Genomic DNA, 45,059 nt, shown 5'->3' with positions numbered 1-45,059 from the left:
GGCTACGAGCTGCGCGAGTACCTGCTGGAGAAATGGGGCCGTCAGTGCGCTTACTGCGATGCCACAGACGTGCCGCTGCAAATCGAACACATCCGCCCGAAAGCGCAAGGCGGCAGCAACCGGGCAGCCAACCTGACGCTGGCTTGCCAGTGCTGCAACCAAAAGAAAGCTGCGCGCAGCATTGAAGACTTCCTGGCCAAAGACAAAAAGCGTCTGGCCAAAATCTTGGCCGATGCAAAAAAACCGCTGCGCGATGCCGCTGCGGTGAATGCCACCCGCTGGGCACTGGCCAACGCGCTGCAAGCCACCGGCTTGCCAGTCGAGCTGGCCTCGGGTGGTCAAACCAAATTCAACCGCGCCACTTTGGGCATCCCGAAAACGCACGCCCTTGATGCGGCCTGCGTTGGCACCCTCCAAGCCATTGAAAACTGGCAATGCCCGACGCTGACCCTCAAAGCCACAGGCCGAGGTAGCTACCAGCGCACAAGGCTCAACAAATTCGGCTTTCCGCGTGGCTATCTGATGCGAACCAAACGGGTACACGGTTTTGGCACCGGCGACCTGGTGTGCGCTGAGGTGCCAGCAGGCGTGAAAGCGGGAACCCACACGGGACGGGTAGCCATCCGGGCCAGCGGCTCGTTCAACATCCAAAGCTACCAGGATGGCAAGTCCGTCGTGGTGCAAGGCATCAGCCATAAACATTGCCGCATCATCCAGCGCGCTGATGGCTATGGCTATTTTCTCAACCGGGCCAACAACACAGGAAGTGAACAGGCAAGGCCCAAAGCAAAGAACGCTGTGCGTTCCGCGCTCTGCCTCCCCGGTATCAATGCCGGGGTTTCACGCGCAATCTGATGAATGCCAGCCCGGCCTCCCAAGTTGCGGGCAAATCACGTGCCGTGCGCTGGGCGCTGGGCGTGGGGGTGTCGGTCATGGCAGCCATCGGGCTGGTGCTGCTGTTTTTGCTGACGCTGGCGACCAACAACCGCGCCCTCTACGAACGCAATTACGCCTGGCTGTTCGGTACCAATGTGGTCGTGGCGGTGCTGCTGCTGGCGCTCTTGGTGTGGGTGGCCGTGCGCCTGGTGGCGCGGCTGCGGCGCGGGCGCTTTGGCAGTCGCCTGCTGGTCAAGCTGGCGGCCATTTTTGCGCTGGTAGGGCTGGCGCCGGGGCTGCTGATTTACGTGGTGTCCTACCAGTTTGTGTCCCGCTCCATTGAAAGCTGGTTTGACGTCAAGGTCGAAGGCGCCCTGACGGCTGGTGTCAGCCTGGCCCGCGCCACTCTGGAGACCCAGGCGAGCGAGACAGCAGCGCGCACCCGCAGCGCCAGCGCCCAGCTGGCCCAGGTGCCCGCTGCGGGCGCCGGGCTGGCCCTGGAACGCATCCGCGATCAGCTGGGCGCTACCGATGTGGTGCTCTGGAGCGCCTCGGGCCAGCTGCTGGCCAGCGCCGGGCCATCCAGCTTTCAGCTGCACCCTGAGCGGCCCTCGGCACAGCAATTGCGCCTGGTGCGTGAGCAGCGTGCCATGGCCCAGGTGGAGGGGCTGGACGATCTGCCCGGGCCAGCGGCCACCCAGGATGCACGCGTCAAAGCCATTGCCCTGGTGTCCAGCACCAGCGTCGGCTTGCTGGTGGAGCCGCGCTTTTTGCAAGTCACCGTGCCCTTGCCGCCAGTGCTGGTGGCCAACGCCATCGCCGTGCAAGAGGCCAACCGCGAATACCAAGAGCGCGCCCTGGCCCGCGATGGCTTGCGGCGCATGTACATCGGCACGCTCACGCTGAGCCTGTTTCTGGCCGTGATTGCTGCGGTGCTGTTGGCCATCTTGCTGGGCAACCAGCTGGCACGGCCCCTGCTGGTGCTGGCCGAAGGTGTGCGCGAGGTGGCGCAGGGCAACTTGAGCCCCAAAGCCGTACTGGAGGGCAAGGATGAGCTGGACGGACTGACCCGCTCTTTTGCCCTCATGACCCAGCAACTGGCCGATGCCCGTGAAACCGCACAAGACAGCATGGGCGCGCTGGATGAAGCGCGCGCCCGCCTGCAAACCATCCTCGACAACCTGACGGCAGGCGTCATCGTGCTCGATGCACAGGGCCTGATCCGCTCGTGCAACCCCAGCGCCACACGCATCTTGCGCGCCCCCTTGGCCGTGTGCGTAGGCCGTCCGTTGGCACAGGTGCCGGGGCTGGAGCAGTTTGCGTCAGCGGTGCAGCGCCAGTTCGATGATTTTCTGGCGCACCGTGGTTCGCACGGCCCCGACCATTGGGAGCATGCGTTTGAGTTGCACGCCTCGCCCAGCGGTGCGGCGCACCATGCCACCAGCCTGGTGGCCCGGGGCGCCGAGCTGCCCGACGCCACGCACCTGCTGGTGTTTGACGACATTTCCGACATCGTCTCGGCCCAGCGCGTGCAGGCCTGGGGCGAAGTGGCCCGCCGCCTGGCGCACGAAATCAAAAACCCCCTCACGCCCATACAGCTGTCAGCGGAGCGGCTGGAGATGAAGCTCTCGGGCAAGTTGCCCGCCACCGAGCAGGCGCTGTTGACCAAATCGGTCAAAACCATCGTCCAGCAGGTCGATGCCATGCAGCGCCTGGTCAATGAGTTCCGCGACTACGCCCGCCTGCCCGCCGCCGAGTTGCAGCCGCTGGACTTGAACGCCCTCATCCACGACGTGTTGCACCTGTACGAGTCTGACCGCGCCCGGGTCGCGGTGCGCGCCGAGCTTGACCCGCGCTGCCCGGCCATTGCGGGCGATGCGCAGCAACTGCGCCAGGTGGTACACAACCTGTTGCAAAACGCCCAGGACGCCACCGAGCAGGCCGGTGCAGACGCCGACGGTGTGCTGCCCGCCGTGTGCATCAGCACCCACTGGAGCGAGGCCAGCCGCCGCGTACGCCTGCGTGTGAGTGACAGTGGCAGCGGCTTTCCTGCCCACATCCTGCAACGTGCTTTTGAGCCCTACGTCACCACCAAGGTGCGCGGCACCGGCCTGGGGCTGGCGGTGGTCAAGAAAATTGCCGATGAGCATGGCGCCCGCATTGAGTTGGCCAACCGGCTTGAGGATGGCGTAGTGCGGGGCGCACAAGTGTCGCTATCATTCGCCCCTGAGCACGCAGTGGCGTCGTGACAACACCGCGGACCGCAGTTTCAAGGCACTTCATACATGGCAAACATTTTGGTGGTCGATGACGAGCACGGCATCCGTGACTTGCTGTCGGAAATCCTCAACGATGAGGGGCACAGCGTGGATCTGGCAGAAAACGCCACCCAGGCGCGTGCGGCGCGCAGTGCCGGCGGGTATGACCTGGTGCTGCTCGACATCTGGATGCCTGACACCGATGGCGTGACTTTGCTCAAAGAGTGGTCCAGCAGCGGCTTGCTCACCATGCCCGTCATCATGATGAGCGGGCACGCCACCATCGATACCGCCGTTGAGGCCACCCGCATCGGCGCATTCTCTTTTCTGGAAAAACCCATCACGCTGCAAAAGCTGCTCAAGGCAGTGGAGTCCGGGCTGGCGCGCAGCCAGGCGCGCGCGCAGGTAGCGGCTGTCTCTGTGCCCGCTGTGCCGGCCATGGATGGCGGTAATGGCTCGCTTGGCATGCTCAGCCTGCCAGCGGCCCTGCGGGAAGAGGTAGGCCCCCTGTCCCGCCAGGGCTTTGATCTGGACAGGCCGCTGCGCGAGGCGCGCGATGGCTTCGAGAAAGCCTATTTCGAATTTCACCTGGCCCGCGAAGGTGGCTCCATGACCCGCGTGGCCGAAAAAACCGGGTTGGAGCGCACCCATCTGTACCGCAAGCTGCGCCAGTTGGGCGTGGATCTGGCACGCGGAAAACGCAATTAATCACCACGCTTGGATCAAGTAGCGTTTTTTGTGGGTATAATTCAAGGCTTAGGCCCGGTAGCTCAGTCGGTAGAGCAGAGGATTGAAAATCCTTGTGTCGGCGGTTCGATTCCGTCCCAGGCCACCAGTTAAAAGCCTTGCAGGCATTGAAAACCCCGCTATCTTTTTGGTAGCGGGGTTTTTTGTTGCTCTGCCCGATGTAACGGCGGATGTAAGAGGATTTCGGAAAAGCATCGGGTTTTCTGGTGCGCTGGCGCTGGTGGTGGTGTCGCCGTCCGCTACCCCGTCACCAGTGGTCAGCACGTTGGAGATTGGCTGAAAGTTCAGCCGTGGTGGTGGGGCGCCATGCCGTGTGCATTCGCGGTGAATGCGTGTTGACCATGCAATGGCATTTCGTCACCGCAACGAAACCTGCGCCAGCCTAAAAACTCAGGTCAGCAGATGGCCTCAGTTCTGAAGGCATCCCGCCAAAGGGGGTGCCGTTTCGTTACCCCCCTTTGCTACCGGCTTATTTCCGGTTGCAAGGCACACGGCCAATAGTCGGCTGGTCTTGGGGCGGTCTTTGTGCTCAGTGGCTTTCAGGTGGGCGAAGTTTGTCCACCCAGACTTTCCGCCCACTGCACCGGATACAGCGCCTCCCAAATTTCCTCGCGGCGCGGTTCAGGTGTTAACCGCCTGTTAAGCCCACCTGTTAAGGCTGGGCCTGCAAATGCGGTTTTCGCCGTCAACCGGCGCTAACCACGGCGCTAACCTGCCAGCGCTAACCTGCGCCAGCACCCCCGATTCCGTGCGCACCAGACCGCGCACCGCATCCTTGCACACCGTTCCAGAACTGCGCTTTCCATGGTTACACCGCTTGGAAACACCCAGCTCCAGAACTGCGGTTTCGCTGTTACAGCGGGCGTTACAGCAGGTGTTACAGCTTCCAGCAAAGTGCGCTTTCGCCGTCAACCGGCCTGTCAACCATGCGCTGGCAACCATCCAGCAAATGCCTGATTCCTTGGATACCAGCGTGGATACCGCCGATGGAATGTAGGGTTTTGTTGGGTTCTGCCGCAGCCATCCCAGCAGGGCGTGGTGCAGGGCCAATCCCACAGCCTGCGGGAACCTGACTCCCGCCACTGGCGGATGTTGAGCCACGCGCCCAAAGCAAAAACCCGGCGCTGGGCCGGGTCTGCGAAAACTTCGTACACCCCGCCAGCCTACCGGCGGTGCTGCACTTCACCAGTCCAGCGGTGCGCCGTCATCGAGGCCACTTCGGTCGTGCGGTGCCATCGCCCGCCACGCTTCATCCTTGGGGCGTTGCTGGCGCGTTGCGGGTGCGTTGCCTGAAACGTTCTCGCCGCGTTGCATGGCGTTACGCTTCTTGGTGACGTGGTAGGCCGTCAGCACCTGGTGCGCCACCAGGTCGAGGCCGGGTCGGGCGTTGCCTTCCTTGTCCGACCACACCTTGGGCGTGAGACTGCCCGACAAGGCCACGCTGTCGCCGTCGCCCAGCGCCAGCAGTGCGGTGCAGGGTGCAGTGTCAAAGGCAATCACGTTCACGAACAGGCTTTCACCGTCGCCACCAGCGGCGCGCACCTTGGCCAGGGCGAACGGTTTGCCGGTCTTGCTGGTGCGCTCGGTGGGCTGGCCGTACAGCTTGCCGGATATGAGGGCGTCAATCACGGCACTGCTCCTTCATGTGGGCCAGCACCTCCAGCATGGCCTTGTTACCGGCTGCGGCCACTGCGGCGCAGGCCAGCTCCTTCACGCGGTGGGAAATCTCGCCACGGGCCATCATGGTTTCCAGTATCTCGCCCTGTGTGAACCCTCCAGCGCGGGCCGCCTTGAGGATGCGCCCCAGTGCGTCGGTGGCTTTGGCACGGCCTTGGGGAGTGATTTCGTCGTCTGGCGCATGGGCGTAAGTGCCCATCATCAGCAGGACGCCAGGCATGGAAATGAGGTAGCCCCCTTCTGGGCAGTCGGGGTTGGGGGTGAACAGGGGTTGTTTGTTGGGCATGGTGTTCTTTCAGGTGGTGGATAGCGCGTTCAGGTAGGCGTGGTGCAGGTGCTGGCCGGTGGTGCAGCGGTCGGTGTGGCCGGTGGCGGCCGCCTTGCAGGCGGGGCACTTCCCCCAGTGCGCAAGGTATGCATCGTCTGCCACGCGCCAGGGCTGGTGCAGGTCTGACCAGCTCATGGGCGCAGGCGGGCGCGGTGCTGCCGCTGGCGCAGGTCGTGGCGGTGCTGGTGGCAGTTGCGCGCGCAGGTGCTGGTACAGGTCGGCGCGCAGCTCGGGCGGTGTGTCTGCAATGTCACGCTGCCAGTCCCGGCGGGCCTTGTCGCTGACCCCCGTGCGGTCGCAGTACGCCATAGCCAGCGCCAGCAGTGCAGCGTGGCCGGGGTCGTAGGCGGGCGGTGTCGGTGGTGGCCGGGTCTGGGCCGCAGCCTCGGGCACGGTAGCCTGCGCCAGCGTGGCGGGCTGGCGCTCAACTTCAGGTTTTTGCAGGTTGTGGGCCGGGTCGTTGGCGGCTGTTTCCACTCGCTGGCTACTGGCTACAGTGGCTACAGATTCCAGCGGTTTGGATGGCGTTTCCAGTCCGTGGCTAATGGCTAATGTGGCTAATCCGGCTAATTTGGCTAACGCCTCGGGGCTTTTTGGGCTGTTTGGCTGGTTTTCGTTAGCCAAATTAGCCACGTTAGCCGGATTAGCCATTAGCCAGTGGTTGGATTCGCGTTTTGCAGCGGCGCTGCGGATGGCGCCCAAGTCCAGCTCAAACACCATGGCGCACCTCCCAGCCTGCACCCAGCGGGCGGATATAGCCACGGCCTATCAGCTCCTCCAGCAGCAGCCCGATGCCCTTGGCCTTGAGGTTGCGAATGGTGCGCGGTGTCTTTTGCAGCGCCTGGGCGGTTGTCACCAGTGGCCCATGTTCGCGCATCCACTCCAGCAGCGTGCGCAAACGCTTGTCCGTCTGCTGCTGCTTGCCCGTGCCCATCAGGCGCAGGTGCTCATTCAGATAGAAGTCCATGACCTGAATCGCGCCATCCATCGCCGCTTCGCCCACCTCCAGCGCGCCAGGGTCGTTGAACAGGGTAATCACGCCAGCAATGCGCGCGGCCTGTTCTGCGGCCTTGGATGCGAACGGGCGGGCGTCTGCCAGCTCTTTGCCGTTCGCCTGTTCTGCCTCGATGGCGTTGTAAAACGCAATCCACAGCGCACGGGCGTCAGGGTTGAGGGTCAGGCCACGGGGTTTCAATTCGTAGCCGTCGCCTCCTTCCCACAGCTCGGGGCGGGTGTCCAGTAGCTGCGCCATGCGCTGGGCGTAGGCTTGCACCGCAGGATGGTCTGCCGGGTTCTCGCCAAGGTAGGGGCGGTGTCCTGCCAGCGTGGCGGGTTGGGAAATCAGGCAGCGCGCCAAAAAGCCCTGCCCGTCGGCCAGCGGGTCAGACAGCAACTGCCCCAGCAGCAGCGGCTGCACCATGATGCTCATGGACACGCGCCTGCCCAGCAGCGAAGTGAACCCGGCGCCCCCGCGCATGATGTTCAGCGACTCGCCGCCCCATGCCTTCAGAAAAAATGCCATCGCCGCCATGCGGTTGGAATCCCGCATGGAGTGCCCCCCCAGCACTTCGCCACCCTCGGCACTGAACACGCCCACGCTGCTTTGGCCCTTGAGCAAACGGGCGGCGCCCTCCACCGTGGCGTTGCCCACGGTCAGGGCCTGCAACTTGGGTTCGGGCGGTTCGGGGTCGCCTTTTTGTAGCGTGGCCTTCTCGTTCTGGTAACGCTCCATGGCGTGGAAATGGCGGCGCGATTCCTCCTTGCTGCGGCGCTCTATCTCCAGACAGGCAGCTTCATCCACCCCGCTCTTGCGGTCGCCGCTGGCGCCGGATGTGACGATGAACAGAGACAGCGGCTTGCGCTGGCCGTGGGGCAGCACCACGTCTGCCAGGGGCTGCGCAGCCAGTGAGGCGGCAGCCAGCACACTGCCACCGGCCATGGCATCCGGGGCCTGCACGGTGTCTGCAATGGCCTGGGCAGCATGGCCCAGCACATCGCCCAGCGCAGCGAATGGAAACGGCTTGGGCGCTTCAATGTCGCCGCAGTCCTCGGCCAGTGGAATCAGCTCGGGCCATGCCTGCGGTGCGCGCTCGGGCAGGTCGGACACATAGAGCGGTTCAAAACCAGCGCCAGCGCTTGCCCCGATTGCGCTTGCAGCTATTGCATTGATAGCAGCCACATCCAGCAGCGGGCGCGGTGGGCGCTGCGCCATAAACTCATTCATCGGCGCTTCCAGTTTTGCGTATTCGTCGGGTGTCATGTGAACACCTCCATGATTGTGGTGATGCGGTTTGCCGCCAGCAGGGTGCGGGCCTTGTCGGCGTCGCTGGGAACTGCGCCGTTTGCAATGCGGGCGTATTCCATGACTACCAGTTGCGCCTCGAAGGACAGCATTTGCAGAGCTGCGCGTGGACTCATGGGCGTGGGCTTGTGCTGAACGGCGGGTTGGCCGTCATCCACCCAGCAGCCCAGTGCCTTGCAAGCGTCGATGAACTCGGCGCCCGTGGCCTGCATCTCGTAGGCCAGCACATCGCCACCGGATGCGCCACAGGCCATGCAGACAAATGCACCGCTGTCGGTGTTGATGCGCATGGAGTCAGAACCGCCGTGGAACTCGCAGCGCGTGGTGCGCCACTTACCTTTCCTCTCGCGGAACACCAGGCCAGCGGCTTCGTAGTAGCCCACCGGCTCGGGCAGGTTGCGTCGGTCGAAGGTCATGGTGTGCCCTTACTGGATGTGCTGCGCGCTGGTGTTCACAGTGCGGCGGGCAGGCTTCGGCGCTTCATCTTTGATAGCTGCTTGCGCTTGCTGGGTACGGTTTTCAGCCTTTTTGGGCTGTGGGTTTTGGTGGTGCTGGGCCTGCTGCTCTTGCGCCCACTTGGCTAACTCTCCGGCCTTCACATCGCGGCGCAGGTCGCTGGTGAACGTGACGCCTCGCAGTTCTTGCAGGCCCTGCGAGTCACGAATGAATGCGGGCTCGTCGCCTGCGCCCTCGGCAATGTGCAACTGCACCAGCGTGGTGAGGCTGTGGACGGCGGCCAACAGTCCCATGTTCCGGGTCGGGCAGTGCGTGGCCTCGCCTGCTGCGCGCTGGGATTCACGGTCGTGCAGCAAGTCCACCACCGCATGGATGCCAGCAAGGGCGGCGCTCAGTGTGGTGATATGCGTTCCATCCAGCACAGTTGCACGCTCCAAGCTTTGGCCGTGGTAGGAGGGAATGCACAGCTCTTGCGTGAGTTCTGGGGTGGTCGTGCTCATGCTGCGGCCTCCGTGCGCTCAAACGCGGCCAGGCGGCGCAGTGCGGTCAGGGCTTGGACGCTCTTGCGGGCGGCGGCTGCGTGTTGGTGGCGGGCGGCGTACCAGCGCGCCATGGCGCAGGCGTTGACGGCCTCAAAGTGCAGGGCGACGGTATCGGCGGGGGTGGGGGAAAGTGCGGGCGCAGTGCGGCCCTGGGGGATGGTGTTAGCCATGAATGGCTCCTTCGGAACAGGTTTGAAACCTGCCGCCTCCGCTGTCAAACGAGGGTGGCAGACCGTGCAGGGTTGACAGACCGGCCGAAGGAACCGGCGCACCCTCGCGGGTGCCCCCACACGGCCCGCCAAAAAGGAAAGCCATGTGTGCCATGCGCAGCGCATGGGCGTAAAAAAGCCGCTGTCCAATCTGGGCGCGGCTGCTGCGCCTTCGGTAATCGGGCTGTCAAACCCGTGGTGCTTTTCAGCACCTGGGCGAACTGTAGCACGGCCCCAGCCCGAAGGCGAGGCACACCAGGCGCGCAGCACGGCGGTGTTGAGGGCGTCAACCAGCGCCAGCATGGTGGTGCCGATGGCACAGCCTGGCGTCTTGCTGGCGCTGGCGGTATCCGGTACGATGGCTGTGCCTTGCCCGGCTGTGCCCTGTTCTGCATTTTTTGTGGGACGGGGCATTTTCATTTGTCGGCCCCTTCATCGCACAGGGGCAGGTTCGCAATGCCCAGCTCCAGCAGGTTGACGATGGCAGCGGCAAAGCCACCGGCTGCGCTGTCGGGGTGTTCCAGCTTGACCAGGGCGCGCAAGGCTTCATGCACGGCATAGAAAGCCACTTCCTGATTGGGATGGCGGCGAATCTCGAACAGCGACTGCACAAGGTCTGCGCCCAATGCGTTGCCAGCGCGTTCAGCCTCATCTTGTGCTTCGGTGGTGCCCAGCTCCAGCAGCGCAGCGCCCAAGGCGGCCAGTCCATCGGGGCCAATCGGCAGCGTGACTGCAACGCCAGATTCAACGCATACGGTTATCGCGCCATCGCCCACGAAAATTTCCCCGCAGCCATCGGGATGCTGGTAGAGGGCGGCGCTCATGCTGCCACCCCGCACAATTTTTTGACGGCGGCGGTCGGCCAGCCAAGGCGGCGGCCAATGCGGACAGGGCGCACCGGGCCGGACTCTTTGCAGGCCCACACCCATGCTGTCTGCTCGGCAATGTTGGCGTAGTGGCAAAGCTCTTTTGTGACTAAGAGCGGCTTCGTTACCAGCTCCAGCGGTGGGAATTGCTGGGGGGCGGTGGCAGCGCGTGTATCGGCGCTGCGTTCGGTTTCTGTCATGGTTCACCTTTCTGCCGCCTTGACCGGGTTGTCTTGGCTGGCTGGGGTGAAGTAGAAGAATGGGGTATGCCACCCCGTCAAATGGGGTAGGCCACCCCGTTTGTTTTCATTGGAGAACCGGGTGTGTTCCGGGTAGGTTCCGGGTAGGTCAGGTTGTGCGCTTGCCGTCCTGCACCAGTTGCGAATAAAAACCCGTACGCCTTTGCGTGTCGCGTTCTTTGCGCGCCTTGTCGAGGTATTTGCTCATGTTGGCGCGGTCAACGCCCTCACGGTTTGCCAGCCTCTGCAATGCGCCCCTGCTCGCGCGTTGTGCCTCTTCTTCAAACATGGAAAGCCATCGGGCGCGGCGCTCGGCTGGAGTCTCCTTCTCCGGCTGCGCTGGCGCCGGTTCATCGGGCGTTGGCGCATCGTCCAACGGTAGCTCAACTGGCGTTGGTTCTATCTGTTGCGCTCCAGTTTTGCCAATTTGGTCAAAGTCATAAGCTGACTTGTACCCATGTTCTTGCGCCATCTCAGACAGGAAACGATTGATAGCCTTGCGGCTCACCAATGCACCGGGGAGTTCTGCAAGACTACTGATTTCCGGGACGGTGCCGTCGTCGTTCAAGTAGCCCTCCAAAACAGTGGATTTGGGGCGGCTGGGATTTGTCGTCTGCAAAATCCATTCAACGTAAGCCGACAACAGCTTTACAAGAATTGGTCGCGCTTGGGGTGGCAACTCCTCGCTGGTTGGGTACCGTTTTGAAATCGGCATAACCCCGGCAATCAAACATGCAGCCTCATGCACTCGAAAGCTGGTGGCCCAATTCCATGCCGAAAAATCCATACGCATCCTCCCGAATGCTGCTCCCTCAATAGGTGCCCCAGCAGCCAGTGGGAGGAACTGGTTTTCAGCCCGGTTTCGAGGCGGGCCTAGCTGGGGCGTAAACGGTTCAGGCGTGGGCTGCCATTGCTGGCGCTGGCTGTACATGCATCGGGGTTTTCTGGAACTTCAACCCAGCCTGCCACATGTCATAGGCAGCCTGTTGGGCCAGCCACAAGCGGGCCTCGCCGCCCCGGTCTTTGCCCAGCCATGCCTCCAGGCGAAGCGCCATTTCCGGCGAAATAGCAGCGTGGCCGTTCAGCACACGGGACAAAGTGACGCGGGCCACGCCCAACTGCTCGGCGGCCTGGGTCACGGTCAGGCCCAGTGCGGGCAATACATCCTCGCGCAGCGTCAGGCCGGGGTGTGGTGGGGTGAACATCGTGGTCATGGTTTTGCTTGAATCTGTAGCCACTGTCGCCAGTGGAGGCTACGCGCCCACGGGTCGGGCCTTGTTGTCCGGCTATCGGACTTCAAAAACGATAGCTGTTTGTGCCCGCTGCATAAGGGCTGGAGCTGGTTTTTGCTGGTAAATCAGGCTGTAGCCACTGTAGCCACTGTAGCCACTGTAGCCACTGTAGCCAGTAGCCAGTAGCCAGTAGCCAGTAGCCACGGGGCGGCTACGTCATCACTCGGCCCCTGCGCCACCGACCACCACACGCAGCTTGCCCGGTTCGCTGGCGCTGGTGAACTGCACTCCCGCCTGCTCCAGTATCCATGCCTCGATGCGCTCATGGTGTACGCGCAGCAAGTCAATCGGGCGACGGATGTAGTTCTGTTCCCGCACACCCTGGGGGGCGTGGCCCTGTATCTGGGCGCTGATGCCGCCGGGTATGTCCAACCACTCGCACAGACTGGCAAAACTGCGGCGCAGGTCGTGCAGTGTTAGTTCCAGCCCAGCAGCGTTGCAGGCTTGGCGGTGGGCAATGCTGGGTTCGGTCAGTCGCCCGGATGCGCTGGTGGGGCTGGAGAACACCCACTCATTGCGCCGGGGCAGGCTGGTCAGCAGGTGCGCCACGTAGGGCGTGAGGGGCACGGCACGGCGGCCTTCAGCCTTGTCTTTTATGTCCATCCCGCGCCACTGAAAATTCACGTCCTCCCACTTGAGTTCGGCCAGTTCCTCACGCCTAGCCCCAGTCAGTAGCAGGCATTGCAGGTAGGCGGAAATCACCGGGTTCTGTATCTGGCGCACATGCTGGAACCAAACGGGCAGTTGTTCGCGTTGCAGGTGGCCGCTCTTGGGTTTGGCCTTGCCTGCCACCTCGCGCGCTTTCTTGGCGCTGGCGGCGGTGGGGTCGGCTTTACCTGCCAAGTCGGGTTCAGACGCTGCCCAGCGCATAAACGCTTTCAGCAGGCGCAGTGCCAAGCGCACACGGGCGGGCCGGTCTTTGGCTTCTTTGGCGGCCCATGCCTCAATCACTGGGGCGGTCAGTTCTGACAGGCGCAAGTGCAGCAATGGGGCCAGTGGCCCGGGCACAGTCTTGGCACCGGGCAGGCGCGCGCGCTGTTCGCCTCCGGCCTGCACCATTGCCAAGTGGTCACGGTAGTTGAGTTCGCCCCAGAACGGGCGGCGCTGCTCGATGTAACGCGCCCACGCCTGCCCCATGGTGACGGCATCCGCTGCGGCAGCAGCTTGCTTCTGGGCGTGTGCTGCCAGTGCATCACGCTTCAGGTCGCGCGGGTCTTTGCCCTCATCTATAAGGCGCTGCATCTCTCGGGCCTTGGCTTGGGCGTCCGGGATGCTCCATGCGTCCGGGCCGCCAATGGTCAGGCGGATGGTCGTCCCTTGGTACACGCCCTGGAACACGTAGGCCGGTTTTCCCGCTGGCGTGGCGCGCAGCCCCAGTCCCGGCGCGGTGGCGTCCCATAGGAATGATTGCGCTTTGTCGGCGGGGCACTTGAAGCCAGATACCCTGCCAGCGGTGAAAGCAATCTTCGCCATGGTGGCGCTCCCTGATTTATTACATTCGCCACGATGTAACGGCGGATGTAAGAGGATTTTTTGAATCTGGGCACATTTCAATCAATGAGCGCAGGTCGGAATGTGGCCTAAATTGTTGATTTACATAGGGTGAATCTAGGCGCATCAATGATTGTAAATGTGGAGAAGCAAGGATTGAAAATCCTTGTGTCGGCGGTTCGATTCCGTCCCAGGCCACCAGTTAAAGTCAAAAAACCCGCTGTCCAAAAACAGCGGGTTTTTCTCTTTTTCGACAGACTGGACGCCCGGTACGGGACGGGCTCTGTCCGTCCAGGAACGGTGCGTGCGCACCACGGGTGCTGGTGTTACCACTCTGGTGCGTCGGGCGCGGCGTTGTCGGGGTGGTGCTGCGCTGGCCCTGCGGGGTGGGCGCGATCGGTGTCCATGGCGGCGCGTTTGTGTTTGGCGTGGTAGGCGCTCAGCACCTGGTGGGCCACCATGTCCAGCGCGGGGCGGGTGTTGCCTTGTTTGTCTGTCCAGACGCGCGGTGTCAGGCTGCCGGCCAGGGCCACGCTGTCGCCCTCGGTCAGGGCCAGCAGGGCGTGGCATGGCGCATCGTCAAAGGCGATGACGTTGACAAACAAGCTTTCGCCGTCGCCCGAAGTGGCGCGCACTTTGCATACGGCAAAGGGCCTGCCGCTCTTGTCGGTGCGGGATTCCGGTGTGGCGTACAGCTTGCCTGCGATCAGTCCGTCAATCATGGTGTGCTCCTGGTTGCGGCGGGCAGTGTAGTGGCCGGGCGCTGGCGCGCCCATGCACAACGGCGCCCGCAGGCGCCGTTTTTTCAGTGCTTGAAGCCAAATCGGCCTCTGGCGCGCGCTGAATCAGCGCGAGAAGCTATCAAATCAGTAGCGTCATGCGCCGTGCGCTGCGGCCTTGACCTTCAGGCGCCAGGCGTGCAGCAGGGGCTCGGTGTAGCCGCTGGGCTGTTCTTTGCCCTTGAAGACCAGATCGCACGCGGCCTGGTAGGCCATGCTGGTGGCAAAGTGGCCGGCCATGGGCTGGTAGAGCGGGTCGCTGGCGTTTTGCTTGTCCACTTTGGCGGCCATGCGTTCAAAGGTTTCGCGTACCTGGGCTTCGGTCACCACGCCGTGGTGCAGCCAGTTGGCCATGTGCTGGCTGCTGATGCGCAGCGTGGCACGGTCTTCCATCAGGCCCACGTCGTTGATGTCGGGCACCTTGGAGCAGCCCACGCCCTGGTCTACCCAGCGCACCACGTAGCCCAGGATGCCTTGGGCGTTGTTGTCCAGCTCTTGCTGCTTTTCTGCATCCGACCAGCTCGGGTTGCTGCTGACGGGGATGGTCAGCAGGCCGGTGAGCAGGTCGTCGCGCAGGGCGTCGGCATCGGTTTGTTCCAGGGCCGCCTGGATGTCGGCCACCTTGACCTGGTGGTAGTGCAGCGCGTGCAGCGTGGCACCCGTGGGGCTGGGCACCCAGGCGGTGTTGGCGCCGGCCTTGGGGTGGGCGATTTTTTGCTCCAGCATGGCGGCCATCAGGTCGGGCATGGCCCACATGCCCTTGCCGATTTGCGCCTTGCCACGCAGGCCCATCGACAGGCCCACCAGCACGTTGCTGCGCTCGTAGGCGGTGATCCAGGCGCTGGTCTTCATGTCGCCCTTGCGGATCATGGGGCCAGCCAGCATGGCGGTGTGCATCTCGTCGCCGGTGCGGTCAAGGAAGCCGGTGTTGATGAAGGCCACACGGCTGGCGGCGGCGGCAATGCAGGCCTTGAGGTTGACGCTGGTGCGGCGCTCCTCGTCCATGATGCCCAGCTTGACGGTGCTGTCGGCCAGCCCCAGCAGCTGCTCGACGCGGCCAAACAGCTCGGCGGCAAACGCCACTTCGGCGGGGCCATGCATTTTGGGCTTGACGATATAGACGCTGCCCTTGCGGCTGTTGCGCAGACCGCCCGCACCGTGGCCTTGCAGGTCGTGCAGGGCGATGGTGGTGGTGACCACGGCATCCATGATGCCCTCGGGGATCTCTTTCACCGTGCCATCGGCGGCGGTGTAGAGGATGGCCGGGTTGGTCATCAGGTGGCCCACGTTGCGCACGAACATCAGACTGCGGCCATGCAGGCGCACTTGGCTGCTGCCGTTGGCGGCGGTGTAGAGGCGGTCGGGGTTGAGGCCGCGCGTGAGCTGCTTGCCGCCCTTGTCAAACGACTCGGTCAGCGTGCCTTTCAGGATACCCAGCCAGTTGCGGTAGCCCAGCAGCTTGTCGTCGGCATCGACGGCGGCCACGGAGTCTTCCAGATCAAGGATGGTGGACAGAGCCGCTTCCAGCACGACGTCAGCGACGCCAGCGGCGTCCGACTGGCCAATGGGCGTGGCGCGGTTGATGATGATGTCGATGTGAAGGCCGTTGTGCGCCAGCAGCACCGACGATGGCGCTGCCGCCTCGCCCTGGTAGCCCACGAACTGGGCGGCGTCTTGCAGGCCGGTGGTGCTGCCGTTTTGCAGGGCCACCACGAGCTGGCCGCCTTCGACGCGGTAGCCGCAAGAATCCTGGTGCGAGCCAGCGGCCAGCGGCGCGGCCTGGTCGAGCACGTTGCGGGCAAAGGCGATGACCTTGGCGCCGCGCACGGGGTTGTAGCCGGGGCCTTTGTCGGCGCCATCGGTGTCGGGGATGGCGTCGGTGCCGTACAGCGCGTCGTACAGGCTGCCCCAGCGGGCGTTGGCCGCGTTCAGCGCGTAGCGGGCATTGAGGATGGGCACCACCAGCTGCGGGCCCGCCTGCGTGGCCAGCTCGTCATCGACGTTGGTGGTGGTGGCCTGCACCCCCGTGGGCGCGGGCACCAGGTAGCCGATGGTTTCGAGAAATTGGCGGTAGGCCGCCATGTCGGTGATGGGGCCGGGGTGGGCCTGGTGCCAGGTGTCCAGCTCGGCTTGCAGGCGGTCGCGCTCGGCCAGCAGGGCGATGTTGCGCGGCGCCAGGTCGGCCACGATGGCGTCAAAACCCTGCCAGAACGCGCTGCTCTCGATGCCGGTGCCGGGTAGCACCTCGTCTTCGATGAAACGGTGCAAAACGCTGGCAACTTGCAGGCGGTGAACGGCGGTGCGTGCGGTCATGGGCAATCCTTGAAAACGGTGGATGACAAAACGGTCAACGCCCCGCAGGGCGGCTGGCTGCCACTGTATTCGAATTGTTTGCAGCCATAAATACACCGAAAACATCAAAACCTGTGACTTTTATGCACAAATGCCGCCGCCCCGCAGCGGGTGGTGCGGCACGCGGCGCGGCGACCCGGATGCCGATGGCACGCGCTGCGGTGTAAAAACTATTATTTTGATAGCTGCTCGCGCACTATGGGTGGGCCTTGGAGGCATATTGGGCCTGAAAATGGGTGGGTGCCCGCATGCCGTGGGCAAGGCAGCGCTGGCGTCTCCATAATCGGTGCCCATGGACAAGCTCAAGGCGTTTGAATCTTTTGTGTCGGTGGCCACGCGCGGCAGCCTCACGGCGGCGGCGCGGGCCGAAGGGGTGGCCCCGGCCATCATGGGGCGGCGCCTGGATGCGCTGGAAGAACACCTGGGCGTCAAGCTGCTGGTGCGCACCACGCGGCGCATCAGCCTGACCAACGAGGGCAGCGCGTTTCTGGAAGACTGCCAGCGCCTGCTGGCCGATGTGTCCAACGCCGAGGCCAGCGTGTCTGCCGGGGGCATACAGGCCAGCGGGCATTTGCGCATCACCGCCCCGGCGGGGTTTGGCCGCCGCCATGTGGCGCCGCTGGTGCCACGGTTTCGGGGGCTGCACCCGGACGTGGCCATCTCGCTCAACCTCAGCGACCGCGTGATTGACCTGGCCGGTGAGGGCTTTGACTGCGCCGTGCGCGTGGGCGATTTGCCCGACTCCTCGCTGGTGAGCGTGCGCATTGCCGACAACCGGCGCCTGTGCGTGGCGGCGCCGCAGTATTTGCAGCGCCGGGGCACGCCGCAGCATCCCGGCGACCTGGCCGCGCACGACTGCCTGACGCTGTCCAGCGACGCCTCGCAGACGCGCGGCTGGGCGTTTCGGGTGCCGGTGGTGGGCCAGGATACCCGCGCGGTGGTGCATATCCGCCCCGGTGGCCCGCTTGATTGCTCTGACGGCCAGGTGCTGTACGACTGGTGTCTGGCAGGCCACGGCATTGCCTGGCGCAGCAGCTGGGAGGTCGAAAGCGAGATCGCTGCGGGCCAGCTGGTGGCCGTGCTGGAAGAGTTTGCCGCGCCGCCCAACGGCATTTACGTGGTGTTTCCGCACGCCAAGCACCTGCCGCTGCGCGTGCGGCTGTGGATTGACTACCTCAAGCACCACTACAGCCAGCCCGGTTTCTGGAAAGCGGGCTGAGGCGGTTTCAGGTACGTTGGTGCCACCTGCCCTGCACCACCCCATCGGAAAGATTGCCCCCATGACCCTCGAAGCCGTTCTTGCCAGCCTGCACCTGCTGGCCATTCTGACCCTGGTGGTCTTTCTCTCCAGCCAGGCGGCGCTGTGCCGCATTGAGTGGATGAACGCTGCCGTGGTCGAGCGCCTGGCGCGGCTGGATCTGATCTACGGCATGGCTGCCGTGGCGGTGCTGGGCTCGGGGCTGGCGCGCGTGTTCTGGGGCATCAAGGGCGCGTCGTGGTACGCCACGCAGCCGATGCTGCACATCAAAGTGACGCTGTTCGTGGTGATGGCGCTGCTGTCGATAGCGCCCACGCTGGCGTTCCGGCGCTGGCGGCGCAACCTGCGTGCCAGCGGGGCGCTGCCGGGCGCCGCAGAGGTGGCCCAAGTGCGCCGCCTGGTGATGGTGCAGTCGCACGTGCTGCCGGTGGTGGCGCTGATCGCGGTGTTCTGGGCGCGCGGCTGGTAGCCGGGCGCTGCGGCGCATGCCTGGCCAGGCCCTGGCGCCCGCAGGCCACGGTGCCCGTCCCAAAGCGCCATGGGCGGCCCGTAAAATCGCCGCATGCTTTCTGCCAAACAAGACCTTCTGGCCGCCCTGGCGGCCACACTGGAACAACTCTCCCCCGGTGCGGGCGCCCGCGCCGCGTTTGAATCCCCCAAAGTGGCCGCCCACGGCGACTTTGCCTGCACCGCTGCCATGCAACTGGCCAAGCCGCTCAAGCTCAACCCGCGCGCGCTGGGTGAGCAGCTCAAGGCGGCGCTGGAGGCCACACCGGCCTTCCAGCGTTGGGCGGCGGCCATTGAAATCGCAGGCCCCGGTTTTCTGAACATCCGCCTGAAACCCGCCGCCAAGCAAGAAGTGGTGCGCGAGGTGCTGGCCGCTGGCGAGCGCTTTGGCTACCAGAGCGACCGGGGCCAGAAAGTGCTGGTCGAGTTCGTCTCGGCCAACCCCACCGGGCCGCTGCACGTCGGCCATGGCCGCCAGGCGGCGCTGGGCGATGCCATCTGCAACCTGTTTGCCACCCAGGGCTGGAACGTCCACCGCGAGTTCTATTACAACGACGCGGGCGTGCAAATCGACACCCTGACCAAATCCACCCAGCTGCGCGCCAAGGGCTTCCAGCCCGGCGACGACTGCTGGCCCACCGACAGCGACAACCCGCTGGCCAAAAACTTCTACAACGGCGACTACATCGCCGACATTGCCGAAGCCTTCAAGGCCAAAGCGACGGTGACAGCCGATGACCGCGCATTCACCGCCAACGGCGATGTGGAGGACTACGACAACATCCGCCAGTTTGCCGTGGCCTACCTGCGCAACGAGCAGGACAAAGACTTGCAGGCCTTCAACCTGCATTTCGACGAGTACTACCTCGAATCGAGCCTCTACACCAGCGGCCGCGTGGAGGCCACCGTCAACCGCCTGATTGCCAACGGCAAAACCTATGAGCAAGACGGCGCCCTGTGGCTCAAGTCCACCGACTACGGCGACGACAAAGACCGCGTCATGCGGAAAAAAGACGGCACCTACACCTACTTTGTGCCCGACGTGGCCTACCACATCGCCAAGTGGGAGCGCGGTTTCACCAAGGTGGTGAACATCCAGGGCACCGACCACCACGGCACCATCGCCCGCGTGCGAGCTGGCTTGCAGGCGGCCGATGTTGGCATCCCGCAGGGCTACCCCGACTACGTGCTGCACACCATGGTGCGCGTGGTCAAGGGTGGTGAAGAGGTCAAGATCAGCAAGCGCGCAGGCAGCTACGTCACGCTGCGCGACCTGATCGAGTGGACGAGCAAAGACGCAGTGCGCTTCTTCCTGCTGTCCCGCAAGCCCGACACCGAATACACCTTCGACGTCGATCTGGCCGTGGCGCAGAACAACGACAACCCGGTGTACTACGTGCAGTACGCCCATGCGCGCATCTGCTCGGTGCTGCGGGCCTGGCAAGAGGCGGGCGGTGGCGATGTGGCGGGCCTGAAAGAGGTGGATCTGTCGGCCCTCGAAGGCCCGCAGGCCCAGGCGTTGATGTTGCAATTGGCCAAGTACCCCGAAATGCTCACCGCCGCCACCGAGGGCGAGGCGCCGCACGACGTGACCTTCTACCTGCGCGACCTGGCCGCCAGCTACCACAGCTATTACGACGCCGAGCGCATTCTGGTCGATGACGAAGCCGTCAAGCGCGCCCGTCTGGCGCTGGTCGCCGCCACGGCGCAGGTGCTGCACAATGGCCTGGCGGTGCTGGGCGTGTCGGCCCCCCAAAGAATGTGAGTAGTGACTGGCATATGAAACAACAACAGCAGGGCGGAACCATCATCGGCTTTATCCTGGGCCTGGTGGTGGGCTTGGGCACGGCGCTGGCCGTGGCCGTGTATGTGGCCAAGGTGCCCGTGCCCTTCATGGACAAGGGCACCGTCCGCAGCCCCGGGCAGGACGCGGTTGAAGAGCAAAAGAACAAGGACTGGGACCCCAACTCCCCCCTGTACGGCAAAAACCCGGCGCGCCCGGTGGTGCCCGCCACCCCCGCCGAGCCCGGTGCCGCACCCGATACCGCGCCCGCCGTGCAGGCATCGGCCCCCGTGGCCCCGGCACAGGCCGCTTCGGCAGCGCGCGCTGCGGCCAGCAAGCCCACCGATGCCAAGGCCAGCGCCAAAACCGATCCCAAGGCCGACACCAAGACCGACCCCAAAGCCGATCCGCTGGGTGATCTGGCCAAGGCCAAGTCTGCCGCCGCAGGCAGCGTCGATCCGTTTGACTACTTTGTGCAAGCCGGCGCGTTTCGCACCCAGGCGGACGCCGATGCCCAGCGCGCCAAGCTGGCCATGCTGGGCTGGGAGGCCCGCGTGAGCGAGCGCGAACAAAATGGCCGCACCGTGTTCCGGGTGCGCGTGGGCCCCTTTGCCAAGCGCGATGACGCCGAGCAGCTCAAGGAAAAGCTCAACGACCTTACGGTGGAGTCGGCCCTGGTGCGTGTGCAGCGCTGAACTTTCCCGCCCCCTGTGGCTCAGAACCCGCAAACCCCAAGGAGTGCCTTTTCCATGAAACGCCGTGAGTTTTCTCTGTCTGCTGCCACTGCGGTGGCCGTCTCCAGCCTGTCTTTGCCCGCGCTGGCACAGTCCACTGCCCCCAAAGAGGGCAAGGATTACATCAAGCTGGGCAAGCCCGTGGCGCCCGATGCGCCTGCGGGCAAGGTCGAGGTGATTGAATTTTTCTGGTACAGCTGCGGCCATTGCCATACCTTTGAGCCGGTATTGAACACCTGGCTCAAGACGGTACCGGCCAATGTGGTGGTGCGCCGCGTGCCGGTGGCTTTCAACGCCAGCTTTGTGCCCGCGCAGAAGCTCTATTACGCCCTCGAAGGGCTGGGCAAGATCGAACCCTTGCACGCCCGGGTGTTTCGCGCCATCCATGTCGAGCGGCAAAAGCTGGCCAAGGAAGAAGACATCATGGCCTGGGCCGCCAAGCAGCCCGAGCTGGATGTGGCCAAGTTCAAGGAGATGTACAACTCCTTCTCGGTGGCAGGGCAGGTGCGCCGCGCCACCCAGTTGCAAGAAGCCTATGGCGTGGAAGGCACCCCTTCCATGGGCGTGGCCGGGCGCTACTACACCGATGGCACCCACGCGGGCAGCATGCAGGCCGTGCTCCAGGTGGTCAACCACCTGGTGGGCCTGAGCGCCAAGGGCTGACGCCCCCGGCTGGCTGAAACCCTCCCACGGGCCCGCGCGATGCGGGCTTTTTTGTGGCCGGTGCATGGCTACAATCCATTGCAAGAATCGTGCCCTTTGATGAAACACCTCCTCCCGCTCCCCCTGCTGCTGTGCCTGGCCTGCGCCCCCTTCGGGCTGGCGCACGCTGAAAAAGCCGACCGCCAACAGCCCATGAACATCGAGGCCGATGCGCTGCGCCACAATGCGCAGCAGCAGACCAGCGTGTTCACGGGCCGCGTGGTTGTGACCAAGGGCTCCATCGTGCTGCGCGGCGCCCGCCTGGAAGTGCGCGAGGACGCGCAGGGCTACCAGTCGGGCGTGGTCACTGCCGAGGCGGGCCAGCGCGCCTTCTTCCGGCAAAAGCGCGACACCGCCCCCGGCGCGCCCGAGGAGTTCATCGAGGGCGAGGGCGAAACCATCGAATACAACGGCCGCACCGACAACGTGCGCATCCTGCGCCGCGCCGAGCTGCGCCGCTACCGGGGCGGCGCCCTGAGCGACGAGCTGCAAGGCGCCACCATCGTTTACAACAACCTCACCGACGTGTTCAGCGTGGATGGCCAAAAGGGTGCCCCCGGCGCCACGGGCACCAGCGGTGGCCGCGTACGCGCTGTGCTGGCCCCCAAAGACGCCCCCGCCCCGGCCCCCGCTGGCACCCCTGGTGCTCCCCTGCGCCCCAGCACCACGCTGGGCAACGGCAAACCATGAGCGCCACGCCCGCCAGCGCCGCTGCGCAGGCCAGCAGCCGCCTGGAAGTGCTGCACCTGGCCAAGTCCTACGGCAGCCGCAAAGTGGTCAAGGACGTGTCGCTGGTGGTGGAAAAAGGCGAGGTCGTGGGCCTGCTGGGCCCCAACGGCGCGGGCAAGACCACCTCGTTCTACATGATCGTCGGCCTGGTGCGCTGCGATGCGGGCGACATCCGCATCGACGGCCAATCGGTGGCGCAAATGCCCATCCACCGCCGCTCGCGCCTGGGCCTGTCGTACCTGCCGCAAGAGGCGTCGATTTTTCGCAAACTCTCGGTACAAGAGAACGTGCGCGCCGTGCTCGAATTGCAGCGCGGCGACGACGGCAAACCCCTGCCCAAAGCCGTGATCGAAGAGCGCCTCACGGCCCTGCTGCAAGAGCTGCGCGTGGAGCACCTGCGCGAATCACCGGCGCTGGCGCTGTCGGGCGGTGAGCGCCGGCGCGTCGAGATTGCCCGCGCCCTGGCCACGCAGCCGCGCTTCATCCTGCTGGACGAGCCCTTTGCCGGTATCGACCCGATTGCCGTCATCGAGATCCAGCGCATCATCGGTTTTCTGAAGGCGCGCGGCATTGGCGTGTTGATCACCGACCACAACGTGCGCGAGACGCTGGGCATTTGCGACCACGCCTTCATCATCAGCGACGGGCGCGTGCTGGCCCAGGGCACGCCCTCCGAGATCGTGGACAACGCCGAAGTGCGCCGGGTGTACCTGGGCGAGCATTTCCGGATGTGACCATGCGCCGCGCCTGTCCGCCTGCTCTGTGGTGCCGTGCTGGCCAGGTGCCGGTGTGTGCGGGTGGGCCAGGGGGGGCGGCATGAAGCCCGGCCTGTCGCTGCGCGTATCGCAGCACCTGGCGCTGACGCCGCAGTTGCAGCAATCGATTCGCCTGCTGCAACTGTCCACGCTGGAGCTGGGCCAGGAGGTCGAGCAGATGCTCGACGACAACCCCTTTCTGGAGCGCGCCAGCGAAGAGGCAGAGCGCGAAGCCTTCGGTCTGCCGCAGGCCGATACCCCCGCCCAGGGCGATGAGGCGCCCGATTTTGCTATGGATATGGGAGCTGCTAGCGCAAGTGCAGCGGGCGTTAGCAGCCAAAATGACCTCAAATCCAGCACGGAGCCCTCCGACAGCGCTCCCGCCGACACCGTGGACGCCTTCGACGCCCCCGACTGGGGTGGCGACGGCAGCACCGACCTGGCCCCCGACGACAGCGAATGGGGCGGCGACGCCCCGGCACGCGGCCAGCAAGGCGACGGCGATGCGCAGGCCGAAGCGGCCGATCTGGCGCATGGCCACGAATCCCTCACCGCCTTTTTGCACCGGCAGGCGCTGGCGCTGCGCTTGTCCGAGCTGGACCGCGCTGCGCTGCACTTTCTCATCGAATCGCTCAACGACGACGGCTACCTGGAGGAGCCCCTGACCGAGCTGGCTGCGGGCCTGGCGGGCGAGGGCAACGCCGAAGAGCTGGAGGCGCTGTTGCACCATTTCACCGTGGCGTTGCACCTGCTGCACAGCCTGGAGCCCACCGGCGTGGGCGCACGCGGCCTGGCCCAGTGCCTGACGCTGCAACTGCACGCCTTGCAGCGCGAAGGCGAGGTGGACGCCGACACGCTGCAAGTGGCGCTGCGCATCTGCCAGCAGCCGCTGGACATGCTGGCGCGGCGCGACGTGCGCCGCCTGACGCAGGCCTGCGGTGCCAGCGAAGAGCGCACCCGCGCCGCCATGGCCCTGATTGCGCGCCTGGAGCCGCGCCCGGGGCGGCGCTTTGCCCACGTCGAGCGCAACGCCATCGTGCCCGACGTGCTGGTGCGCCGCGTGGGCCGCAGTGGCCAGCAGTTCAGCGTGCAGCTCAACCCCGACGTGATGCCGCGCCTGCGCGTCCACGACATTTACGCGGGCGCCCTGCGCGGCCACCGGGGCGAAGACGGCCACCAGGCCTTGCAGCAGCGCCTGCAAGAAGCGCGCTGGTTCATCAAAAACATCCAGCAGCGCTTTGACACCATCTTGCGCGTCTCGCGCGCCATCGTCGAGCGGCAAAAGAACTTCTTCATCCACGGCGAACTGGCCATGCGCCCGCTGGTGCTGCGCGACATTGCCGACGAGCTGGGCCTGCACGAGTCCACCATCTCGCGCGTGACCACCGCCAAATACATGGCCACGCCCCAGGGCACCTACGAGCTGAAATACTTTTTCGGCTCAGGTTTGGGTACGGACACCGGCGGCAATGCGTCCAGCACGGCGGTGCGCGCGCTCATCAAGCAATTCATCGCCGCCGAGAACCCGGCCAAGCCGCTGTCCGACGGCCAGCTGGCCGACATGCTCAAGGAGCAGGGCATTGAGTGCGCCCGCCGCACCGTGGCCAAGTACCGCGAGGGCCTGAAAATCCCCACGGTCACGCTGCGCAAAACGCTATAGGTTTAGTAGCTGCTTGCGCCCTCTGAGCGCGGCTTGGAGCTGGTTTTGGCTTCAAAAATCACTGGGTGGGACGGGGCTGGGTGCGGCGCACCGTGCGGCCGCGGCGCGCCGGATCGGGCACGCGCGGCGCTCAATCGTCCTCGGCCGCGCTGATCTCGGGAAACAGCACCTCCGTAAAGCCCAGCTGGCGCAGGTCGGTCATGCGCGCGGGGTAGAGCACGCCCCACAGGTGATCGCACTCGTGCTGCACCACGCGGGCGTGGAAGCCCTCGGCCACGCGATCGATGGGCTGGCCCAGGGCGTCAAACCCGGTGTAGCGGATGCGGCTATGGCGGGGCACTTTGCCGCGCAGGCCGGGCACCGACAGGCAGCCCTCCCAGTCCTCCTCCTGCGCGTCGCCCAGTGGCGTGATGGTCGGGTTGATGAGCACCGTGGGCGGCACCAGCGGGCGGTCGGGGTAGCGCGGGTTGGGCGTGTCCGAGCCAAAAATCACCACCTGCCAATCCATGCCGATTTGCGGCGCGGCCAGCCCGGCGCCCTGGGCGGCGCGCATGGTGTCGTGCAGGTCGGCCACCAGCTGGTGCAGGGCGGGGGTGTCAAAGGCGGTGACAGGCTGGGCGGTGCGCAGCAGGCGCGCGTCGCCCATTTTGAGAATGGTGTGGATGGTCATGCAGGGATGGCGGGGGTCAAACCGCAGCAGTGCTGGTAGGGGCCCCAGCTTACCGGGGTCGTGCCAGCGCACGCGGGTGCCCTGCGTGTGCTACGGGCGTGGGGGCATCGTGGTGGTCCAGCTTGAACTCTGCCACCAGAGTGGCCAATTGCGTGGCCTGCTGTTGCAGGGCGTGGGCCGCTGCGGTGGCTTCTTCGACCAGTGCGGCGTTTTGCTGCGTGGCCTGGTCCATCAGGTTCACGGCGTTGCCCACTTCGGCAATGCCCACGCTTTGCTCTTTGCTGGCGGCGCTGATTTCTCCGACGATCTCGGTGACCTGGCGCACCCGCGTCACCACCTCTTGCATGGTGGCGCCCGCTGCCTGCACCAGCTTGCTGCCGTTATCGACCTGCCCGGTGGAGTCGTCGATCAGGCCCTTGATTTCTTTGGCCGCCTGGGCGCTGCGCTGGGCCAGGTTGCGCACCTCGGCGGCCACCACGGCAAAGCCGCGCCCTTGCTCGCCAGCGCGCGCGGCCTCGACGGCGGCGTTGAGGGCCAGGATGTTGGTCTGGAAGGCAATGCCGTCGATGACGCTGATGATGTCTGCCATGCGCTGCGATGAGGCGTGGATGGCGCCCATGGTCTGCACCACCTCCTGCACCACGCTGCCGCCTTGCGTGGCCACCTGCGAGGCGGTGTGCGCCAGCGCGTTGGCCTGGCGGGCGCTCTCGGCATTTTGCTGCACGGTGCTGGTCAGTTGCTCCATGGCTGCGGCGGTTTCTTCCAGGGAGCTGGCCTGCTGCTCGGTGCGCGAGGACAAGTCCTGGTTGCCGCTGGCAATCTCCTGGGTGGCCTGGCGTACCGATTCGGAGGACTCGCGGATGCGCACCAGCACCCCGGCAATTTTGCCCACGAAGTCGTTGAACGCCTGGGCGATGTGCGTCAGCTCATCGTTGCCGTGGGTGTCGAGGCGGCGCGTCAGGTCGCCCTCGCCCGAGGCGATGTCGGCCAGCGCATCGCGCACCACGGCCAGGCGCCGGAGCTGGCGGCTGACGGCCACCGACACCAGAGCCACGGCCCCCAGCACGCACAGCGCCGTGATGGTGGCCGCCACTTGCAGCAGGTTGCGCACGCTGGCCGTGGCCTGCGCGCGGTCAATGGCCACGGCCAGCAGCCAGGGCGTGCCTTCTACTTTGGCGGCGTACAGCAGTTGGTCGATGCCATCGACGGCCACCGTGGTGTGGCTGGCGCTGTCGGCCAACTGGCGCAGCAGCGCCTGGTTGAGCTGCGGCGAGATGACCGAGACGGGCTTGAGGGCGTTGTCTGCTTTGGCGTGGGCCAGGATGTTGCCGTCCCCGTCCACCAGGAAAGCAAAGCTTTGCGACAGGGGCCAGATGGCATTGACCTTCTGGGCGATGGTGTCCAGGTGCATATCGGTGCCCACCACGGCGGTGTGCTGGCCCCGGGGGCCGACTGCTTCTACAAAACTGATGGTCAGTTTGCCCGTGGTGGCATCGACATAAGGCGCGGTCAGGGCGGGCACGCCGACTTTGATGGCGAACTGGTACCACGGCCGGTTCACGCCGCTGTAGCCCGGTGGCATGGCGTGCGGGAAGATGGCGCGGTCATCGGCATAAACAAAGTAGGCGTCATCAAAAGCCCCGGCCTGCTTGGCCGCCAGCAAAAACGGCACGGGCTCGGCCTGCCCCACTGCCAGTTGGATGGAGCTGGTGATGCGCTGCTTGTCTTTGACCCACTCGGTCAGCTCGTTGGCATGGTTGCGCGTCAGTTGGCCTATGCGCTCATCAATGCCCTGGAGCGTGTTGTTGCGCACAACCACAAAAGTGGCGCTGGCCAGCGCAAACAGTGCGGCCACGGTAATGGCAACGCAAATCCCGATCAGGCGGGCTCTAAGGGTGTGAAACATGGTGGCCTTTGTGCGGGGGAGGCAGGTGGCAAAAGAGCAAACAAAAGAGCAAACAAAAGAGCAAACAAAAGAGCAAACAATGATCAGGGTTATCTGTGACAGAAAGCCAGAAATCAATAGGTGTTTCTCGCCGTGCAAGTTCCATGCCCAGTGCCGGGGGATTGGGGCCGTCAGCGCTGCCGTTGTGCGACCATCGCGGCTTTGTTTTTGTGCAGGAGTTGCTACATGGCCCGCGTCGTTTTTGAGCTGCCGTCCGAGTTTGTCTTTTCTACCGATGTGCCCATCTACATTGGCCACATCAACCATGGCCACCACCTGGACAACGCCCAGTTGCTGACCCTGGTGGCCGAGGCACGCACGCGCTTTCTGCGCTCCATGGGCTACACCGACCGCGACGCCGAAGGACTGGCCATGGTGGTGGGCGATGTGGTGGTGCAGTACGAATCCGAAGCGCTGTACGGCGAGACCCTGCGCATCGACATGACGCCCATGGACTTCAACAAATACGGCTTTGATCTGGTGTTCCGCATCACCGACGCGCACCAGGGCCGCGCCGTGGCCCGGGGCAAGCAGGGGCTGGTGTTTACCGACCCGCAAGAGCGCCGCGTGCGCTTGCTGCCACCGGCGCTGCTGGCGCGGCTGGGGCACACGCCCGCCTGAGCGCGCCGCGCTGGCGCAGGGGCGGACGGTTTATCCTTGGCGCGGTATGAACCAACTCCAACTTTTCCTGCCCTGCGCCGCTGGCGTCGAGGGCTTTCTGGCCGACGAAGTCCACCAGACCACGGGCCTGACGGGCCACGACCTGCTCACCGGGCGCGGCGGTGTGCTGCTGCGTGCCTCGTGGCGCGACGCGCTGCTGCTGAACTTGCACAGCCGCCTGTCCCAGCGCGTGCTGGTGCAACTGGCCCACGCCCCCTACCGCAGCGAAAACGACCTCTACGAGATTGCCAGCGGCGTGGCCTGGGAAATCTGGTTCACCACGCGCCAGAGCTTCAAGATCGAAGTCACCGCCCAGCACAGCCCGCTCAACAGCCTGAATTTTGCTGCCCTGCGCGTCAAAGACGCTGTGGCCGACCGCTTCCGCGCCAAATCGGGCGTGCGCCCCGATGTGAATACCCAGTGGCCCGACGTGCGCATCCACCTGCACCTGACCACCGAGCACGCCACCGTCTACATCGACACCTCGGGCGAGGCGCTGTTCAAGCGCGGCTGGCGCGAGGACAAGGGCGATGCGCCGCTCAAAGAAACCCTGGCCGCCGCCATGATTGCCGCCAGCGGCTGGGACCCGCACGGCGAGGCCCCCCTGCCGCTGTACGACCCCTGCTGCGGCAGCGGCACCGTGGTGATCGAGGCGGCGCAAATCGCCTGCCGCATTGCCCCCGGCCAGCGCCGCCGCTTTGCCTTTGAGAAGCTGCTGCCATTCCAGGCCCATGTCTGGAATGCTATTAAAAACGAAGCTGCCAGCGCAGAGCAGGCAAGCCCTGTAGCCATTTTTGGCAGTGATGTATCGCACCGCATGGTGGACTTTGCCCAGCGCAACGCCGAGCGCGCCGGGGTGGCGCACGCCGTGCAGCTGCGCGGTGGCGACGCCTTGCAGCGCATGCCCCCGTGCGAGCAGCCCGGCGTGATGCTGCTCAACCCGCCCTACGGCGAGCGCATTGCCGCCGCCGGCAGCGCCGGCCAGAACGCCAGCGAGCGCGCCGCCCAGCGCGCCCAGGGCGGCGCCGTGGGCCGCGAGGCCGCGCACACCGAAGACGGCGGCGAATTCTTCAGCCAACTGGCTGCGCACTGGAAGAAAAACTACGCCGGTTGGCAGGCCTGGATGCTCACCCCCGACCTGAAACTGCCCGGCAAGATGCGCCTGAAAGAATCGCGCCGCGTGCCGATGTGGAACGGCCCCATCGAGTGCCGGTTGTTCCGCTTCGACATGGTCAAGGGCGCCGTGCGCGCGCCGCGCCCGGGCAATGCCCCCGAGGGCGCGCCTGGCGCCGCTGCGCCCGCTGCCGCCCCCGCCGGTGCGCCCCGTGCGCGTTGAGCTGCGCTGGCCGCTGGCTGCGCCCGCCACTGGCCCGTGCGCCGTGGTGCTGGACACCAACATCGTGCTCGACCTGCTGGTGTTTGCCGACCCCGCCACCGCCGTGCTGCGCCAGCTGCTGCAAGGCGGTGAGGTGCGCTGGCTGGCCACGGCGCCCATGCGCGATGAGCTGGAGCGTGTGCTGGCCTACCCGCAAATCGCCCCGCGCGTGGCCTTTTATGGGCTGGATGCTGCCGCCGTGCTGCAAGCCTACGACGCCCAAGTCCAATGGGTGGACGTGCCCGCGCGCGTGCCCGTGGTCTGCCGCGACGCCGACGACCAGCGCTTTCTCGATCTGGCCGCTGCCCACCGCGCGCTGCTGCTGAGCAAAGACAAAGCCGTGCTGGCCGTGCGCAAGCGCCTGCTGGCCTACGGCGCGCAGGTGGCCACGGCGCTGGTGTAGGCCCACTGCACGGCATAAAACCGGGGGCAGCATGGCCCTGGCAAGGGCGGGTTATGCAGATTTTTCGCCAAACACCGCCCTCTACACTGAAAAAAATGTCTATCACCCATCGCCACCTGTCTTGGTCTCGTTACACCACCGAATGGGGGTTGCTGGGCGGCACCTTGCTGCTGGTGGCGTTGATCTTGGGCCATTTTTTGTCCGAGATGCACAAAGACATCGAGGTGCGCGAACGCGATCGCCTCGCTGTGAATGCCCGGGTGATTCACGATGCGCTGGAGCGCCAGCTTGACACCATCAACCGCACGCTGCTCGGTATTCGCGACGAACTGCCGCGCTGGCGCACCGAAAAGGACGGCCTTGGTATGGCGAACCGCCGCCTCAAGGCCTTTGCCGATGCCATGCCGACGGTACGCACGCTGCTCGTCCTCGATGCCCAGGGCAATATAGTCGCCGCCAACCACGAAACGTTGATTGGCCAAAATTTTCGTGAGCGCGATTACTTCCAGACACTTCTGCGCAATCCGAACGCCGATACGCTCTATCTGGGCCCGCCCTTCAGAACCGTCCTCGGCATTTTCGGCATGAACCTGGTGCGCATGGTGCGTGGCCCCAACGGGGAATTTGCCGGCGCCATCAGCGCCACGCTCGATCCGGTCGAACTCAGGTACATGCTCGAATCGGTACGCCATGCGCCGGATGTCTGGGCCACGTTGGTGCATGGCGATGGCAAGCTGTTCCTGATCAGTCCGCTGAACGAAAGCAAGCTGGGTACCGACCTGGCCCGGCCCGGCTCGCTGTTTTCGCGCCACCGCGACGCTGGACTCCCCGCCAGCCTCATGACAGGCACCACCGTGCTGACCGGCGAGCGCCGCCTGTTGGCGCAGCACACCTTGCAATCGCCCGCGCTGAAGATGGATAAGCCCCTCGTCATCGGCGTCAGCCGCGACCTGGGCGTGATGTATGCCCGCTGGCGCAGTGAGGTGACCCTGCTCGGCGGTATTTACGCGCTGCTGGTGGCGATCACTGTGCCCGGCCTCTACGCCACCCAGCGGCGGCGCCGGCACGCCGACGCGCAGTCCCAGGCCGCGCAGGCGGCACTGGCCCAGCGCACACGCGAGGCCGAGGCAGCCAGCCGCGCCAAGAGCGAATTCGTCGCCAACATGAGCCACGAAATCCGCACGCCCATGAACGCGGTGCTCGGTTTGCTGCAACTGCTGGAGCTCACGGGGCTGGACACGCGCCAGCACGACTACGTCCACAAAGCCGAGGGCGCTGCGCGCTCGCTGCTGGGCATCCTGAATGACATCCTGGACTTCTCCAAGGTCGAATCGGGCAAGCTGGTGCTGGACGACGCGCCGTTTCGCCTGGACGAACTGTTGCGCAACCTGTCCGTGGTGCTGTCCACGGCCTTGCAGCGCAAGGAGGTCGAAGTGCTGTTCCAGCTCGATCCTGCCGTGCCGCGCGCCCTGCGCGGCGACGGCATGCGCCTGCAGCAGGTGCTGTTGAACCTGGCGGGCAACGCGCTGAAATTTACCGAGCGTGGCGAGGTGGTGGTGGCGCTGCAGCTCCTGCGAGCCGGGCCCGACAGCGTGCGCGTGGAGTTTTCCGTGCGTGATACGGGCATTGGCATTGCCGCCGACCGCTTGGACGCCATTTTTGAGGGCTTTACCCAGGCAGAAGCCTCTACCACGCGGCGCTTTGGCGGCACCGGCCTGGGGCTGGCCATCAGCCGCCGTCTGGTGCGCCTGATGGGTGGCGAGCTGCAGGTGCAAAGCACGCCGGGGCAGGGCAGCCGGTTTTATTTCACGCTGGAGCTGGGCTGCGATGCGCAAACGCGCACGGTCGAACGCACCGCCACCGCCGAGGGGGCAGCGCCGCACGCCTTGCGCGTGCTCATCGTGGACGACAACGCCACCGCCCGCGAGGTGCTGTCTGCCATGGTCGCGTCCTTTGGCTGGCAGGCCCAAACGGCATCCGGCGGCGCGCAGGCCATTGCGCTGCTGGAAGTGGCTGCCGACACGGGCGCGCCGTTCGACATCCTGTGCGTGGACTGGATCATGCCCGGCATGGACGGCTGGGAAACCATCCAGCACCTGCGCGCGCGCCAGGCGGGGCCTTTGCCGGCCATTCTGATGATCACGGCCCATGGCCGAGAGATGCTGGCGCAGCGGCTGGATGAGGCAGAGCAGCCGCTGGACGGCTTTCTGGTCAAGCCGGTCACGCCCTCGATGCTGTTTGACGCCGTGGCCCAGGCCACGCAGGGCGCTTCGGTGACGCTGGAGCGCAGCGCCGCACCGCGCATGCAGGCCGACGGTGCGCTGGCGGGCCTGCGCATCCTCATCGTGGAAGACAACCCGCTTAACCAGCAGGTGGCGCGCGAGCTGCTCACCTATGTTGGCGCCCAGATCGAGGTGGCCGGTGACGGCCTGCGGGGCATCGAGTGCGTGCGCAGCGCCCTGCTGCCCTATGACGCCATCCTGATGGACATCCAGATGCCCCACATGGACGGCTACGCCGCCACGCGCGTACTGCGCCAAGAGATGGGCATCGCCACGCCCATCATCGCCATGACGGCCAACGCCTTGCCCGCCGACCGCGCAGCCTGCCTTGCCGCCGGTATGTCAGACCACATCGGCAAACCGATTGATGCCCGCGAACTCATCGACCTGCTGCTGCGCCATTGCCGCGAGGGCGCGGTGACACGGGCAACCGCAGCCGCTAGCACCTTGCCTGCACCCCCACCGGCACTGCCTGCTTTGCCTGCGGGCTACGACCTCGCTGGTGCGCTGGCGCGCATGGCTGGCAGCCGCAGCCTGTTGGCCCGTTTGGCGCGGGGCTTTGGGCCAGAGAGTGCAAGCATTCTGGCCACTGCTGCGGCAGCGCTACAGCAAGGCGACTGCGTTGCTGCCGCGCGCGAAATGCACACCCTGAAAGGGCTGGCCGCTACGCTGGGGGCCATGGCGCTGGCGCAGCAGGCCGCCCAGGTCGAGACCGCCTGCAAAACAGCCCCGGTGCTTGGGGGCCCCGGTGGCGAGTGTCCCCCTGACGCTGATGCGGGCATCGCCACAGAGCTTGCCGCGCTGGATGCTGCACGCGCTGCGGCTGTGGCCGTTTTGGTGGCCGTGGCCGATGCACTCGATCCGCCCAGTGCTGACCCTGACGCTGGCACGCCAGTGGACAGGCAGCGGCTGCGCGAGCAATTGGACGAGCTTGGCGCCTTGCTCGATCAGCAGAACATGCGCGCGCTGGATGTGTTTGCCACCCTCCAGCGCGAGGCAGGCAGCGCACTGGCCGACAGTGTGCATGGCATCGAAGCGGCGCTGTTTCAACTCGATTTCACGGCTGCACGCGACCAAGTGGCCCATTTGCAACGGACACTAATGCCATGACCCCAGCCCCCCACCAGCTCCCCACATTTCGCAACTTGGCCACGCTGCCCGAACGCCCGCGTCTGCTGGTGGTGGACGACCAGCCGATCAACATCCAGGCGCTCTACCAGATATTCCATGCTGACCACGAGGTGTTCATGGCCACAGACGGGGAGCAGGCGCTGGCCTTTTGCCGCAACAACCCGCCGCCCGACCTGATTCTTCTGGACGTGGTGATGCCCGAGATGGACGGCATTGAAGTCTGCCGCCAGCTCAAGGCCGACCCGGTGCTGGCCGACATCCCGGTGATCTTTGTTACGGCCTGCTCCGAGCCTGCGGATGAAACCCGCGCGCTGGAGTCGGGTGGTGTGGATTTCATCACCAAGCCGGTCAATCCGGCCGTGGTGCGCGCCCGCGTCAAAACCCATCTCACGCTCAAGGCGCAGGGCGATTTGCTGCGTTCGCTGGTTTTTGTGGACGGGCTGACCGGCGTTGCCAACCGCCGCCGCTTTGATGAGGCTTTGGAGATCGAATGGCGCCGCTGCCAGCGCAAAGGTGCCCCGCTGGCGCTGTTGATGATGGATATCGACCATTTCAAGCGCTACAACGACCGCTACGGCCACCAGACCGGCGATGCGTGTTTGCAGCAAGTGGCCGCCACCCTCAAGGCGGGTTTGCAGCGTGGGCACGACCTGGTCGCGCGCTACGGCGGCGAGGAGTTTGCCTGTCTGCTGTCTGAATGCGACCTGGCCGCCGGGCTGCACAAGGCCCAGGCGCTGCTGGCTGCCGTGGCCGCGCTGGGCATTGCACACGCCGATTCGCCCACCGCCGACCGGGTAACGCTGAGCATCGGTGTCGCCGTTCTGTATCCCAGTGGCGAGTGCGGCCCCGACGCGCTCGTGGCCGCTGCCGATACGGCGCTTTATGAGGCCAAGCGCAGCGGGCGTAACCGGGTTTGCGCCAGCCCGATGGTGAAGTGAGCAACCCGCACCCAGTGAGATCGCCTGAACAGCGAGCGTGCCACCACCAGGCACTCGCAGGGGCAAAAGCCGTCCAGCCTGCCTAGAATTTCTGTCATGTACCCCCAGTCCACTTCCTTCGCTGCTTCTGCGGCCCCTGCACCGCGCCCCACGGTGCGCTTTTTGCTTGCCCACCCGGCGCACTTCATCGCGCTGGGCTTGGGTGCAGGGCTGTCGCGCAACGCCCCCGGCACCGTGGGCACGCTGTGGGCCTGGCTGGCGTTTTTGCTGTTGCAACACTGGCTCGATCCGCTGCGCCTGGGCCTGCTCATCGTGTTTGCCACGCTGGGCGGCTGGTGGGCCTGCACCCTCACCGCCCGCCACATGCGCGTGGCCGACCCCGGCGCCATCGTCTGGGACGAGGTGGTGGCCTTCTGGCTGGTGCTGTGGCTGGCCATGCCGATGGGCTTTTGGGGGCAGTTCTGGGCGTTTGCGCTGTTCCGGTTTTTTGATGCCGTCAAACCCGGCCCCGTGGGCTGGGCCGATGCTTTGTTCAAAGGCTTTGGCTGGCGCGGTGGCTGGGGCATTTTGTTTGACGACCTGGTGGCGGCGTTTTGCACGCTGCTGGTGATTGCACTGTGGAGGTTCTGGGTATGAGTACCGTTGCACTATCAAAAAATGAGCTGGATGCGCCCGCTGCACAAGCGCTGGAGGCCATTTTGGTGTCTATTTCTGGCGCCCTGCTGGCGCGCGGCTGGATGCTGACCACCGCCGAGAGCTGCACCGGCGGCTTGATTGCCGCCGCCTGCACCGATCTGGCTGGCTCCAGCCAGTGGTTTGAGCGCGGTGTGGTCAGCTACTCCAACGCCGCCAAAACCGAGCTGCTGGGCGTGGATGCCGACCTGATTGCGCAGCATGGCGCCGTCAGCGAGCCCGTGGCCCGCGCCATGGCCGAGGGCGCGCTGGCCCGCTCCCACGCCCAGGTCAGCCTGGCCGTGACGGGGGTGGCCGGGCCTACCGGGGGCAGCGCCAGCAAACCCGTGGGCACGGTGTGCTTTGCCTGGTGCGTGGCCGGGCGCACGCACTGCCATACCCTGCACCTGAGCGGCAACCGCGCCGCCGTGCGCGACGCCACCCTGCGCCACGCGCTGGCGCAGCTGGCCGCCTGGCTGGCGGCGTCGGCGTAGTCAGAGGGGGGAGTGGGCGAGGCGCTGGCAAGGCGCTGTGCCCGCACCGCTCCAGCCCCAGCCCCAGCCCCAGCCCCAGCCCCAGCCCCAGCCCCAGCCCCAGCCCCAAGTTGGGTCGGGAGAAAAAAACAGCTGAATCGGCCTCCAGCCCTTGCGGGGAGTGCGTGAGCAGCTATCGTTTTTGCTGCGGCCCGTGGCGCCGCATCAGTCGCTGCGGAGCCGGTCTATCAACACCGCGCTGGCCTCACTCAGCCCCAGCACCTGCACGGTGCAGCCGTGCTGGCGCAGGCGCTGCACCACCTTGTCCAGCGCGGCCACGGCGGTCACGTCCCAAAAGTGCGCGCGCGAGACGTCGATGGTGACGTGCCGGTGCTCGGCGCCCAGCACGTCAAACGCCTCGATGAACGCATCGGCGGAGGCAAAAAACACCTGTCCCGCCACGCGCCAGATGCGCTGGCCACGGGTGGCTGCGCTGCCGGTCTCTGCGCCCATGCCAGTGCTGCCACTGCCGCCGCTGTGGAGCGCACTGCCCACACCGTCGCCCGCGTCAGCCTCGTCAATATCCTCGCACTGCACCTCCAGCATGCGCGAGACCTTGACCGCAAAAAACACCCCGCTGAGCACCACGCCCACGGCCACGCCCGCCGCCAGGTTGTGCGTCCCTATCGTCACCACCACGGTGGCCAGCATCACGGCGCTGGACAGGCGCGGGTGGCGCACCAGCGTGCGCAGCGATTTCCAGTCAAAGGTTTCTGCCGACACCATCACCATGATGGCGACCAGCGCCACCACCGGCACCTGTGACACCCAGGGCTTGAGCGCCACCATCAGCACCAGCAAAAACACCCCCGCAAACAGCGTGGACAGGCGCCCACGTCCGCCGTATTTGACGTTGCCCACGGCCTGGCCAATCATTCCGCAGCCCGCAATGCCGCCAAAGCAGCTGGCGGCGATGTTGGCCAGGCCCAGGCCGGTGCATTCGCGGTTTTTGTTGCTGGGCGTGTCGGTCAGCTCATCGACCACGGCGGCGGTCAGCACCGATTCGAGCAGGCCGACCATGGCAATGGCCAGCGCAGGCAGCAAGATGGTGCGCAGTGTCTCCAGCGTGGCGGGCACCTCGGGCAGGCCCCAGGCGGGCAGGGCGCTGGGCAGCTGGCCCAGGTCGGCCACGGTGGCCAGCGGCAGCCCCTGCCACGATGCCAGCACCGTCAGCACCACCACGCAAATCAGCGGCGACGGAATGGCCGTGAGCGCGCGCCAGCCCAGCACGGCGCCCAGGCGCGGCAGGCCGTAAATCAGCGCCAGGCCCAGCGCCAGCATGGCCCAGGTGGCGGCATTGGCATCCGCCAGGTGCGGCCACTGCGCGGCAAAAATCAAGATGGCCAGCGCGTTGACAAAGCCAGTGCGCACCGAGCTGGAGACAAAGCGCATCAGCACCCCCAGCCGCAGCAGGCCAAACACCACCTGCACCGCGCCCGCCAGCAGCCCCGCCGCCAGCAGGTATTGCAGCCCGTGCGACTGCACCAGCGGCGCTGCCACCAGCGCCACCGAGCCCGCCGCCGCCGACACCATGGCCGGGCGCGCGCCCGCAAACGCAATCACGATGCTGATGACGAACGAGGCAAACAGCCCCACCGACGGATCGACGCCCGCGACAAACGAGAACGCAATCACTTCGGGGATCAGCGCAAACGTGGCCACGGCCCCGGCGAGCAACTCGCGCGGGATGCTGGGTGCCCATTCGGCGCGCAGGCGGGTCAGAAACAAGGGGCTCATGCAACAGCAACGCGCCCGAAGGCGCGCAGAAAAGGGGGGATCAAAAAATCAAGCCAAATCGGCTTCTGGCGCCCGTTTGGCGTGCGCTAGCAGCTATCAAATCAATAGCGATTTTGCGTCAGGCGCCGCAGCACTTCTTGAACTTTTTGCCGCTGCCGCAGGTGCAGGGGTCGTTGCGGCCGGGCTCGGGGGCTTTGCGCAGGGTTTCGACGCGCGGGCCCACGCTTTTCCAGAGCTGGCGCAGGTCGTACACGGCCCAGATGGCCTCGCCAAACAGCTCCACGCGCGCCTGGCTGACGCTGGGTGGGCCGTCTTCGGCGTACATGCTGACGCTGGGCGTGCCGGTGTCGTCTTCGGTCAGGGCGACGATGCTGTCCAGGGCTTCATCCAGCCACTGGGCGGTTTCCTTGTCGCGCGGGGGCTGCCATTCTTCGGGCCAGTTCTCCACAGCGAACATGAAGCCCAGCGCCCAGACCTGGGCAAACGAGGGGATGTCCTGGCCGGCCAGTTCGGCGCGCTCGGCCTCGGGCAGGGCCGCGACGGCGCCGCGCATGTCCATCACATCGGGCTCGAAGGTGCGCTCGTCGTCCAGGGTTTTGACGTCGGTGTCCAGCGCCTGCTCGACCTCGTTCCAGCGCCGCTGCCACAGCGCCAGAAACTGCGCTTGCTGTGCGGCGTCGGCAAACGGCTCCAGCAGCGGCAGGCTCTCGCCTTCGGCCACGTCGATGGCGGCGCCATCGCCCAGCAGCATGGGCAGGTATTCGGCTGCTCCGATGGCGCGGCGGCTGCACACCAGCGCGGTCAGAAAGCCGTCGCAGAACTCCCACTGCGGGATTTCTTCACTGCGCGTGCGCAGGTCGTCCAGGAGGGTTTCCAGGGCGTCGATGTCGTCGCTGCTCAGGGCCGGGGCGGTGGCGGCGTGGTCAGGGGTGGGCGATGTGGGGTCGTTCATGGCGGGCTCCGTGGGTCGGTCAAAAGCGGGTGGATGGGAAGGCTGCGGCGCAGAAAAAATGGCAGCGGGGTGCTCGCTCAGGGGCCCGGGCCGCAGGGCGCGTGCCGGTGGCGCCGCCAGCGGGGCGCAAAGTGTAGCGCTGGCGCCTGCGCGCCAGGGCAGTGCCACGCGGGCGGCCACCGGTGGGTAGCGGGTACTGGTGTGCCTGGGGGGGCTGCACTGCGCGCGGTTTGTCGGCACACTGCGCTCTCCCATTGCACAAAAACAGGAGACCGTATGAAGATGATTGCAGCCGTGGCCCAGACCGCCACCGTGATGTTCGACACCCCCGCCACCGTGGCCAAGGCCCAGGCACTGATGCAGGAGGCGGCCGGGCGCGGCGCCCAGGTGCTGGTGTTTCCGGAGGCGTTCATCGGCGGCTACCCCAAGGGGGCGGACTTTCACATCTTCATCGGTGCGCGCACGCCCGAGGGGCGCCAGGACTTCAAAAAATACTACGACGCCGCCGTCACGCTCGATGGCCCGGAAATCGCCCAGCTCGCCCAGGCCGCTGGCCAGCACCGGCTGTATGTGTGCGTGGGCATCATCGAGCGCGATGGCGGCACGCTGTACTGCACCGCCGTGTACCTGGGGCCCGAGGGCACCGTGCTGGGCCACCACCGCAAGCTCATGCCCACGGCGCTGGAGCGCCTGGTGTGGGGGCAGGGCGATGGCTCCACGCTGCAAGCGGTGGACACGCCCTACGGCAAGCTGGGCGCCGTGATCTGCTGGGAAAACTACATGCCCGCGCTGCGCATGGCCATGTACCAGCAGCGCGTGGCGCTGTACTGCGCGCCCACGGCAGACGACCGCGACAGCTGGATCAGCACCATGCAGCACATCGCTATGGAGGGGCGCTGTTTTGTGCTCTCGGCCTGCCAGCACCTGCGCCGCACGCAGCTGCCCATGGACGCCCTGCACAACCGCCTGCCCGAGGCCCCCGACACGGTGCTGATGCGCGGCGGCAGCTGCATCATCGGGCCGCTGGGCCAGGTGCTGGCCGGGCCGGTGTATGGCGAAGATGCCCTGCTGCTGGCCGAGATAGACCTGGGCGACATCCCCCGTGCGCAGATGGACTTTGACCCGGTGGGCCACTACGCGCGGCCCGACGTGTTCCAGCTGGCCGTCAACACGGCGCAGCAACAGGCGGTGCGTGCCGCGCCGGGCTGGCCCGAGCAGTGAGTGCGGGCGCTGTCCCAGAGGGGGCGGTGCGCAGCCCGCCCGCGTCAGGCGAAGTGGTCGAATGAGGCGTAGCGCTGGGGCATGGGCTGGCCTTGGGCGCCGATCAGGCGCAGCCCCGGCGTGGCCTCGATGCAGCCAATGCGCGTGACCGGCGTGGCGCTGGCCTGCGCCGCAGCGGCCACCGCCGCGCGCCGGGCCACCGGGGCAGTGAAAGCCAGCTCGTAATCGTCGCCCCCGGCCAGGGTGCACTGGTGCAGTAATTCAGTATCAAAATGGCCTCCAGCGCTTTCTGAGTAAGCGCTAGCAGCTATCAATTTGATAGTTTCTGTGGTGTCGATGCAGGCGCCCACGCCCGAGGCGCGCAGGATGTGGCCCAGGTCGCCCAGCAGGCCGTCGCTCACGTCCAGCGCGCTGCTGGCCACGCCGCGCAGCGCCTGGCCCAGGGCCACGCGGGGCGTGGGCGCTTCCAGGCGCTGGCGGGCGGCGGCCAGCATGCCGGGCGCCAGCGTGGTGTGGCCTAGCAGGGCTTCGAGCGCCAGGCGCGCATCGCCTAGCGTGCCGCTGACGTAGAGGTCGTCGCCCGCGCGTGCGCCGCTGCGCAGCAGGGCCTGGCCCGCAGGCACTTCGCCAAAGACGGTGATGCAAATGTTCAGCGGGCCTTGCGTGGTGTCGCCGCCGATCAGCTCGCAGCCGTGGGCGTCGGCCAGCGCCAGCAGGCCCGCCGAGAAGCCTTGCAGCCAAGCCTCATCCACGGTGGGCAGGGCCAGCGCCAGCGTGAATGCCAGTGGCCGCGCACCGCAGGCGGCCAGGTCAGACAGGTTGACGGCCAGGGCTTTGTGGCCCAGGCGGTAGGCATCGGTGCCCGCAAAAAAGTGCCGCCCTTCGACCAGCATGTCGCTGGACACCGCCAGTTGCATGCCCGGCGCGGGTGCCAGCAGGGCGCAGTCGTCACCCACGCCCAGCACCGCGCGCCGCACGGGGCGGGTGAAGTAGCGTGCAATCAGATCGAACTCGCCCATGGGGTCGGTGGCGGGGCGATGGTGTGGATGCAGTGGTGCGCGCTGGTGGGAGCGCCTGCCGGGCGTGCCGACAGGGTGCCCGCCGCGCGCAGGCCGTGCGCCGGTGTCAGAACTGCGCCAGCGCCTCGGCGCGCGTGGCGGTGACGTTGAGGATGGCCAGAAAGCCGCTGATGTCAAACACCTCGCGGATGTGCGATTGCATGGCGCACAGCACCAGTTTGCCGCCCTCTTGCTTGAGCCGCTTGGCCACCACCAGCACCATGCGCAGACCGGCGCTGGAGATGTAGTCCAGGGCGGCAAAGTCGATGACCAGGTTTTTTTGTCCGCTGGCGATCAGTGCCAGGACTTCAGCTTCGGTGGTGGCAGCGTTGGCGCTGTTGATCTGGCCTTGCAGTGCAACAATCTGGGCGTTGGCGGCGGATTCGAGGGCGATGGTCATGGGAATATTTCAGTGTGCTGGGGCGGGGGTTTGTCGCAGAATTCAGAGCCGCCGCGATGATACCGTGGCCTTGTACCCCCCATTTGCCCGCTCTTCCGATGCCACTTTTGTTGCCACGCCTGCCCCCGTCGCCTGTGCGCCGCCGCCCCCCGGAGTTGTTGTTTGCCGCCGATGACCGGCCGCCCCGGTTTGCGCTGCTGGTGCTGGCGGGGCAGCACGCGGCCACGGCCATGGCTTTCATCACCTATGTGCTGGCTACGGCGCAGATTGCGGGTCTGGACCGGCAGGGCACCCAGTCCATGGTGGCCATGACTTTGCTGGGCATGGCCTTGTGTACGGCCTTGCAGGCCTGGGGCGGGCGCACGGGCAGCGGCGCGCTGCTGGTACACATGCCCAATCCGTTCATGATCACGCTGGTGGCCGCCCTGGTGGCCGCGCACGGCCCGGGGGGCATTGCGGTGGCCACGCTGGTGTATGGCGCAGCCGCCCTGGCCGTGGGCCCGCTGGTGACGCGCATGCGCGCCTTGTTTCCGCCCGCTGTGGTCGGCACGGTCATTTGCATGGGCGGGCTGGGGTTGGTGGAGTCGGCGGTGCGCCATTCGCTGGGCGTGGATGCGCAGTGGCGCATCAACCCGGTCAGTGCCGCCATTGCGGCGTCCACGCTGGGCTGCATCATTGCGCTGTCGGTGTGGGGCGGGCGGCGTACCCGGCTGCTGGGGCTGATGGCGGGCATTGCCATTGGCGTGGCCGTGGCGGCGCTGACCGGGCAGCTGGAGGGCCTCGATGCCCTGCGCAGCGCCCCCGTGCTGGCCCTGCCCAGCGTGGCAGCGCCCGTGTTTCGCATCGACCCAGCCATGGTGGTGGCGATTGCGCTCATCGCCGTGCTCAGCCAGCTCGATACGCTGGGCAGCGTCATCATCCTGGACAAAATGGACGATGCCGACTGGAAGCGCGCCAACATGCAGGCCGTGGGTGGCGGCATTAAGGCCAATGGCCTGGGCGATCTGGCCTGCGGCCTGCTGGGCAGCTTTCCCTCTTGCGTGTGTTCGGCCAATATCGCGCTGGCCCACGCCACGCATTCCACGGCCCGCGTGATTGGCCTGGCCACAGCGGCGATGCTGGCGCTGGTGGCGTTCATGCCCCAGGCCACGTTGGGGCTGACGCTCATCCCCGCGCCAGTGTTGGGTGCGGTGGAGCTGTATGCGGCGGGCTTTCTGATTGTTTCGGGCATGGAGCTGATCGCCTCGCGGGCCATGGACAGCCGGGGCATTTTTGCGGTGGGCCTGTCCATCAGTGCCGGTCTGGCCACCATGCTCATGCCGCCCTTGGTGCAGGCCGCCCCCGAGGGTTTGCGGTTCTTGCTGGGCAGCGGTTTTCTGGTGGCGGGTTTGCTGGTGATTGCGCTCAACCTGCTGTTTCGCCTGGGCACGGCGCAGCGCGCCGAGCAGCGCCTGGACATGGCCAGCAGCACCCTGCATGCCGATATCACCGGCTTTGTCGAAGGCCGTGGTGGTGCCTGGGGGGCGCGCCGTGCGGTGGTGCAGCGCGCGGCCCTGGCCGCACTGGAGGGCGCCGAGGCCATCGCCGCCGCAGGCGGGCGTTCGCTGGTGGCCATCCGGGGCAGCTTTGACGAGTTCAACCTCGACATTGAGCTGCTGCACAGCGGCCCCGCCCTGGCGCTGACCTCTGCTGCCGCCCACGGCACGGCGGCGCCACACGCCTCGCTGCTGGACGCCGATGACGCCGCGCTGGACGCTGCGTTGCTGAACGTCTCGGGCCTGTTGCTGCGCCACCTGGCCGACCGGGTGGAGGTGGCGGACGGTGGTGCCGGGCCTGCTGCGCTGCGCCTGCATTTTGAACATTGAGGACACCATGAACGCCACTGCCCCCAATGATGGCTCTGTGTACCTTGCCCCGCCCGATGTGCTGGTGCCCGAGCCCTCGGTGCAGGGCGTGGCCCAGGCGCTGGCATGGCTGGAGGCCCTGGCCGAGCGCGACGGCTGGCCAGCGCGCACGCTGTTTGCCCTGACGCTGTGCGCCGATGAGGCCCTCACCAACGTCGTCTCTTATGCCCAGGCGCAGCCAGGGCAGCCGCAGCTGGGCCTGCGCCTGGAGTGTGGCCGCACGCCCTATGGCGTGGCGCTGCGCATGGAGGACGATGGCGCCGCTTTCGATCCCACGGCCCAGGAGCCGCCCGAGCTGGCCCTTTCACTGGACGATGCGCGTGTCGGCGGCCACGGCCTGCGCCTGATGCGCCACTACCTGCACACGCTGCATTACCAGCGCCAGGGCGAGCGCAACGTGCTGCTGCTGGGCGCAGCGTGGGCCGCCTGAGCGCGCCAGGCCCGGGCGCGGCGCTGCCTTCCAACGTAGGCAAAATGCCACCCGTGCAGGGCCTGCATGGGCAGGACTTGTGCGTTCAACCACTCAACTTTTCGGGGACTACCTTGGAGCAAAACCATCAGGCGCAGGGCCAGGCAACGCCATGCCGCGACATCAGCCACTTGCTGGAGGGCATCCGGCGCTTTCGTACCCGGTTTTACGAAGAAAACTCCACGCTGATGCGCGGTCTGGTCGAGCAGGGCCAGTCGCCACCCGCTTTGTTGATTTCTTGCAGCGACTCCCGGGTCGATCCCACCTTGCTGTCGGACGCCGAGCCGGGCCAGCTGTTTGTCGTGCGCAACGTGGCCAATCTGGTGCCGCCCTACGACACCACCCGCCACTACGACGGCGCCGGTGCCGCCATTGAGTACGCGGTGCGCGACCTGAAGGTAGACCACATCATTGTGCTGGGCCACGCGCACTGCGGCGGCATCAAGGCCATGCTGGGCGCAGCGGGCGGCCAGTGGCCTGACCGCGACTTCATCGGCGGCTGGGTGTCTATGGCGCTGGACGCCAGCCGCCTGTACCTCTCAGAAAAAGACGAGCACGGCCAGCCGCTGCAAGCGTCGTTGCAGCGCCTGCGCGAGAACGCCCACCTGGTCGAGCGCGCCGCCATTGCCGGGTCGCTGAAGAACCTGCTCTCGTACCCCTGGGTGCGTGAGCGCGTCGAGGCGGGCACGCTGGTGCTGCACGGCTGGTGGTTTGATCTGGACACCGGCGACCTCTGGGCCACCGAGCCCGGTGGCATGCAGCTCATGCCCGTGCTCTGAGCCTGCCCATGCGCCGCCCCGACAACATCGCCTTTGGCGTTGACGACCCGCTGCCCGCGCGCCTGGGCGCCGGGCTGGCTTTGCAGCAACTGGCCTTTTTGGGCGCATTGCTGGTGATACCGGAAATTTATGTGCGCGCCCAGGGGCTGGGGCACCACGATTTTCTGAACATTGTCTCGTCCACGCTGCTGGTGTCGGCGTTCGTGATCTTGTTGCAGGTGCGGGGCATGCGCCACCTGGGCGCGCGCTACTACTACCCGTTGCAGGCCACGGGCGCGGTGCTGCCTGCCATGTACCTGGTCAGCAGCCTGCCCGGGGCCACGCTGGCCACGGTGTTTGGCATGGTCTGGGTGATTGGCCTGTCGCAGGTGGCGTTCAGCTTTCTGATCATGCGGCTGCGCAATGTGTTTACCGTCGAGGTGTCGGGCGTGGCGGTGATGCTCATCGGCCTGGGGTTGGGGCACCTGGGTTTCCGGGAGATTTTTGGCCACGGCACGGATGGCACACCCGCTTCAGGCGCCAGTTTGCTGGTGGGCCTGCTCACCTTTGCCACCATGGTGGCGTGCAATGTCTGGGTCAAAACCGTGCTGCGCCTGTTTGCGCCGCTGCTGGGGCTGCTGGCGGGCATGTTGGCCAGTGTGCTGCTGGATCTGGTGCCCGCACAGGAGCTGCACCAGTGGCAAGACATGCCCTGGTTCTGGGTGCCGCAACTGCCGGTGTTTGGCTGGGCCTTTGATGCCAAGGCCATCGTGCCCTACGTGGTCACGGGCTTTGCGCTGGCCCTGACGTCGATGGGCACCCAGACGATTGCCCAGCGCACGTCCAATGCCGACTGGGTGCGCCCCGATCTGCGGGCACTGGCGCGCGGTGTGCGTGCCGAAGGCGTGGCCCACCTGTTTGCCGCCCTGGTCAATGGCCTGCCCCTGGCGGCCAGCGGCGGTGCGGTGAGCCTGGCAGCCGCTTCGGGCTGCACCAGCCGCTATCTGGGCTACTGGACGGCGGGCTTTTTGTTTTTGGCCGCGCTGCTGCCGCACATCACCGGGGCCTGGCTGCTGCTGCCCGCGCCGGTGACGGGCGCGCTGTTGCTGTACCTCTCGGCCTTTGCCACCCTCAGCGGGTTGCAGTTGATTGCCTCGCGCATGCTGGACAACCGCCGCGTGCTGGCCGTGGGCGTGGGGCTGCTGGTGGGCACGGGCATGCCCACCATCCATGAAGCAGTGGTGGCGCTGTGGCCCGATTTGCGTTTTGTGGCGCTCTCAGGGCCACCCCTTTCAAGGTGTTTGGAAAGAAACCATCGTAGTCTCCTGATTTCTCTGGAATCAGGAACAAGATGGTCTGGCAAGCAGTGATAGAGCGCTTCGAGCAGCAAGCACCCGCCAGCGTGATGG

At 66.0% G+C, this 45,059-nt stretch carries 43 protein-coding genes and 1 tRNA gene; 24 read left to right on the top strand and 20 right to left on the bottom strand.

Annotated elements, in window-relative coordinates; translation table 11 throughout:
• The 4 genes from iscB to PHX69_RS02305 all read left to right on the top strand — a co-directional run.
• On the top strand, window positions 1–855 hold an 855-nt coding region (iscB, locus tag PHX69_RS02320), incomplete at its 5' end, for an RNA-guided endonuclease IscB (RefSeq protein WP_288042210.1).
• Window positions 855–3,125 carry a sensor histidine kinase gene (locus tag PHX69_RS02315; RefSeq protein ID WP_288042208.1) on the top strand — a complete coding sequence of 757 codons (2,271 nt, stop codon included), beginning with the start codon at window positions 855–857 and terminating at the stop codon, window positions 3,123–3,125. The genes iscB and PHX69_RS02315, both read left to right, overlap by 1 nt.
• Before the next feature lie 36 nt (window positions 3,126–3,161).
• A complete protein-coding gene (locus PHX69_RS02310; protein ID WP_288042206.1) occupies window positions 3,162–3,842 on the top strand; it encodes a response regulator in 681 nt (226 codons plus the stop codon).
• 51 nt (window positions 3,843–3,893) lie between these two features.
• Window positions 3,894–3,969, top strand: a tRNA-Phe gene (locus tag PHX69_RS02305).
• Between the two features lie 1,094 nt (window positions 3,970–5,063).
• On the opposite strand, the gene PHX69_RS02300 is transcribed toward PHX69_RS02305, so the two are convergent.
• The 14 genes from PHX69_RS02300 to PHX69_RS02235 all read right to left on the bottom strand — a co-directional run bounded on the left by PHX69_RS02300 (window position 5,064) and on the right by PHX69_RS02235 (window position 16,375).
• Window positions 5,064–5,510, bottom strand: a complete 447-nt coding sequence (locus PHX69_RS02300; protein ID WP_288042205.1) for a single-stranded DNA-binding protein — start codon at window positions 5,508–5,510, stop codon at window positions 5,064–5,066.
• Complete coding sequence (locus PHX69_RS02295; protein ID WP_288042204.1) at window positions 5,503–5,844, bottom strand: hypothetical protein; 342 nt, start codon at window positions 5,842–5,844, stop codon at window positions 5,503–5,505. The genes PHX69_RS02300 and PHX69_RS02295 overlap by 8 nt, the downstream gene beginning before the upstream one ends.
• A gap of 9 nt (window positions 5,845–5,853) precedes the next feature.
• Window positions 5,854–6,363, bottom strand: coding sequence for a hypothetical protein (locus tag PHX69_RS02290; RefSeq protein ID WP_288042203.1), 510 nt, complete (start codon window positions 6,361–6,363; stop codon window positions 5,854–5,856).
• 232 nt (window positions 6,364–6,595) lie between these two features.
• Window positions 6,596–8,146: a YfjI family protein gene (locus PHX69_RS02285; protein WP_288042202.1), complete on the bottom strand. Its 1,551-nt coding sequence runs from the start codon at window positions 8,144–8,146 to the stop codon at window positions 6,596–6,598.
• Window positions 8,143–8,604 carry a CHC2 zinc finger domain-containing protein gene (locus tag PHX69_RS02280; RefSeq protein WP_288042201.1) on the bottom strand — a complete coding sequence of 154 codons (462 nt, stop codon included), beginning with the start codon at window positions 8,602–8,604 and terminating at the stop codon, window positions 8,143–8,145. The genes PHX69_RS02285 and PHX69_RS02280 overlap by 4 nt, the downstream gene beginning before the upstream one ends.
• Window positions 8,605–8,613: 9 nt before the next feature.
• Window positions 8,614–9,144, bottom strand: coding sequence for a hypothetical protein (locus PHX69_RS02275; RefSeq protein WP_288042199.1), 531 nt, complete (start codon window positions 9,142–9,144; stop codon window positions 8,614–8,616).
• Window positions 9,141–9,356 carry a hypothetical protein gene (locus tag PHX69_RS02270; protein ID WP_288042198.1) on the bottom strand — a complete coding sequence of 72 codons (216 nt, stop codon included), beginning with the start codon at window positions 9,354–9,356 and terminating at the stop codon, window positions 9,141–9,143. Before PHX69_RS02270 ends, PHX69_RS02275 begins: the two co-directional genes overlap by 4 nt.
• Before the next feature lie 455 nt (window positions 9,357–9,811).
• The gene (locus PHX69_RS02265; RefSeq protein WP_288042197.1) at window positions 9,812–10,219 is read right to left on the bottom strand and encodes a hypothetical protein; all 408 of its coding nucleotides are present in this window, start codon (window positions 10,217–10,219) and stop codon (window positions 9,812–9,814) included.
• The gene (locus PHX69_RS02260; RefSeq protein WP_288042196.1) at window positions 10,216–10,461 is read right to left on the bottom strand and encodes a hypothetical protein; all 246 of its coding nucleotides are present in this window, start codon (window positions 10,459–10,461) and stop codon (window positions 10,216–10,218) included. Before PHX69_RS02260 ends, PHX69_RS02265 begins: the two co-directional genes overlap by 4 nt.
• Window positions 10,462–10,609: 148 nt before the next feature.
• Complete coding sequence (locus PHX69_RS02255; RefSeq protein WP_288042195.1) at window positions 10,610–11,287, bottom strand: hypothetical protein; 678 nt, start codon at window positions 11,285–11,287, stop codon at window positions 10,610–10,612.
• A 106-nt stretch (window positions 11,288–11,393) separates the two neighbouring features.
• The gene (locus PHX69_RS02250; RefSeq protein ID WP_288042194.1) at window positions 11,394–11,714 is read right to left on the bottom strand and encodes a HigA family addiction module antitoxin; all 321 of its coding nucleotides are present in this window, start codon (window positions 11,712–11,714) and stop codon (window positions 11,394–11,396) included.
• A 237-nt stretch (window positions 11,715–11,951) separates the two neighbouring features.
• Window positions 11,952–13,265: a tyrosine-type recombinase/integrase gene (locus PHX69_RS02245; protein ID WP_288042193.1), complete on the bottom strand. Its 1,314-nt coding sequence runs from the start codon at window positions 13,263–13,265 to the stop codon at window positions 11,952–11,954.
• A 344-nt stretch (window positions 13,266–13,609) separates the two neighbouring features.
• Entirely contained in the window at window positions 13,610–14,005 is a 396-nt protein-coding gene (locus tag PHX69_RS02240; RefSeq protein WP_288042192.1) for a single-stranded DNA-binding protein, read from the bottom strand.
• A gap of 153 nt (window positions 14,006–14,158) precedes the next feature.
• A complete protein-coding gene (locus PHX69_RS02235; protein ID WP_119012433.1) occupies window positions 14,159–16,375 on the bottom strand; it encodes a malate synthase G in 2,217 nt (738 codons plus the stop codon).
• 331 nt (window positions 16,376–16,706) lie between these two features.
• Here PHX69_RS02235 and PHX69_RS02230 point away from each other — a divergent pair, with 331 nt between their 5' ends.
• The 8 genes from PHX69_RS02230 to PHX69_RS02195 all read left to right on the top strand — a co-directional run bounded on the left by PHX69_RS02230 (window position 16,707) and on the right by PHX69_RS02195 (window position 24,542).
• Window positions 16,707–17,633, top strand: coding sequence for a LysR family transcriptional regulator (locus tag PHX69_RS02230; protein ID WP_288042191.1), 927 nt, complete (start codon window positions 16,707–16,709; stop codon window positions 17,631–17,633).
• A gap of 61 nt (window positions 17,634–17,694) precedes the next feature.
• The gene (locus PHX69_RS02225; protein WP_119012454.1) at window positions 17,695–18,141 is read left to right on the top strand and encodes a DUF2214 family protein; all 447 of its coding nucleotides are present in this window, start codon (window positions 17,695–17,697) and stop codon (window positions 18,139–18,141) included.
• Window positions 18,142–18,234: 93 nt separating this feature from the next.
• Window positions 18,235–19,944 carry an arginine--tRNA ligase gene (gene argS, locus PHX69_RS02220; RefSeq protein ID WP_288042189.1) on the top strand — a complete coding sequence of 570 codons (1,710 nt, stop codon included), beginning with the start codon at window positions 18,235–18,237 and terminating at the stop codon, window positions 19,942–19,944.
• Window positions 19,945–19,958: 14 nt separating this feature from the next.
• Window positions 19,959–20,657, top strand: coding sequence for an SPOR domain-containing protein (locus tag PHX69_RS02215; RefSeq protein WP_288042182.1), 699 nt, complete (start codon window positions 19,959–19,961; stop codon window positions 20,655–20,657).
• A gap of 54 nt (window positions 20,658–20,711) precedes the next feature.
• Window positions 20,712–21,359 (top strand): thiol:disulfide interchange protein DsbA/DsbL, encoded by a 648-nt coding sequence (locus PHX69_RS02210; RefSeq protein WP_288042181.1) that lies wholly within the window; start codon window positions 20,712–20,714, stop codon window positions 21,357–21,359.
• Between the two features lie 99 nt (window positions 21,360–21,458).
• Window positions 21,459–22,088, top strand: coding sequence for a lipopolysaccharide transport periplasmic protein LptA (gene lptA / locus PHX69_RS02205; protein WP_288042180.1), 630 nt, complete (start codon window positions 21,459–21,461; stop codon window positions 22,086–22,088).
• On the top strand, window positions 22,085–22,861 hold the full coding sequence (gene lptB / locus PHX69_RS02200; RefSeq protein WP_119012428.1) for an LPS export ABC transporter ATP-binding protein: 777 nt from the start codon (window positions 22,085–22,087) through the stop codon (window positions 22,859–22,861). Before lptA ends, lptB begins: the two co-directional genes overlap by 4 nt.
• An 82-nt stretch (window positions 22,862–22,943) precedes the next feature.
• Complete coding sequence (locus tag PHX69_RS02195; RefSeq protein WP_288042179.1) at window positions 22,944–24,542, top strand: RNA polymerase factor sigma-54; 1,599 nt, start codon at window positions 22,944–22,946, stop codon at window positions 24,540–24,542.
• A gap of 130 nt (window positions 24,543–24,672) precedes the next feature.
• Here PHX69_RS02195 and def read toward each other — a convergent pair whose 3' ends face one another.
• Both def and PHX69_RS02185 read right to left on the bottom strand, forming a co-directional pair.
• Window positions 24,673–25,212 carry a peptide deformylase gene (def, locus tag PHX69_RS02190; RefSeq protein WP_288042178.1) on the bottom strand — a complete coding sequence of 180 codons (540 nt, stop codon included), beginning with the start codon at window positions 25,210–25,212 and terminating at the stop codon, window positions 24,673–24,675.
• Window positions 25,213–25,261: 49 nt separating this feature from the next.
• A complete protein-coding gene (locus PHX69_RS02185; protein WP_288042176.1) occupies window positions 25,262–27,118 on the bottom strand; it encodes a methyl-accepting chemotaxis protein in 1,857 nt (618 codons plus the stop codon).
• Between the two features lie 225 nt (window positions 27,119–27,343).
• Between PHX69_RS02185 and PHX69_RS02180 the strand changes: the two genes are divergently transcribed.
• From PHX69_RS02180 to PHX69_RS02150, 7 genes are all read left to right on the top strand, one after another.
• The gene (locus PHX69_RS02180; RefSeq protein ID WP_119012424.1) at window positions 27,344–27,778 is read left to right on the top strand and encodes an acyl-CoA thioesterase; all 435 of its coding nucleotides are present in this window, start codon (window positions 27,344–27,346) and stop codon (window positions 27,776–27,778) included.
• A 46-nt stretch (window positions 27,779–27,824) separates the two neighbouring features.
• Window positions 27,825–29,153 carry a THUMP domain-containing class I SAM-dependent RNA methyltransferase gene (locus PHX69_RS02175; protein WP_288042174.1) on the top strand — a complete coding sequence of 443 codons (1,329 nt, stop codon included), beginning with the start codon at window positions 27,825–27,827 and terminating at the stop codon, window positions 29,151–29,153.
• Window positions 29,143–29,595, top strand: coding sequence for a putative toxin-antitoxin system toxin component, PIN family (locus tag PHX69_RS02170; protein WP_288042173.1), 453 nt, complete (start codon window positions 29,143–29,145; stop codon window positions 29,593–29,595). Before PHX69_RS02175 ends, PHX69_RS02170 begins: the two co-directional genes overlap by 11 nt.
• Window positions 29,596–29,690: 95 nt before the next feature.
• Window positions 29,691–32,987 (top strand): response regulator, encoded by a 3,297-nt coding sequence (locus PHX69_RS02165; RefSeq protein ID WP_288042172.1) that lies wholly within the window; start codon window positions 29,691–29,693, stop codon window positions 32,985–32,987.
• The gene (locus PHX69_RS02160) at window positions 32,984–33,946 is read left to right on the top strand and encodes a diguanylate cyclase domain-containing protein (protein WP_288042170.1); all 963 of its coding nucleotides are present in this window, start codon (window positions 32,984–32,986) and stop codon (window positions 33,944–33,946) included. Before PHX69_RS02165 ends, PHX69_RS02160 begins: the two co-directional genes overlap by 4 nt.
• Before the next feature lie 96 nt (window positions 33,947–34,042).
• A complete protein-coding gene (locus PHX69_RS02155; RefSeq protein ID WP_288042169.1) occupies window positions 34,043–34,582 on the top strand; it encodes a phosphatidylglycerophosphatase A family protein in 540 nt (179 codons plus the stop codon).
• Window positions 34,579–35,112: a CinA family protein gene (locus tag PHX69_RS02150; RefSeq protein WP_288042168.1), complete on the top strand. Its 534-nt coding sequence runs from the start codon at window positions 34,579–34,581 to the stop codon at window positions 35,110–35,112. The genes PHX69_RS02155 and PHX69_RS02150 overlap by 4 nt, the downstream gene beginning before the upstream one ends.
• Before the next feature lie 204 nt (window positions 35,113–35,316).
• Here PHX69_RS02150 and PHX69_RS02145 read toward each other — a convergent pair whose 3' ends face one another.
• Entirely contained in the window at window positions 35,317–36,888 is a 1,572-nt protein-coding gene (locus PHX69_RS02145; protein ID WP_288042167.1) for a SulP family inorganic anion transporter, read from the bottom strand.
• A gap of 118 nt (window positions 36,889–37,006) precedes the next feature.
• Window positions 37,007–37,840: a UPF0149 family protein gene (locus PHX69_RS02140; RefSeq protein ID WP_288042165.1), complete on the bottom strand. Its 834-nt coding sequence runs from the start codon at window positions 37,838–37,840 to the stop codon at window positions 37,007–37,009.
• A gap of 276 nt (window positions 37,841–38,116) precedes the next feature.
• Between PHX69_RS02140 and PHX69_RS02135 the strand changes: the two genes are divergently transcribed.
• A complete protein-coding gene (locus PHX69_RS02135; protein WP_288042163.1) occupies window positions 38,117–39,061 on the top strand; it encodes a carbon-nitrogen hydrolase family protein in 945 nt (314 codons plus the stop codon).
• A 44-nt stretch (window positions 39,062–39,105) separates the two neighbouring features.
• On the opposite strand, the gene thiL is transcribed toward PHX69_RS02135, so the two are convergent.
• The gene (gene thiL, locus PHX69_RS02130; protein WP_288042161.1) at window positions 39,106–40,080 is read right to left on the bottom strand and encodes a thiamine-phosphate kinase; all 975 of its coding nucleotides are present in this window, start codon (window positions 40,078–40,080) and stop codon (window positions 39,106–39,108) included.
• A gap of 106 nt (window positions 40,081–40,186) precedes the next feature.
• Window positions 40,187–40,519, bottom strand: a complete 333-nt coding sequence (locus PHX69_RS02125; protein WP_288042159.1) for an STAS domain-containing protein — start codon at window positions 40,517–40,519, stop codon at window positions 40,187–40,189.
• Between the two features lie 98 nt (window positions 40,520–40,617).
• Between PHX69_RS02125 and PHX69_RS02120 the strand changes: the two genes are divergently transcribed.
• The 4 genes from PHX69_RS02120 (at window position 40,618) to PHX69_RS02105 (ending at window position 45,020) form a co-directional block, all read left to right on the top strand.
• A complete protein-coding gene (locus PHX69_RS02120) occupies window positions 40,618–42,384 on the top strand; it encodes a uracil-xanthine permease family protein (protein WP_288042158.1) in 1,767 nt (588 codons plus the stop codon).
• 7 nt (window positions 42,385–42,391) lie between these two features.
• Window positions 42,392–42,853 carry an ATP-binding protein gene (locus PHX69_RS02115; protein ID WP_288042157.1) on the top strand — a complete coding sequence of 154 codons (462 nt, stop codon included), beginning with the start codon at window positions 42,392–42,394 and terminating at the stop codon, window positions 42,851–42,853.
• A 113-nt stretch (window positions 42,854–42,966) separates the two neighbouring features.
• Window positions 42,967–43,671, top strand: coding sequence for a carbonic anhydrase (locus PHX69_RS02110; RefSeq protein WP_206613230.1), 705 nt, complete (start codon window positions 42,967–42,969; stop codon window positions 43,669–43,671).
• Window positions 43,672–43,679: 8 nt separating this feature from the next.
• Window positions 43,680–45,020, top strand: coding sequence for a solute carrier family 23 protein (locus PHX69_RS02105; protein ID WP_288042154.1), 1,341 nt, complete (start codon window positions 43,680–43,682; stop codon window positions 45,018–45,020).
• Window positions 45,021–45,059 lie beyond the last annotated feature (39 nt).

The sequence above is a fragment of the Simplicispira sp. genome (assembly GCF_028687295.1).
Taxonomy (GTDB): Bacteria; Pseudomonadota; Gammaproteobacteria; order Burkholderiales; family Burkholderiaceae_C; genus Simplicispira; species Simplicispira metamorpha.
This window is presented reverse-complemented; position numbering and strand designations above follow the sequence as displayed.

Bases quoted from the DNA above. Each gene is read 5' to 3' on its own strand.
- PHX69_RS02315 (WP_288042208.1), top strand. From the start codon at position 855: ATGAATGCCAGCCCGGCCTCCCAAGTTGCGGGCAAATCACGTGCCGTG.
- PHX69_RS02310 (WP_288042206.1), top strand. From the start codon at position 3,162: ATGGCAAACATTTTGGTGGTCGATGACGAGCACGGCATCCGTGACTTG.
- PHX69_RS02295 (WP_288042204.1), bottom strand. From the start codon at position 5,844: ATGCCCAACAAACAACCCCTGTTCACCCCCAACCCCGACTGCCCAGAA.
- PHX69_RS02285 (WP_288042202.1), bottom strand. From the start codon at position 8,146: ATGACACCCGACGAATACGCAAAACTGGAAGCGCCGATGAATGAGTTT.
- PHX69_RS02280 (WP_288042201.1), bottom strand. From the start codon at position 8,604: ATGACCTTCGACCGACGCAACCTGCCCGAGCCGGTGGGCTACTACGAA.
- PHX69_RS02275 (WP_288042199.1), bottom strand. From the start codon at position 9,144: ATGAGCACGACCACCCCAGAACTCACGCAAGAGCTGTGCATTCCCTCC.
- PHX69_RS02270 (WP_288042198.1), bottom strand. From the start codon at position 9,356: ATGGCTAACACCATCCCCCAGGGCCGCACTGCGCCCGCACTTTCCCCC.
- PHX69_RS02265 (WP_288042197.1), bottom strand. From the start codon at position 10,219: ATGAGCGCCGCCCTCTACCAGCATCCCGATGGCTGCGGGGAAATTTTC.
- PHX69_RS02260 (WP_288042196.1), bottom strand. From the start codon at position 10,461: ATGACAGAAACCGAACGCAGCGCCGATACACGCGCTGCCACCGCCCCC.
- PHX69_RS02255 (WP_288042195.1), bottom strand. From the start codon at position 11,287: ATGGATTTTTCGGCATGGAATTGGGCCACCAGCTTTCGAGTGCATGAG.
- PHX69_RS02250 (WP_288042194.1), bottom strand. From the start codon at position 11,714: ATGACCACGATGTTCACCCCACCACACCCCGGCCTGACGCTGCGCGAG.
- PHX69_RS02245 (WP_288042193.1), bottom strand. From the start codon at position 13,265: ATGGCGAAGATTGCTTTCACCGCTGGCAGGGTATCTGGCTTCAAGTGC.
- PHX69_RS02240 (WP_288042192.1), bottom strand. From the start codon at position 14,005: ATGATTGACGGACTGATCGCAGGCAAGCTGTACGCCACACCGGAATCC.
- PHX69_RS02235 (WP_119012433.1), bottom strand. From the start codon at position 16,375: ATGACCGCACGCACCGCCGTTCACCGCCTGCAAGTTGCCAGCGTTTTG.
- PHX69_RS02230 (WP_288042191.1), top strand. From the start codon at position 16,707: ATGGACAAGCTCAAGGCGTTTGAATCTTTTGTGTCGGTGGCCACGCGC.
- PHX69_RS02225 (WP_119012454.1), top strand. From the start codon at position 17,695: ATGACCCTCGAAGCCGTTCTTGCCAGCCTGCACCTGCTGGCCATTCTG.
- argS (WP_288042189.1), top strand. From the start codon at position 18,235: ATGCTTTCTGCCAAACAAGACCTTCTGGCCGCCCTGGCGGCCACACTG.
- PHX69_RS02215 (WP_288042182.1), top strand. From the start codon at position 19,959: ATGAAACAACAACAGCAGGGCGGAACCATCATCGGCTTTATCCTGGGC.
- PHX69_RS02210 (WP_288042181.1), top strand. From the start codon at position 20,712: ATGAAACGCCGTGAGTTTTCTCTGTCTGCTGCCACTGCGGTGGCCGTC.
- lptA (WP_288042180.1), top strand. From the start codon at position 21,459: ATGAAACACCTCCTCCCGCTCCCCCTGCTGCTGTGCCTGGCCTGCGCC.
- lptB (WP_119012428.1), top strand. From the start codon at position 22,085: ATGAGCGCCACGCCCGCCAGCGCCGCTGCGCAGGCCAGCAGCCGCCTG.
- PHX69_RS02195 (WP_288042179.1), top strand. From the start codon at position 22,944: ATGAAGCCCGGCCTGTCGCTGCGCGTATCGCAGCACCTGGCGCTGACG.
- def (WP_288042178.1), bottom strand. From the start codon at position 25,212: ATGACCATCCACACCATTCTCAAAATGGGCGACGCGCGCCTGCTGCGC.
- PHX69_RS02185 (WP_288042176.1), bottom strand. From the start codon at position 27,118: ATGTTTCACACCCTTAGAGCCCGCCTGATCGGGATTTGCGTTGCCATT.
- PHX69_RS02180 (WP_119012424.1), top strand. From the start codon at position 27,344: ATGGCCCGCGTCGTTTTTGAGCTGCCGTCCGAGTTTGTCTTTTCTACC.
- PHX69_RS02175 (WP_288042174.1), top strand. From the start codon at position 27,825: ATGAACCAACTCCAACTTTTCCTGCCCTGCGCCGCTGGCGTCGAGGGC.
- PHX69_RS02165 (WP_288042172.1), top strand. From the start codon at position 29,691: ATGTCTATCACCCATCGCCACCTGTCTTGGTCTCGTTACACCACCGAA.
- PHX69_RS02160 (WP_288042170.1), top strand. From the start codon at position 32,984: ATGACCCCAGCCCCCCACCAGCTCCCCACATTTCGCAACTTGGCCACG.
- PHX69_RS02155 (WP_288042169.1), top strand. From the start codon at position 34,043: ATGTACCCCCAGTCCACTTCCTTCGCTGCTTCTGCGGCCCCTGCACCG.
- PHX69_RS02150 (WP_288042168.1), top strand. From the start codon at position 34,579: ATGAGTACCGTTGCACTATCAAAAAATGAGCTGGATGCGCCCGCTGCA.
- PHX69_RS02145 (WP_288042167.1), bottom strand. From the start codon at position 36,888: ATGAGCCCCTTGTTTCTGACCCGCCTGCGCGCCGAATGGGCACCCAGC.
- PHX69_RS02140 (WP_288042165.1), bottom strand. From the start codon at position 37,840: ATGAACGACCCCACATCGCCCACCCCTGACCACGCCGCCACCGCCCCG.
- PHX69_RS02135 (WP_288042163.1), top strand. From the start codon at position 38,117: ATGAAGATGATTGCAGCCGTGGCCCAGACCGCCACCGTGATGTTCGAC.
- thiL (WP_288042161.1), bottom strand. From the start codon at position 40,080: ATGGGCGAGTTCGATCTGATTGCACGCTACTTCACCCGCCCCGTGCGG.
- PHX69_RS02125 (WP_288042159.1), bottom strand. From the start codon at position 40,519: ATGACCATCGCCCTCGAATCCGCCGCCAACGCCCAGATTGTTGCACTG.
- PHX69_RS02120 (WP_288042158.1), top strand. From the start codon at position 40,618: ATGCCACTTTTGTTGCCACGCCTGCCCCCGTCGCCTGTGCGCCGCCGC.
- PHX69_RS02115 (WP_288042157.1), top strand. From the start codon at position 42,392: ATGAACGCCACTGCCCCCAATGATGGCTCTGTGTACCTTGCCCCGCCC.
- PHX69_RS02105 (WP_288042154.1), top strand. From the start codon at position 43,680: ATGCGCCGCCCCGACAACATCGCCTTTGGCGTTGACGACCCGCTGCCC.